We start from the raw sequence: 57671 nt of genomic DNA on the forward strand, positions 1-57671 counted from the left end.
AGCCGGACAGCCTCCACCTTGAACTCGGCGGTGAAGCTGCGGCGCTTCCTTCTCTGCTTCGTATCCGTGGACATCCCTGGACCCCTTCATCACATCTCGGGTGTCCACGGAACTGGGGCAGACTCACCAAGCTAGTTTGCAGAAAACGAGCGACCCAGTGGTTCGCGACTTGGCAAGCGACCGCCTTGCCGAATGGTTCCTTAAATAGCTCCTAGAGATGCGTCCCAAACCGACCGCCGTCTTGAACCATGAGTAAGAACTCTCTGCGGGTACGACCAGGGTTCAAGCACTGAGTATTTGGTCCAGAGAGAATGCCATAGCACTTGAGACTTCTAGCCCCTCCGGCTCACGCCTCCAACCACTCACAACCTATTATTTCCTCAGCAGCGGCCTAGAGTTCTATTCTGGGTTGGGACGGACCCACCCAACAGGAAACAACGAAGCTTGAACGGCACCCTGCTCCCCTTAAATTTCATCCCAGGGGTCCGCAAGAAAGCCCTCCAACTTCCATACACTCGAACTAGCCAGTAGGCTCCGAATACGCGCGGCGGCAGCGCATCAACAGCACCGCCAACCTCGTGGATGGGGGAGTCATGTCGACCAAAGAGTATGAGTGGGAGCCAGGACAAACGCCACCAACTCTCCATGTACACAGCGTACGCAAACACGAAGTCCTAGAAGCCTATCTCTCGCGCTACCTCAAAATCCTAAACTCAAGACCACACATTGACACAGCAAGAATTACTCTTGTCGACGGCTTTGCCGGAGGTGGACTCTACCAACACGAAAAGACCGGCGAAATCACACTTGGCTCACCTTTCATTTTTCTCCAAGCCACTCAGAAAGCCCAAATAGAGATCAACCTCGAACGTCGGAAGCCATTCAAACTAGACGCACACTACATTTTCGTAGACTCCAATCCACAGAATCTCGAATTCCTACGCGATGCACTAAACGCTCGCGAATACGGAGCACTTCTAAAAGAAGACCGCATAAACCTCATTCGCGGCCAATTCACGGAACACGCACCAAAGATCATCAACTTCATTCAAAACAAAGGCCGAGGAGGCAGAGCCATCTTCCTTCTCGACCAATATGGCTACAAGGACGTCCCCTTCACACTTTTACAGAGAATCCTCCGGGAACTCCCTTCCGCCGAGATCGTATTAACATTCGCAATAGACGCTCTAGGCGATTTTCTGGGCGACAACGAAAGCTCACGCAAAATCATTGAACGCTTGGGAATCAAGCGTCCACTCGACCTGAACCAAATTGCTCAAACTCGCGGCACTAGCGATCGCAGGGCAATTATCCAGCGTCTCTTTTCGTCCATACTCAAGGAAGAAAGCGGCGCAGCCTATTACACACCATTCTTTATTTCTTCGAGAGAGAGCAATCGCGACTATTGGCTCATCCACCTCTCGATGCACTTGCGCGCTCGCGATGAGATGGCTTCACTGCACTGGCAGCTTAAGAATCACTTCAAGCATAATGGCGGTGCCGGCTTAGACATGTTCGGCTATCAACCAGACTTTGACCCACTCATCACTGGCCAAGCACATTTTCCTGACTTCAACTTCGACAATGACGACCGCGAACAGAGCATCAAACAACTTCGCGAACAACTCATGCGGATCGTATGGCAAAACCAAGCTGGGATATCGTTCCACGATCTACTGGCGAACACCTGCAATTCGACTCCCGCCAGCAGCGAAATCTACCGTGCCGCTCTTGGTAGTTTAATTGAAGCTGAAGAACTTTCTGTTTCGCACCCAGATGGCATTCGCCGACAGAAGGGCTCAAGCATCGAAAAGGTGGATCTTATCCGCCCTAGGCCCAAGCAACTCATGATGTTCTAGAACAGAAGTGCGCAAGACGACTAGGTTGCGCAGAAGGCGCCCCTGCACTAGCGTTCAGGAATCGAGTGGAACCGACATGTCCGAGCACAGCGAGATCGAGTGGACGGACGCTACGTGGAATCCCGTGCGAGGGTGCACGAAGATTTCCCCCGGCTGTAAGCACTGCTACGCCGAGACTTTTGCGGAACGCTTCCGCGGGGTCTCCGGCCATCCCTACGAGCAGGGGTTCGATCTACGCCTAGTGCCCGAAAAGCTCGCCGAGCCTCTGCGGTGGAAAACTCCGCGGATGATCTTCGTAAACTCGATGAGCGACCTGTTCCACGAACGTGTGGACGACGACTACATCATCGACGTCGCCCAAATCATGGGACTCGCCACTTGGCACACCTTTCAAGTGCTTACCAAGCGATCACGCCGAATGCGGGACCTTCTCTCTGGCCCACTTCAGTTTGCCGCCAAATTGCCCAACATTTGGTGGGGAGTCAGTGTTGAGGACCGTCGCTTCGGACTCCCGCGTATCGCGCATCTGAGTGAAGCTCCGGCCGTCACCCGCTTTCTCTCTATCGAGCCTTTGCTAGAGGATCTGGGCTCCCTAGACCTCGGGAATGTTCATTGGGTAATTGCTGGTGGGGAGAGTGGGCCAGGAGCTCGGCCTGTACAGAAAAGCTGGGTGACTTCGATCCGAGATCAATGTGACCAAGCAGGAGTGCCCTTCTTTTTCAAGCAGTGGGGCGGAATCCAGAAGAGCCGCGCGGGCAGGGAGTTGGATGATCGCACCTACAATGAACTCCCAGCTCCCAGGAAGAAAGCAGTAGTGCCGCATGAGGCACGTCGCTTAACGCTCCTTGCTCAGGCAGAAGATTTGTCCCTTCGGTGGCAAGCAACTTCACCAGCAAGGACGCAAGTCCCCGTCCGCCACTCGCGAGTCCTTCTCCGGCAAGGCCGGGTGTTCTCCTCTAAAGCCCCGTAGGTGCAGCGTCATAGAGAGCGGGCTTCAACGCCCCCTCGCCCTCCGGACAGGCGGGGCCGTCGGGCGTTTGACGCGAGAGGACGACACGGTGAAGAGCGCTTGCCGCAATGCTGGTGACGGCTCCGTCGGTTGCGTACATTGCGCCCCGTTCGACCCGGGTTCGCGCGGTCCCCCTCCCTCTCGGCAACCGAAGAGGCGGGCGCCCGTGGGCGGCTCGGGGTGCGGGCACGCACGGAGGGTCCGGCCATGGAGAAGGTGCTCAACTACATCGGTGGGGAGCTGTTGCCCGCCCGCGGTGGCCAGTGGCTGGACAAGCCGGAGCCCGCGACGGGGAAGACGTACGCCCAGGTGCCGGACTCGGACGCCACCGACATCCAGCACTCGGTGGAGGCCGCCAGGCGCGCCTTCCCATCCTGGTCCGCCACGCCCGCCGCCGAGCGCTCCCGCCTGATTCGCCGTCTGGCCGACGCCATCCGGGAGCGGCTGGCCGACTTCGCCCGCGCGGAGTCCATCGACTCCGGCAAGCCGCTGTCCGTGGCGGCGAACGTGGACATCCCGCGCAGCATCCTCAACTTCGAGTTCTTCGCGGACGCGGTGACTCAGTTCGCAAGCGAGGCGCACGCCACCGACGGCGTGGCGCTCAACTACACGCTGCGCTCGCCCCTGGGCGTGGTGGGCTGCATCTCCCCGTGGAACCTGCCGCTCTATCTGCTGACGTGGAAGCTGGCGCCCGCGCTGGCCATCGGCAACTGCGTGGTGGCCAAGCCCTCCGAAGTCACGCCGATGACGGCGTATCTGCTGTCCCAGGTCTGCCGCGAGGTCGGCCTGCCGCCCGGAGTGCTCAACGTCGTCCACGGCCTGGGGCCCAAGGTGGGCGCGGCCATGAGCCAGCATCCGGACATCGCCGCCATCTCCTTCACGGGCAGCACCCGCGTGGGCTCGGAGATTGCGCGCGTGGCGGCGCCGAACTTCAAGAAGCTGTCGCTGGAGATGGGCGGGAAGAACCCGAACGTCATCTTCGAGGACTGCGACTTCGAGGAGGCGCTGGCGACGACGGTGCGCTCGTCCTTCTCCAACCAGGGGCAGATTTGTCTCTGCGGCCCGCGCATCTTCGTGCAGCGCCCCATCTACGAGCGCTTCAAGGACGCGCTGGTGGCGCGCACGCGGGCGCTCAAGGTGGGTGACCCGCTGGAGGCCAGCACCGAGCAGGGCGCGCTGGTGTCGCAGCAGCACTTCGACAAGGTGATGGGCTACATCGACCTGGCGAAGCAGGAGGGCGGGCGCGTCCTCACGGGAGGACAGCGCGCGAGCCTGTCCGGCCGCTGCGCCGAGGGCTGGTTCGTGGAGCCTACGCTCATCGAGGGCCTGGACTCAGCGTGCCGCACGAACCAGGAGGAGATTTTCGGCCCGGTGGCCACGCTCATCCCCTTCGACAAGGAGGACGAGGTGCTCGCGTGGGCCAACTCCACGAAGTATGGCCTCGCGGCCAGCGTGTGGACGAAGGACGTGACGCGGGCGCACCGCTTCGCGTCTCGGCTGCACAGCGGCATCGTCTGGGTGAACTGCTGGATGCTGCGCGACCTGCGCACGCCGTTCGGCGGGGTGAAGGACTCGGGCGTGGGACGCGAGGGCGGGTGGGAAGCGCTGCGCTTCTTCACCGAGCCGAAGAACGTGTGCATCAAGCTGTGACGCGCCGGACGGAGACACGACGTGAGCACCAGTGAGCGAGTCGATTCCCAGAAGGCCCCGGAGCCGGTGGGCCTGTATCCCCACGCACGGCGCGTGGGCAACTTGTTGTTCCTGTCGGGCGTGGGCCCGCGCGAGCGCGGGACGAAGAAGATTCCCGGCGTGGAGCTGGACGCCGAGGGCAACATCACCTCGTACGACATCGAGGCGCAGTGTCACTCGGTGTTCCGCAACGTCCGCTACATCCTGGAGGACGCGGGCTCGTCCTGGGACAAGCTGGTGGACGTCACGGTGTACCTGACGGACATGAAGAAGGATTTCCCCACCTACAACCGGCTGTGGGCGGAGTACTTCAAGGACAACCCGCCGTGCAGGACGACGCTCGAAATCAATCGGCTGCCCACGCCCATCGCCATCGAGCTCAAGTGCATCGCCACCATCGGAGACGACTGAATGGGCCGCCTGACCCCCATCAACTTCAAGAAGTGGATTGATGAGCACCGCCACCTGCTCAAGCCGCCCGTCGGCAACCAGCAGGTGTGGGCGGACCGCGAGTTCATGGTCACCGTGGTCGGCGGCCCCAACTCCCGCACGGACTTCCACATCAACGAGGGCGAGGAGTTCTTCTACCAGTTGGAGGGCACCATCAACCTGCGCGTGCTCGACGACGGCAAGCCGGTGGACATCCCCATCTCCGAGGGGGACATCTTCCTGTTGCCGCCCAAGGTGCCGCACTCGCCGCAGCGTCCCGCCGGCACGGTGGGCCTGGTGCTGGAGCGCCGCCGCCTGCCCGGAGAGCTGGATGGCTTCATGTGGCTGTGCCCCACGTGCGGCGAGAAGCTCTACGAGGAGTTCGTGCACGTCACGAATCTGGTGACGCAGCTGCCGCCCATCTTCGAGCACTTCTACGGCAACCCCGACAACTGTACCTGCAAGAAGTGCGGGACGAAGGTCACCAAGGAAGGGCCGAAGCGTTGAAGGTCGACATCCACACGCACCTGTTGCCGGAGAAGATGCCGCGCTTCGCGGAGCGCTATGGCTACGGCGGCTTCATCACGCTGGACCACCACCAGCCGTGCCGCGCGCGGATGCTGCGCGACGACGGGAAGTTCTTCCGCGAGGTGGAGAGCAACTGCTGGGACCCGGTGAAGCGCATCGAGGAGTGCGACTCGGCGGGCGTCCACGTGCAGGTGATTTCCACCGTGCCGGTGATGTTCAGCTACTGGACGCAGCCGGAGCACGGGCTGGACCTGTCGCGCTTCCTGAATGACCACGTCGCCTCCGTCGTGCGTGAGCACCCCAAGCGCTTCGTGGGTCTGGGCACGGTGCCGCTGCAGTCGCCGGAGCTGGCGATTCGCGAGTTGGAGCGGTGCGTGAAGGAGCTGGGGCTTTCGGGCGTGCAGATTGGCAGCCACGTCAACGACTGGAACCTCTCCGACGAGAAGCTGTTCCCCTTCTTCGAGGCCGCGAGCGAGCTGGGCGCGTCCATCTTCGTCCACCCGTGGGACATGATGGGCGAGGCGAAGATGCAGAAGTACTGGCTGCCGTGGCTGGTGGGCATGCCCGCGGAGGTGTCGCTGGCCATGTGCTCGCTCATCTTCGGCGGCGTGCTGGAGCGTTTGCCCAGGCTGCGCTTCGCCTTCGCGCACGGCGGCGGCTCGTTCCCCGGGACGCTGGGGCGAATCGAGCACGGCTTCGAGGCACGTCCGGACCTGGTGGCCGTGGACAACAAGGTGCCGCCGCGCGAGTACCTGGGCCGCTTCTGGGTGGACTCGCTGGTGCATGACGCGGAGACGCTGCGCTTCATCGTCAAGCTGTTTGGCGCGGACAAGGTGGCGCTGGGCAGTGACTATCCGTTCCCCCTGGGCGAGCTGCGCCCGGGAACTCTCATCGAATCGATGAGCGAGCTGACGCCCGACGCGCGCGAACAGCTGCTCTGGAAGAACGCCCTGGCATGGCTGGGGCGCTCCCGCGAGGACTTCGCACCATGACGACGACGCTTCCCTACGAGGACTCCGAGGACTTCGCGCGCCGCGCCGACGCGGAGGATGCGCTGCGCTCCTTCCGCGACGCGTTCCTCTTCCCTCCCGGCCCGGACGGCAAGCCGGTGGTGTACCTGGCGGGCAACTCGCTGGGGCTCCAGCCGCGCAACGCCGCGCGCTACGTGCAGGAGGAGCTGGAGGACTGGGCGAAGCTGGGCGTGGAGGGGCACCACCAGGGGCGACACCCGTGGCTGCACTACCACGAGCTCGTCACCGAGCAGGCCGCGCGGCTGGTGGGCGCGAAGCCGCAGGAAGTGGTGGTGATGAACACCCTCACGGTGAACCTGCACTTGATGATGGTGTCGTTCTACCGACCCACGCGCGAGCGGTTCAAAATCCTCGTCGAGGGTGGCGCGTTTCCGTCGGACCAGTACGCGGTGGCATCGCAGGCGCGCTTCCACGGGTATGACCCGCGCGAGGCGGTGCTGGAGCTGAAGCCGCGACTTGGCGAGGAGACGCTGCGCACCGAGGACATCCTGGCCACGCTGGACCAGCACGGGCACGAGGTGGCGCTCGTGTTGCTCGGCAGCGTGAACTACCTCACGGGCCAGGCGTTCGACCTGGCGGCGATTACGCGCACGGCGCACGCGAAGGGCTGCCTCGTCGGGTTCGACCTGGCGCACGGCGCGGGCAACTTGAAGTTGTCGCTGCATGACGACGGGCCGGACTTCGCGGTGTGGTGCTCGTACAAGTACCTCAATGGCGGCCCGGGGAGCCTGGGTGGGGTGTTCATCCACGAGCGGCACTCGCGCTCGCGAGACATCCCCCGCTTCGAGGGCTGGTGGGGGCACGACAAGACGACGCGCTTCCAGATGGGGCCCGACTTCGACCCGATTCCGGGCGCGGAGGGGTGGCAGTTGTCCAACCCGCCCATCCTCCAGCTCGCGGCGCTGCGCGCGTCGTTCGAGCTGTTCGACAAGGCGGGCATGGAGGCGCTGCGCGCGAAGAGCGAGCGGCTCACGGGGTATCTGGAGTTCCTGTTGGACAAGCTGCCGCCGTCCTTCGTGCGCATCACCACGCCGAGGGACCCCAAGCAGCGCGGCGCGCAGCTCTCCTTGCGGTTCAAGGGCGAACCGCAGGGGATGCTCAAGCGCCTGTCGGATGCGGGCATCATCTGCGACTTCCGCAAGCCGGACATCATCCGCGCGGCGCCCGCGCCGCTGTACAACTCCTTCACCGACGTCTACCGCTTCGTGAAGACGCTGGAGGTCCATGCCCGTGGGTGAGCGGAACGAAGCCGTCACCGTGGTGGGCGCGGGCCTCGTGGGTTCGCTGCTCTCCGTGTTCCTGGCGCGCCGGGGCCACTCCGTGGAGGTGCTGGAGCGCCGTCCGGACATGCGTCGGGAGGTCATCGACGCGGGCCGCTCCATCAACCTCGCCATCTCCACGCGCGGCCTGTACTCGCTGCGACAGGTGGGGTTGGAGGAGGAGGCGTTGAAGCACGCCATCCCCATGCGCGGGCGGATGATTCACCCGCCGAAGGGGGCGCTGGCGTATCAGCCATACGGCAAGGACGACTCGCAGCACATCAACTCGCTGTCGCGGGCATGGCTGAACAAGTTCCTGATGTCGGCGGCGGAGGCCACCGGCCGCGTCAACATCCGCTTCAAACAGCGGGTGACGCAGGCGGACCTGGCGAAGGGCTCGCTCACGGTGGTGGACGAGGCCACGGGGCAGGAACGCCAGGAAGAAGGCCGGGTGTTGTTCGGCACGGACGGCTCCGGTTCAGCGGTGCGGCAGGCCATGGAGCAGGTGCCGGGCTTCGCGGCGACGCAGGAGCAGCTCGGGCACGGCTACAAGGAGCTGACGATTCCGGCGGGCGCGGGTGGCGCGTTCCAGATGGAGAAGCACGCGCTGCACATCTGGCCGCGCGGCACGTACATGTTGATTGGGCTGCCTAATGAAGACGGCAGCTTCACGTGCACGTTGTTCCTGCCGTGGAAGGGCCCGGTGAGCTTCGAGTCACTGGACACGCCCGCGCGGCTGGAGGCGTTCTTCGAGGAGCAGTTCCCGGACGCGAAGGCGCTCATCCCGGATTTGACGGAGGCGTTCTTCGCGCGGCCCACGGGCAGCATGGTGACGGTGAAGTGCGCGCCCTGGCGCGTGGGTGACCAGGCGCTGGTGCTGGGTGACGCGGCGCACGCCATCGTCCCGTTCTTCGGTCAGGGGATGAACTGCGGCTTCGAGGACTGCACGGTGCTGGATGGGCTGCTGGAGCAGCACGGCACGTGGGCGGAGGTGTTCGGGACGTTGGAGCGGCTGCGCAAGACGAACGCGGATGCCATCGCCGACATGGCGGTGGAGAACTTCGTGGAGATGCGCGACAGCACGGGCAGCCCGCGCTTCCTGTTGGAGAAGGCGGTGGAGAAGGCGCTGCTCAATGCCTTTCCGGGCGAGTTCGTCAGTCGTTACTCGATGGTGAGCTTCAGCCGGGTGCCGTACCGGCTGGCCTATGAAGTGGGGGCGATTGCCGGTGGCATCGTCTCCGAGCTGTCCGAGGGGCTGACGCGCGCCGAGGACGTGGACCTGGGGCGGGCGAAGCAGCTCATCCAGGAGCGGCTGGTGCCATTCATGAAGGAGCACGCGGATGGATTTCGGACTCAAGGGTAGGCGCGCGCTCGTCATGGGCGCATCGGCGGGGCTGGGCTACGCGACGGCGCAGGCGCTGGTGAAGGAGGGCGCCACGGTGGCCATCTGCTCACGCGGTGGAGACAAGCTGGAGCGCGCGGCGAAGGAGCTGGGCGCGGCGCTCGCGGTGCCGTGTGATTTGAATCAGCCGGGCGCGGCGAAGCAACTGGTGGACGAGGTGGTCGCGAAGCTGGGCGGCCTGGACGTGCTCGTGGTGAACACGGGCGGGCCTCCGGCGGGAGGCTTCGAGTCACTGACGGCGGAGCAGTGGCAGCTCGGCTTCCAGAGCCTGTGGATGGCGGCAGTGGACGGCATCCAGGCGTCGCTGCCAGGGATGAAGGAGCGCAAGTGGGGCCGCATCGTCCTGGTGACGTCGCTGGCCGCGCGCGAGGCGATGCCCAACCTCACCATCTCCAACGGCTTGCGCGCCGGGTTGCTTGGTTTGGTGAAGACGGTGAGCAATGAAGTCGCGCAGTACGGCGTCACGTTGAACGCGGTGCTGCCGGGCTTCCACGCGACGGAGCGGATGACGCAGCTGGGTCTCACGGACGAGAAGGTGGCGCCGCAGATTCCCGCGAGGCGACTGGGACGGCCGGAGGAACTGGCTTCGTTGGTGGCGTTCCTGTCTTCCGAGCAGGCCTCGTACATCACCGGCCAGTCCATCGTCGTCGATGGTGGCGCGCAGCGCGGGTTCTGACCGTCACCGAGGCGCGGAGTTCCCTGATGGGCTCCGCGCTTCACCCTCGTTCGGCGCTGGCTCTGAAATCTCCGACACTTGGATGCCGGTGTCGCCCAGCGATTGGAGCACGGCGACGAAGCGCTCGCTCGCGATGATGTGACCTGGACCGGGGCGGAAGCGGAACACGTCCGCATCGGGGAGAGTCGCCGCGTCGAGCCACCAGCGAGCGGGCACCAGCGTCATCTCCTGGGAGCCACACACCGGGCAAGGTTCGCCGACTGGCATGGAACGGCATTCGACCGCGTAATCCCCCGCCACGAGCAACTCCAGTTCCAGCAACGGGGGTACGTCCGGGGCCATCTTCAATGCGGTCGACACGGGCTTGATTCCTCGAAGCCGCGCTTCCGACAGCGCCTCAACCGCCGCTGGCTGGACGAAGAGGTTCCACGGCGCATCCATCGCAATCGCAGGAGGCCGTCCCCTCACCTGCCCGGCTAGAGGGCCCATTCCCGCCCCCGGCCTCACGAGAGCTCCGTCGGGCATGAATGGAAGCACGAGGTCACGGAGCCGGATGTATTCCGACCAGGGCTCCTGCCGAGCCTTCACGAACTCGCGCTGCTCGGGCAGCGTGGACAGGTCCACGCTCGGATAGTTGAGGGAGATGGTCGCCCACTCCGCGAAGCATTTGCCGCAAGCCGCCCCTGGGAGCCCCCACTTTCGCCTGGCGCTGATGGTCCACTGCCGGTGATTCACCTCCCGGTCGATGGCGTTCCTCAGCGTGTAGTAGCGCATCAGCGACTCACTCCCTGCAGCACCTGCTCCAACTTGCCGAGCTGCTGCCAGTAGGACATGGGCATTCCGACCAGACGATATTTCTGGATCATGTAGCCCGCATGCTCGAAGTGCCTCCGCTTCGCGTCCCTCGGCGACAGGCTCGCTCCCTCGAGCCGGAGGATGTGGTCTTCCCAATCGGCGTTCCACGGAGCACCTGATTCACCGCGATGAATCTCCTTGTGCCGCTTCACATCGATGGCGATGGCGTACTCGTGGATGTTGATGCCCTGCTGAGCGAAGTAGGACTCGAATGCCCGGGGAAAGATGTGATGCTTCTCCTTCGGGACTTTCTCCCACTCCTCATACGCCTTCCTGATCTGCTTCTGGCTCGGAAGTTCCTCCGGGCGTTCCCAGCGGATGACGAATACCGCCTCCCGTCCAGGGAGTACCTGCGGAGCGCCCCAAAGACGCTGGGGCGAGGAGCTGGCACCTGTCATCGATGGAGCGGTAGCGCCTCGCAGAGCGACTGGCGCTGATGCCACGTCCTCGCACCGATACCCGCCGCAGACATTTCCCGCGCACGCGATGGTGACACAGCCCGTGTCGTTATCGGCCGCCCCCGCGCAATCCTCGGCGGAGTCAGCCTCTCGCGGCAGCGTGATGGTTTCCGTGCTCGCGATTTCCGACGTCGTCGAACAGCCAAGGAGCACGGCCCACAACAGAGCAACCCACCACGCGCGAATCGTTACCATCGAGCCCCCAGATATGAGCCCCCGCATGATACGCCTCGCGTGAGCACCGGAGCCGCTGGTGATCGGCTCATTCCCTGAACCTTATGGCTGGTCCAGGGAATGAGCCGAGCGAGCCGCGTGAAGCCGGCTACGCCTCCCGAGCCAGCAGCGCATCCAGCGCGCGGTAGCTCTCGTTGAGGCCCCCTTCCATACCCGAGGACGCCATGCCGTCGCGCTCCTCCGTCGTGTAGAAGAGCGACGTCGCCACCAGCTTCGTGCGCCCGTCACCCAGGTCCTCGAGCGTCGTCGTGTTCAGGATGACGTAACCCGGCATCCCATCCCACTCGAAGGTCTGCACCATCCGCTCGGGCGGCGAGACTTCGCGGAACCGTCCCTCGAAGCCGTGGGCACCGTCCTCGGCGTGCTCGACGAAACGCCAGTGTCCGCCGCGTTCGACTTCCAGCCGCTCGACGACGAGCTTGTTGCCACGGCCCCACCACTGCGCCACCTGCTTCGGGTCCGTCATCGCTCGCCAGACCCGCTCGCGCGAGGCATTGAAGATGCGCTCGGAGCGAATCTCCCGGTCGGACGGCTGCGTGACAACGGCATCCCTGGTCGTCTGCTGCAAAGACATGCTCATGACTCCTCCTCATCCTTCGTTCGCGCGAGGAACTCGCCCAGGCTGTCCAGCCGGGCGTCCAACATCCGCCGATAGCCGGCGATCCACGCCGCCTCTTCCTCCAGGCGCCGCGGTCCCAATTTGCAGGTCCTCACCCGCCCCACCTTCTCGGTGGAGACCAGCCCCGCCTCTTCCAGCACGTGCACGTGCTTCTTCATGCCCGTGAGGGTCATGTCGAAGGACCCAGCCAGCTCGCTGATGGACGCCTCGCCACGTCCCAGCCGCTCCAGCACGCCCCGACGCGTGGCATCCGCCAACGCTCCGAAGGCCAAATCGAGCCGCGAATCAAACTGAACCATATGGTTCAGTGATAATCAAGCTCGCTGTCGAGTGCAAGTGCTCCACGACGAAACGTGCGCGCGGCTGCGCCAGGACAGCGGCTCGTGTGTCCGCGCGCCGGGAAACCTGCCGGACGCGATGCGCGACATGAGGGAGCACTCCCAAGCGGGTACGTCTCGGGACACCCGGGCATCCGATGCCCCGACTCCTTGGTGGGTGCCTTCACGCAAAGTACGGTCCTCGACAGTTCCCGCCCTGGAGTCCCCCGTCATGGTCTCGCGTCGCTTGGTTGTTCCCGTGGTGTCGCTCGGCCTGGCCGCGCTCGTGGTGGTGCTCGCGATGAACCAGGACCGAGGAACATCGGGCCCGGAGCCCCGACCCGACGTGACCTCCACGCCACCACCGGCGGCCTGCCCTCCTGGCTTCCGCCCCTTCACCCTGACGAACCAGGCGAGCCAGACGGTGTGGCTCGGGCAGACAGCGGGCGCCGCACCGCCGCCCTTCTCCTGCACCGACGACACGGACTGTGGTCCGAATCAGCAGTGCAACAACCCGGGCTGTACCAGCACCGCCGACTGCAACGCCGGCAACATGTGTGACACCACCACGGGTCAGTGCATGGTGGCGCCCGGCACCCAGTGCAACGGCAGCGCGCCCATCGTCACCGTCACCCTTCCCTCCATGCAGTGCACGGGAGCCATGCAGGTGGCGGCATGCGCTGACTGCGGCCCGGAGGGCTGCGACTCCGCCACGGGCCTGTGCAACTGCGCGACGGGCGGCCAGGGCGTGTGCCCCACGGGGACGACGTGCGCCAACACCGTGCAGGAGTGCAGCCTCGCCAACGGGGGCACCTGCTACTTCCAACAGGTCGTCCCCGGTGAGAATCAGGCCTGCGGCACGGGCAACACCACCTGCCCGACGGGACAGACGTGCGACGTGGCACTGGGCCTGTGCCAGTACCCGCGCACGGATGGTGGAGTGCCCCTGGATGCGCTGGAGCTGACGCCCCAGGAGACGGCCACGCTGTGCATGCCGTCCTCGCTTCCTCCCGCCTACGCCAATCTCCAGCCCCAGATGACGGCGTGCACCCAGGACTCGCAATGCCAGAGCAACCGCTGCCTGCAGGCCAACGGACCCGACATCACCACCAAGGACTGCTCCCAGGATGCGGGCTCGACCAACTGCCTGTGCCGTTCCGTCGTCGGATGGAGCGGCGGCATCTTCGGACGCACGGGGTGCCAGCCCGACGGAACGAAGTGCCAGAGCGCGGACTGCGGCAACGGACCCGGACTGCCATGCCCGCTCGGCAAGGGCGGCACCAACCCGTTCGCCGCCGCGGAGTTCACCCTCCAGCCCAACGCCTCCGACTTCTACGACGTCACCGTCATCAACGGAGCGAACGTCAGCATCCAGATGGGGCCCACGAATGACGGCGGCTTCGCGCCCACGTCCCTGCCTTCGCCCTACAACTGTGGAACCGCGGGCTCACGCAGCGCCCAGAGCACTCCCGACGCGGGGACGCTGGAGGCATGCTCGTGGCAATTCACCCCCGACACGACGGCGGGGCTCCCCGCCGACTACTCCACCCTGCTGCGCGCCATCGTCCTGCCGGCGTGCGGCACGAACACCGACTGCGGAGCGGGCGCCACCTGCACCAGCGGCGTGTGCCAGCCCACGCTGACGAAGTGCGCCCTCACCGAGCCGTACTGCGCGGGCAACGCGGTGTGCAGCAACCCCAACAACCCCGACGCCGGCTATTGCAGCACCTGCGCGTCGAACAGCGACTGCGCGGGCCTGGATGATGGGGGCACGCCGACCTGCGGCACGGCCTTCCTCCCGGGCGTCGACACCATGACGCCGCTCATCCAGACGTGTGGCCAGTCCATCGGCTGGTGGTCCTATGAGGACTTCTGCGCGGCGATGTCTTCGTTCAGCTACGGCCCGCTGAACTGCTCGCAGGTGATGACCGCGGGCACGGTGACGGACACGCTGAACAACCTCTTCCAGTGCGCGGGGAACTTCGGCCAGTCCTGCTACAACTCCAGCGCGGGCAACACCCCCGCCTGCTGCGGCTGCGCGACGTTCCCCGGCAATCCCGCGGGCAGCTTCTGGCCCACCACGCTGGAGGCGGGCAACAACCCGAACCAGCAGAACCAGGGGCAGTGCATCAACAACAACACCGCGTGGGCGCAGAACGTCCAGCCGTGGCTCGCGTTCCTCAAGAAGGCCTGCCCCACCGCGTACACGTATGCGTATGACGACGCGACGAGCACCTTCACGTGCATGACGGCGGGCGCCGGAGGCCCGGACGGCGGGACTCCCAACTCGGTGGGCTACGGCATCGTCTTCGGTGACGTGAACTAGCACACGAGGCCGGGCACGCTCCCCATGACGTCAGGGCGTGCTCGGCCTCAAGTGGGGCTCGTGACGACCGCGCTCACAGCAGCGAGCGCACGGCCTCCACGACCTGGGGCCACTCGCGCGAGCGCGGGTCCACGACTTCGAAGTGGCCCGCGCCGGGCAGCACGACACAGCGCACTTCATCTCCGTGCGCGCGTCCCCGGGCACTGAAGTCCGCGCTCATCGCCACGGGGACGGTGTCGTCCTCGGAGCCGTGCAGGAGGACCTGGGGGACACCCAGGGGCTGGAGCGCGGCGGGAGAGGAGCGCTGGTAGCGAAGGGGCACCTCCAGCGGAGAGCCGCCGAGGAGCGCCTCCGCGGCGTTGTCGCTCAAGCCCAGCTCGTAGGCGCGCGTCACGTCGGCCACGCCCGCGAGCGAGACGATGCCGCGCGGGCGCAGCGGGTCCTGGCCGCGCAGGGAGACACCCGGCGGCAGACGGTGACGGGCCCCGAGCCACAGCGCGAGGTGGCCGCCCGCGGAGTGTCCCAGGAAGACGACTCGGGAGAGGTCCAACGGGTGGGAGTCCGCGAGGGTGCGCAGGAAGTCCGCGCCGAGCGCGACGTCTTCCAGCGTGCCGGGGTAGCCACCGCCCTCGTGGCCGATGCGTCGGAACTCCAGGTTCCAGGTGGCGAAGCCGCTCGCGGTGAGCGCGGCGCACAGGTGGCCCAGGTGGGCCAGGTCATACTTCGCGCGCCAGAAGCCCCCGTGGATGGCGACGACGACGGGGTGGCGACCCTTGCCCGGTGGAAGCCGCAGCTCCCCGAAGTGGTGCGGACCCGGGCCATACGCGATGCGTGCATCCGGCGCGGCGGGCGCCTCCTCGAGAATCCACTGCGAGCTCATGCCACCCCTCCTGATGGGCCACCGACGATTCCAAAGCCCGATGCGGCTTCAATCCAATGGATGCGCGGTCCTCGTCGGAGAACCCCGCGCACCGTCACGTAGCGTTGATCCAGATGCGCGGCGGCGGCCTGTCGGTACTCCACCGCGCCCAGCATGACGCGCGCCTTGAGCAACTCGTCTTCCACTTGCACCTGGAGGACCACGGGCCCTTCGACCGCGCCCTGCTCCCCCGGTGCGCCCATCAGCTCGCTGACCTGTCCCACGAACTGCGCGGGCTGCATCTCGCGTGGGCTATCGCCTTCGAGCCCGGAGCGCGGCAAATCCCTTCGTGGCTGCAGCAGGTCGTGCAGGACGGATTCGACGGACCGCCCTTCCCACTCCGAGACGCGCCGCGCGATGACGACCATCGCGTCACCATAGTCGGCGAGGTCACGGTCCAGCGGGACCTGGACCTCCACAAGGGGCTCGCGGGAGCTCCGGTAGATGGCGGCATAGGCGCGACGCGAAGGCACGCGACTCCAGCCACGCGCCTCCAGATAGGCTCTCACGTCGAGGGCGTCGACCCGGGTTCCCAGCCGAAACAGCGGCTCGCCACTCATGGGCGGAGATCCTCGCCTACCGAGCAGTCAGCCCGGGCCGCGACGGCATGCACGTACGCGAAGCTGAGCTGCTCCTTGATGTCATTTGGACCCAACATCCTGCCCCTCCACCTCCACCTGTCCCCGAAGGCCGCCGACTGTACCTCGCTCCACCCCCGTCCATGGCCCTCCCGGGCAGGCAAGCTCCCGGGGCCTCCCAGTGTCCTCCGGGCGTCACTCCCACCCTCCCGAAGCCCCTCCAAAGTGTTGCCAAGCAGGCTTTAAACGTTTTTAGACCAAGGATTTAGCCTTCATTCGCGTGAATTTAGGCTTGATTTCCGGCCTCCAAATGTAAATACCTGCGCCCACGGATTCGCTGCCGCCGTTTTTGACGGCGGTCACCGGCCTGGAGGCACGGAAACATGGAGACGAAGGGGCTGCGGACGTTCCTGGAGATTCCCTACGACGAGCTGGAGGAGCGCAACCTCAAGGTGAAGGAGCAGCGCATCCAGCACGTGGCCACTGACAAGGTCCGTGAGGAGCGCATCAAGTACCTCACCGACGAGCGCAACCTGAAGGCCGTCACCGTGTGCTTCACCGACCTCGAGGGTCGGCTGCACATGCTGGACTACGACAAGAAGTTCCTGCTCAAGAGCGCCGACAACCTCACCTTCGACGGCTCCTCCATCCGCGGCTTCTCCCAGCAGTCGGAGAGCGACCTGCGGCTGAACATCGACTGGGGCTCCTTCTACTGGCTGCCCTCCGACATCTTCGGCCCCGGCAAGGTGCTGGTGTTCAGCGAAGTGCTGGAGCGCGACGGCAGCCCGTACCACGCGGACATGCGCGGCCAGCTCAAGCGCATCACCGAGGCGCTGTACCAGAAGGACGGCACCGTCTTCCACGCCGCGCCCGAAGTCGAAGGCTTCCTCTTCAAGGGCCGCGACGCCGAGCGCCACTACCACGAGACGAGCAAGTTCGACTTCATCTCCACCGGCGGCTACTACCACTCGCTGCCCGGTGACCCGCTGCGCGCCTTCATCGACAAGGCCGCCGAGGCCCAGCGCGCCATGGGCTTCCAGAACGAGAAGGACCACCCGGAAGTGGCCCCCAGCCAGTTCGAGATGAACTTCTCGTACAGCGAGGCGCTCATCTCCGCGGACCAGATTCAGCTCTACAAGCTCCTGTGCCGCCAGGTCGCCGCGCAGATGGACACCACCGCCAGCTTCCTCCCGAAGCCGGTGACGGGCGTCAACGGCAACGGCATGCACATGAACATGTCGCTGTCGAAGAACAACAAGAACCTGTTCTACGACAAGGCCGGCGAGGACAACCTGAGCCAGATGGGCTGGGACTTCATCGACCGGCTGCTCACCAACGCCAACGACATCTGCCTGGTCCTCAACTCCAGCGTGAACGCGTACCGCCGGTTGGATCCGCACTACGAGGCCCCGAATCAGATCAAGGCCAGCGCCAACAACCGCGGCGCCATGGTGCGCATCCCCTATGGCAACGAGCGCTCGGCGCGCGTCGAGTGCCGCTCCGTCGCCCCGGACGCCAACCCGTACCTGGTGCTCTACTCGCTGCTGCGCACCGGCCTGGAAGGCCCGCAGCCGCAGGAGGACGCGGAGACCAAGCGCAGCCGCACCCGCTTCCTGCCGGACAACATCTTCGACGCCATCCGCCTCTTCAAGGGCAGCTCGTTCATCGCCAACATCCTGGGTGAGAACGTGCAGTCCAAGTTCGCGGAGCTGAAGACGGCCTCGGCCGAGCGCTGCCCCAAGCAGTTGGGCGCCCGGGTGAAGACGTCCGAAATCCAGTTCCACCACGAAATCACCAACCAGTACCTCTGGAGCCAGTTCTAGGCCCTCGGCCGGGACAGCCCCAGCAGCACCAGGCCCGCCACCACCGCGACTCCGGTGGTGGCGGCCTCCCGGAGGCTCGCGCCGAACGCCACCAGCGTCAGGCCGAGCCCCAGCGTGGGCACCGCCAACACCGCGTGCACCGGCCGCAAGCCCCGCTGACGCTTGAACGAGAGCCACGCCAGCGCCGCCGCCGTGACGCCGTACTGCATCAGCACGGCGATGCTGGAGAGCGCGAAGAGCTCCGACAGGTTCCCCAGGTTGACGAAGAGCAGCACCGCGCCCCACGTGACGGCCAGCGCCCGCAGGGGCACGCCCCGGGGTGACATGCCCTCCAGCCCCAACAGCGACCGGCCTCCCGACGCGAGCGCGGACAGGTAGCGCGGCGTCGTCACCATCATCCCCACGCAGATGCCCAGCGCGGACACGCTGGTGCCCGCCGTCACCACTCGCGCAAGCCCCGTCCCGCCCCACACGCCCGCCGCCGAGGCGAGCGGCGCGGCGGATGACGCCAGCTCCGGCAGCGCCGCGACACACGCCCAGACGAGCGCCACGTACAACACCACCGCGCCCAACAGCGAGCCCACCGTGGCCATCGGCACGCTGCGCTCCGACGAGCGCACCTGCCCGGCAATCACCGGCACGATTTCGAAGCCCTGGTACGCGAACATCACCGTGAGCCCCGCGCGCAGCCACGCGCCGTCCGAGAGCCCCGTCGTCGGCGCCACCACCGGCCCAGTCCCCGTGGCCACGGCGAACGCGATGAGCAGCGCGGCCAGCGGCAACAGCTTGAGCACCGTGAGCGCCGTCCACGTCCGCGCGGAGACGCGGATGCCCGAGGCGACGATGGCCGCCAGCGCCGTCACCAGCGCGGAGGCCAGCACGCGCTGCCCCACCGGCCCCTCCAGCCCCAGCGACGGCGCGACGGCTTGCGACAGCCCCGCCACCACCGCGGACGTGCTCAGGAACGCGCTGACGTAGGCCACCCAGCCGACGAGGAAGGCGACGCGCTCGCCAAACGCCGCCCGCGCGAAGACGACGGGCCCGCCATCCGCGTCGAAGCGGCGACCGAGCACCGCGAAGGCCAGCGCCACCGGAATCAGCGACAGTCCGGTGAGCGCGAAGGCGAGCACCGCGCCCATCCCCGGTGCGTGCGCGGCCACCTCCGCGGGCGCGAAGAAGATGCCCACCCCGACGATGCCGTTGACGCCCAGGGCGAGGAGCTGAAACGGACCGACCGTTCGTTCCTGGGACGACGCAGTGGAAGCGGCGAGGGGTGGGGGCACGGTCGGCAGTTCACTACAGGGCTGGCACCGGCACCAACTCCACCCCCCGTCCTGGCGACGCGGCGGGTCGGGCGGGAGGTCGCGATATACTCGGCGGTGGCCGGGCGTTTGGCTGGGAGTGTCGCACCGGGCTCCTTCACGCGCCCGGACAGGGAGCCAGGATGCGCCGGTACGGACTGCTGATGGGGTTGCTGCTCACGGGGTGCTCCACGCTCACCCGGCCGCTCGGGGCGAACATCAACCCCGAGACTGGCGAGTTCGAGACCCCCGTCGAGGAGACGGTGTACCTGGTGCCCGTCGAGGACGCGATGATGACGGCGCGGCGCATCCTGGAGTCGGAGCGCTACGACGTGCTGGAGAAGGACGGCGGGCTGGAGCTGTTCTCCTCCGCGCACGAGCCGGGGAGGAACCAGCAGAACCTGCGCACCGTCGAGCGCTACTACGTCAAGGGCGAGCGACTGGGGCCTCGCAAGACGCTCGTCCGCGTCTTCCGCCTCCGCTACAACGAGATGGAGAACGTCGTCGAGCAGGGACCGCGCGTGGCGGGCTCGCTGAACAAGGACCTGCTCTCCGACCAGAACTCCAACCCCCTGGATGCGCGGCTGGAGGCCTTCCGGACGGAGACCAACGCCCAGGGCCACCGCCAGCAGGTGGCGCTCGCGGACCCGTTCCCGAGCGCCCCGGGCATGGAGCGCTTCCGGATGGTGCACGGCGTGCGCGATTTGGGCATCGAGCGCCAGTTGCTGGAGCGACTGGAGATGGTGCCCGCGCTGGAGCTGGTGGGCGGCAACGCGCCCGTGCCCATGCGCTCGATGATGATGGAGGGCTGGGGTGAGCAGGGCGAGGCGGGCACCGTCAACGCGGCGGAGTGCGGCGCGCCCGTCGATGGCGCGAGCCCCCTGCTGACCGCGGGACAGGTGCTGTTCGTCGCCGACCCGCTGGGCACCCAGGAGGTGCCGTCCATGGCGCTGCGGATGCTGTGCGAGGCCACCGCCCAGGGGCTGCCGGCGACGCTGGCCCTGTCGGTGCCCGCCTCCGAGCAGCCGCTCCTGGAGCGCTACCTCGCCAGCGAGGGCAAGTCCGAGGACGCGCAGGAGCTCTTGTCGGAGAGCGCCTTCTGGCGCCGCGTATACCAGGACGGGCGCAGCAGCCGCGCCATGCTGTGGCTCGTCGAGCAGGTGCGCCGCCTGCGCGCCTCCGGCAAGGACGTGGCCCTGGCCGCGATTGACGGAGAGAAGGTCCAGGGCAACGAGCGCGAGGCGCTGATGGCCAAGAACCTGCTCGCCTTCCAGTCCAAGCGCCCCCAGTCGTGGACGCTGGTGCTCACCGGCAGCGTGCATGCGCGCACCGCGAAGGTCGGCTGGGACGGTGACTTCGAGCCGATGGGCGCGCGCGTGTTCCGCGCCCTGCCCAGTTCCGTGCGTGCCCTGGATGTCGGCTTCAAGCGCGGCACCCAGTTCTCCTGCCGCTACAGCGTCTGGGAGGACGTGGAGTGCAACGTCTTCGCCATCAGCCCGACGAACGAGGCGCTGCAGCTCTCCAAGGTGAACCCGGGCGTCCAGCTCTTCGGCGAGACGCGGCCGGACGGCTTCCACGGGCGGCTGTACCTGGGCGCGCTGAACGCCTCGCCTCCGGCGCTCCAGTCGCAGAGCCAGGTCGCGCTGCGCTCCACGGCGAAGTAGCCCGTAAGTCAACCTGAGTCGAGAGGTCCGAAGCCCCGGCGCCCGTCACTTGGGCCGGGGCTTCGTCATGTCCACCCCGGCAAGGTTCGCCGGGGACGGCAAGCGTTGCCGTTCCGGAAACCGCGCCGCGCGGCAACTCCTGCCGGAGTGGCGAGCGCCTTCGCCCGGGAGGCGGACCGCGAGGCGCTGGCATCCTCGTTGCTCTTCCCTGTCCCAAGCACGCCGCCCGGGTTTGCGCATGACGCGACATCTCGAGGGCGGCGCGCACGACAAGGAAAACCCCATGATGAAGAACACGTTCAAGAAGTCGGTGGCGGCGCTCGCGCTGCTCGGTGCGCTGCCTTCCGTCGCAGGTCCGGCGACGTACGCGGGCGCGCTGTGCACGTCCGTGTCGGGCTTCAGCGCCCCCAGCATCTTCCGCAGCGGCCGGCTCATCAACCAGACCGGCGCCGCGCTCGAGGTCGTCTGCCCCGTGCAGCGCAACGTCAACACCGTGGGCTTCAACGAGACCGTCTCCCTGCTCATCACCGCGAGAGATCCGCACCTCACCGAGAACGTCTGCTGCACCGCGACGGTGACGGAGCCCGACGGTACGGCCATCGCCGCTGACTCCGGCTGTACCTCCGGCGCCGATACCGCCAACCCCAAGAGCATCAGCCTGAGCATCCCGGCGACGTTCGCGTCCGTGAACGGCTTCATCGCGCTGCGCTGCGAGCTGCCGGCGCCGTACTCCGGCTACAACTCCGCGCTCTCCAGCTTCTACATCTCGGAGTAGCCGCCATGTCCAAGGTCCGCTGGGGAGTCCTGGGGTTGGCCGGAGCCGCCGTGGCCGCCGCCGGAGCGTGGAGTCTGAGGGGGGACGCGCCGACGCCGGGCGTGCCGACGACGACCGTCTCGGAGGTCCGCGCCGGGCCTCCAGCGGACCTGGAGCAGGAAGTGCGCGCGCTGCGCGCGGAGCTGGAGGCCCTGCGTCGCAATCAGGGCCGCCTGGAGCAGCAGCCCCACACCTCGCCGATGCAACCGGTGGAGGGGGCCACGGCGAAGGACGCCGAGGACCCCGGCCCCGCGCGGGATGAGGAAGTCGTTCGGGCGGCGCGAGAGCAGCAGCGCCAGGAGCGTGTCGTCGAACTGGAGGCGGAGCTGGAGCTCGCCGCGAACACGGAGCCTCGGGACGCGCAGTGGGCGGCCCCCACCGAGTCGCTCGTCACCCAATCCTTCCAGGGCCCGGACTTCGTGGGCTCGCGGCTGGCGCGAATCGAGTGCCGCACGCACCTGTGCACGCTGGAGGTGGAGCACGATGACGGCGACGCCCAGGCGGAGCTGCTCACCTCGCTCCTGCGCGTGAAGGGCCTGCGCGGACAGGCCGTGGTGCGTCCCCGGAACGAAGGGGGACGTCGGACCTCGCGCGTCTACCTCTCGCGGGCCGGAGAACGCCTGCCCATGACGCTGCGCAAGTGAGCATCCTCCGCTCGGGGCCCAGGCGGCTTTTTTCCAGGGTACCCCTGGGTTGCCCGATTCGGCGCGAGCGTGCCAGCATGGACGTCCGCCCGATGTCCGCTCCGCCTCCCAGTGCTCGCGACACCCGCCCCATCGGCACTCCCTCGGAGCCCTCCGGGGCAGGCGCGGCCTATCTGCTGGTGCTGGAGGGTGAGTCCTCCTGGCGCTTCCCGCTGCCGGCCGAGGGCGTGGTGCTGGTGGGCCGCGACGACAAGGCGGACCTGAAGCTGAAGGACGAGAGCGTGTCGCGCCGTCACGCCCGCATCCTGGTGACGGACGAGGGCGCGCGCGTGGTGGACCTGGGCAGCCAGAACGGGACGTCGCTCAACGGGCGCCCGCTCGACGACGCCCGGCCGCTGTTGTCTGGGGACGTGGTCTCCTTCGGCGCGGTGGTGGCGGTGGTGCGCGCCAGGCGCCGTCCCATGCCGGCGCGCCGGGCGCTCGACGCGGACCGGCTGATGGGGCAATTGCGCGAGGAGGTGGAGCGCGCGCTGCGCTATGGCCGGCCGCTCACCGTGCTGACGCTCGCGCTGGTCGAGCAGGCCCCGTTCGAGCGCGAGGCGGTGGAGGCGGTGCTCGGCTCGGACGCGGGGCCCGCGGAGGCGGCGGGCTGGCTGGACGGAGAGCACCTGCTGTGGCTGTTGCCAGAGGTCTCCGGCGAGCCGGGCGAGGAGGGGCTGGGGGAGCGCGTCGAGGCGCTCTTGAGCGCGAGTCCTCGCGCTCGGCTGGGCGCCGCCACGTGTCCGTCGGATGGGTGTGACGCGGAGACGCTGGTGGCCGCGGCGCGGACGGCCGCGCGGACGGCGGCGCCAGGGGGCTTCGCCTCGGCGGCGGAGGGCATCACCCGGGTGACGTTGGGCGAGCGCACGGTGCTGGTGGCGGACCCGGCGATGGCGCAGCTCTACGCGCTCCTGCGCAGGCTGGCGGCCAGCGAGCTGCCGGTGCTGGTGTGCGGGGAGACGGGCGCGGGCAAGGAGAACGCCGCCTTCGCGGTGCACCATTGGTCTCGGCGGACGTCCGGGCCCTTCGTTCCCGTCAACTGCGCCGCGCTCCCGGAAGGCCTGGTGGAGAGCGAGCTGTTCGGCCACGAGCGCGGGGCCTTCACCGGGGCCACCACGGCGCGCGCGGGGTTGCTGGAGAGCGCGCAGGGCGGGACGGTGTTCCTGGATGAAGTGGGCGAGCTGCCCGCGTCCGCGCAGGCCAAGCTGCTGCGCGCGCTGGAGGTGCGCCGCATCACCCGCGTGGGCGACACGAAGGAGCGGACCATCGACATCCGCGTGGTCGCCGCCACGCATCGGGATTTGGAGGCGGAGGTGTCCGCGGGGCGCTTCCGGCAGGATTTGTACTTCCGGCTGGGCGCGGCCACGGTGCTGCTGCCGCCGCTGCGTGAGCGGCCTCGCGAGGTGCCCATGCTCGCGCGCGACTTCCTGGAGCGGGCCTGTGTGGCGCTGGGGCGCGGCGGGCTGGAGCTGGCGTCGGGCACGCTGCACGCGCTGTCGCGGCACTCGTGGCCGGGCAACGTGCGCGAGCTGCGCAACCTGATGGACTACGTGGCGGCGGCGGTGACGGGGGATGTGGTGGAGCCGCATCACCTGCCAGCGCGCATGGCGGGTGGACGGACGGTGGCGCAGGTGGAGCCGGTGGCCTCGGAGCCGGAGCACGCGGCGCAGCGGCCCCGGCAGTCGCTGGCGCAGGAGATTCGGGAGCTGGAGCGGCGCAGGATGCAGGAGGCGCTGGAGGCGGCGGAGGGCGTACAGACGCGAGCGGCGGCGCTCATCGGCATGCCCATCCGGACGTTCTCGTTCAAGCTGAAGCAACTGGGCTTGCAACCTCGCACCGCGCGCCGAGGCACCTCGCCGGAATGAGTGAGCCATCCGGGCTGCTGGAGCCCCCCCGCGAGTTCGAGGAGTACCAGGTGCTCCGCCCCCTGGGGCGCGGCGCCATGGGACAGGTCTTCCTCGCGCGGGACACACTGCTGGACAGGTTGGTCGCGGTGAAGTTCATCGCGACGCCCGCGGGGAGGTTGCCGGACGCGGTGGCGCGCGCGCGGTTCTTCCAGGAGGCCCGGGCGATCGCGCGGCTCCAGCACCCCAACGTGGTGGCCATCCACCGCGTGGGCGAGGTGCGCGGCCAGCCGTATCTGGTGTCCGAGCTCATCCGGGGCGAGCCGCTGGACACGCTGCGCAAGCCGATGGACGGGCGGCAGGTGCTGGCGTTGGGGATGGGGTTGGCGCGAGGGCTCGCGGCGGCGCACCGGTGCGGCGTCCTGCACCGCGATATCAAACCCGCCAATGCCATCCTGTCCGAGGAAGGCGAGGTGAAGCTGCTCGACTTCGGGCTCGCGGAGTCGTGGACCGAGGAGGACGGTCCGCGCGCGCGGGTGTGGACGGACGCGACGGGCTCGGCGGTGGGTGCTCGGGACGCGCGGGACTCGGGGCAGGAAGCACCGCGCGCGACGCTCGACACGGGGCGAGGCGATGACACGCCAGGTGCTCGCGGAGCCGCCGCGCCGAAGGCACAGGTACGGACGCGTCCCATGTCGCCAGTGGGCGAGGACGCGGCGCGAGAGCCCCTGACGGAGACACAGCCCCTGCCCTTCCCGGGTGACTCGGCGCCCTCGACACCCGAGGCGGGAAGCGACTCACCGAAGCCACGGACGGGCCCCGGCGAGGTCGAGGGTCCGCGCGAGGAGTCGTCTCCGGGTGGGGCCTGGGATGGAGTGCCCACCGCGCACCGTGGGGCGGCGACCCTCTCGATGACCGTGCCGGGCACGCCGCTCTACCTCGCACCCGAGCTCTGGCGCGGTGAGTCCGCCAGTCGGGCCAGCGACATCTACGCGCTGGGCGTGCTCCTCCACGAGCTGTGCACCGGCAACGCGCCTCACGAGAATGTGCCCCTGTCCGAGCTCAAGCGCGCCGTGCTGGAGCAGCGCCCACGCCCGCTCGTGGAGCAGGACCTGGACCTTCCTCCCGGCCTGGCCGCCGTGGTGGACCGCTGCCTCGCCCTGTCTCCCGAGCAGCGCTTCGAGTCTGGAGACGCGCTGCGCGAGGCCCTGGAGGCGCTGGCCCACTCGACGCAGGCGAGCCCCCTGCCCTCCGGCAACCCCTATCGGGGGCTGCGCGCCTTCGAGGCCGAGCACCGTGGCGTCTTCTTCGGCCGCGAGGCCGAGCTGCGCGAGGTGATGGACCGGCTGCGCGGCGAGCGCTTCGTGCTGCTCGCGGGAGACTCGGGCGTCGGCAAGTCGTCGCTGTGTCGCGCCGGAGTGCTGCCCGTCATCGCGGGACGTGGAGACGATGGCCCCGCGTGGAACATCGTCTCGTGGACTCCTGGACGACAGCCCTTGGAGGCGCTGGCGGAGGCGCTCGCGCCCGTGCTCGACGGGGGCGCCGACGTGTTCCTCGCGCAGGTCGCCACCGAGGAACCCGGCGCGCTCGCGCGAGCCTTGCGCCGACGTCCCTCGGGGGCTCCCCCGGTGCTCCTGTTCATCGACCAGCTCGAGGAGCTCGTCACCTTCTCCGAGCCCGCCCAGGCCGCGCGGTTCGCCGAGGAGCTGGCCCTGGCGCTTCACCGCGTTCCGCGCATCCGCGTGCTGGCCACCGCGCGCAGTGACTGCCTCACGCGACTGGTGGCCCTGCCGGGGCTGGGAGACGAGCTCCCTCGCGCGCTGTACATCGTTCGCGCCCTGTCCGACCGAGGACTGCGCGAGGCCGTGGAGGGGCCCGCCCGCGCGCTGGGCATCCGCTTCGAGTCCCCTGCCCTGGTCGACACGCTCGTCACGTCCGCCGCGCGCGCCGACGGTGGACTCCCGCTGTTGCAGTTCGCGCTGGAAGCGCTGTGGGATGCCCGCGATGTCGCCCGGGGAATCATCCCCGCAGAGGCGCTGGTTTCGCTCGGTGGCGTGGAGGGCGCGCTGGCCCGTCACGCGGACGCGGTGGTGGACAGGCTCCGCCCGGAACAACGTCCGCGCGCGCGGGAGCTGCTGCTGGAGCTGGTCACCCCCGAGGGCACGCGACTGCGCCGCACCCGTGAGGAGCTCTTGCGCGGCGCTCAGGATGACAACGGTCGCGCGGTGTTGGATGGACTGGTGCGCGGTCGACTCCTCACGGCGGGCGAGGCCGAGAGCGGCGAGGGTGTCTACACGCTCGCGCACGAGAGCCTGCTGACGGGTTGGGACACGCTGCGCGGTTGGCTCGGCCAGGATGAACAGCGCCGCGCCATCCGTCACCGACTCGCTCGCGCCGCCGCCGAGTGGGAGCGCCTGGGCCGCCCTTCCGAGCTGCTCTACGCGGAGCGCCAGCTCACGGAGGCGAGCGCCGCCGGAGTGCTCGCCGAGGGGAAGGGGCAAGAGGACTTCCTTGCCCGCTCGCACCAGACGCTGCGTCGTCGCCGGGCCGCGCGCTGGACGGTGGCCATCGCCGCGCCGCTCGCGCTCCTGTCCGTGGTGGCTGTGACTCGTGTCCAGTCGCGCGCGCAGCTCGAAGCCCGAATCACGCACCATCTGGACGAGGCGCGAAGGCACCGCGACGATGCCCTCGAGAAGGACTCGACGGCCCAGCGGCTGCGACAGGAGTCGCTCACCCTCTTCGACACGCCGGGCTCCGAGCGCCGCGAAGCCGCCGAGGCACTGTGGACGCGCGTCCAGGAGGAAGAGCAGGAGGTGGAGACCCTATCGCTGCGAGCCCAGGCCGCGCTGGAGACGGCATGGGGGCTGGATCCGGGAAGCCCTCGGGTGAACGAGCCGCTCGCGGACCTGCTCGCCGAGCGCGCGGTGCGGGCCGACCGGCAACGACAGCCCGAACTGCGCGCCCAACTGCTCGCACGCCTCGCCGCCTACGACACGTCCGGACTGCGCCAGCGGAAGCTGGTGACACCCGCGCGCATCTCCATCATCACCTCACCACCTGGGGCACGGGTGCGGCTGCTGAAGGCCCCCGTCGGTGACACGAGCGCCGCAGGACATGACCAGGCACGCGACACGGCGCGGCCCCCTACCTCGCCGCCACCGGACACCTCCGGACAGGACCTCGGACAGACGCCCCTGCGCGAGTTGGAGCTGACCGAAGGCTCTCACCTGCTCCTGATGGAGGCTCCTGGTCGCTTCCCCGTGCGAGCCCCCATCATGGTGCGCACGGGTGAAACGCTCACCCTGGACCTCGCCCTGCCCGAAGCCTCCGCCGTCCCCGAGGGCTTCGTGTACGTGCCTCCTGGCCGCTTCCTCCAGGGCGCCTCGGAGAGCGAGTTCCTGCGCCGCGCCTTCTTCTTCTCCCCGCCCCTGCACGAGATGGAGACCGGCGCCTACCTCATCGCCCGGCACGAGGTGACGTTCGGCCAGTACATCGCCTTCCTGGAGACCCTTCCACCCGAGGAGCGCGCCGCGCGCATGCCGGGCTCACGCCGCCGGCTCACCGTGGTGGACCTGTCGCGCGAGCCCGACGGACGCTGGCGCTTCAACCTGCGCCCCGCCTCCGCCAGCTACAGCGTGCTCAATGGAGAACGGCTGCGCTACGACACGCGAGACCGTCGCCGCGAGCAGGACTGGCTGCGCTTCCCGGTGTCCGCCATCTCCTTCGAGGACTCGGAGGCCTACGTGGCCTGGCTGGACCGCACCGGCCAGGTCCCCGGGGCCCGCATCTGCACCGAGCACGAGTGGGAGCGCGCCGCCCGAGGCGCCGATGGCCGCCGCTACCCCATGGGTGACTGGCTGTCCCCGGACGACGCCAACCACGACGTGACGTACGGCCGCGAGCCCGGAGGCTTCGGGCCCGACGAGGTCGGCAGCCACCCGCGCTCACGCAGCCCCTTCGGCGTGGACGACCTCGCGGGCAACGTCTGGGAGTGGACCCGCTCCAGCGTGGACCCCTCCAAGCCCTCCGCGCAGGGCGGAAGCTGGTACCAGAGCGACCTCACCGCGCACACCGCCAACCGGGACCGCGTGGAGCCCACGCAGCGCGAGGCCCTCATCGGCCTGCGCGTCTGTGCCACGCCGCGCCCGTAGCGCGGCAACCCAAGCCGGACCCCGGCAACCCTTGCCGGCCGGAACCGCCGGCTTCCGCTGCTTCGCGGGGCCCCGTCCACCCTCTACCCGAGGTGTGCGCGGACGTGCCCATGGCATACGAGATGCTCTACAGGCGCCCATCTGGATTGAACGAAACCGAGGCCCCTCACATGAGCGCCATCTCGAAATTGTTGTCATTGAATCTCTGTCTTTGTCTCCTCGCCGCATGCGGGCCCCTGGCCCCCGAGGACGCGACGTCTCCCCTGGAGTCCCAGGCGTTCTCCGCTGGAAACGACGACTCCCACTCCCAGGGCACCCAGCTCCACGGTTCGCACATCCCGTCCGTCTCGTACACGGGGGCCTCCGTGATGCACGACGGCGTCCGCCGCGCCGCGACGCTGCGAATCTTCCAGGGTGAGCTGTTCGCCCGAATCCCCCTGTCGGTGACGGGCATCACGCCCAGCCTCGCCCCATGCGTCACGCGTGGAACGGGACCCGAGCGAAGCTGTGGCTTCACCGTGGCGGGCCAGGGCATCTGTTCGCCGAACGCGCTGGTCACCGTCTCCAGTGGTGAGTGCGCGGGCACACAGGGGAGCTGCACGGGCCGCCCCATCCTGCGCGTCTGCTCGGGAGAGAAGCCCTGTGAGTTCGAGCGAACCGGCTACCTGGGCACGGACGTGGGCTCGGCGGGGCCCGACCTCCAGTGCAGCCTCACCTCGAGCTGTCCCTCCGTGAGGTTCACCTGCCCCTCGAGCGGCATCTTCACCGTGCTGACCGGGCCCTATTCGACGACCCAGACAGCGAGCGTGGCGGCGCGCGCCACCTCCGGCCGCTTCCCGGTGACGTACAAGGACCTGCGCGGCGAGCAGCTCATCGGCGCGCGGATGCTGAGCTCGTCACCGTCCGGCTACGGCACCGTCATCGAGGTCAAGGACGCGACCAACGCGGCCAACGTCGTCATCCCCGAGTCCCCTGGCATCTGGGACGCCAGCGGCGACACCTTCCTCTATCGCCTGCAGATTCGGCCCAACACCGGGCCGACCGTGGACCTGTGCACGACGGGCGCCGACCCCGCCGTGGGCTGGGCCTGGACAGTGCCCCTGGAGGGCTCCTTCTCGAAGGCGGGCGACCGCGAGGAGAGCACCCAGATCTTCACGCTCGCGTGCGACCCGGGCGTGCTCGCCAAGTGCTACCGCTGGGGTTACAAGCCGTGGCTGGATGGCGCCAGCCCGGGCGCGGTGACGAAGGCCCACTGGGCCTGCACCCGCATGGCCCGCGCCGACTACTGCGGCGGTGGCGCGTCCTTCACCCAGGACGGCACCCTCATCCAGCCGTGGGACTCGCTGGCGCCGAACATCATCCCCCCTCCCACCCAGGGCTCGGGCCCGGCGGGCATGCAGTTCGAGGCGGGCTGGGACACCAGCGGCCCGGCGTGTCTGAGCCACTGGCGCTGGAAGCACCTGCAGGCCGGCTGCGTGACGTTGCAGAAGCCCATCGAGGACGCCAACGGCCACGTCATCAACGACTGCAGGGACCCGCACAACGTCTCGACCGCCTTCAAGTGCTCGCCCATCTGCGACAACGCCCAGGAGGCCAAGCAGCTCTTCAAGAGCGTCGTCTTCAACAACTCCATCGCCAACGAGCAACTCACCAGGCCCCAGCCCTGAGCTAGCCTCCCGGGCCGCGAGGAGGACGCGGCATGATGACGGGAGCCATCTGGCTGGCGACGCTGTTGTCGCTGGGGAGCGCGGGCATGAAGTGGGAGCCCCAGGACAGCCACACCACCGTGCGCCTGCGAGGCGTCAGCGCCGTCGACGCACGCGTGGGCTGGGCCAGCGGGGACAAGGGGACCTTCGTCCGGACGACGGACGGAGGCGTGACGTGGAAGGCGGGCACGGTGCCCGGCGCTGAAGGCCTGGACTTCCGCGACGTGGATGCCTTCAGCGACACCACCGCGTATCTGCTCTCCATCGGCGAGGGCGACAAGTCCCGCATCTACAAGACGGTGGACGGCGGCGAGCACTGGACGCTCCAGTTCACCAGCTCGACGCCCGGCGCGTTCTTCGACGGGATGGCCTTCTGGGACGAGCAGCAGGGCCTCGCCTTCAGCGACCCGGTGGAGGGCCGCTTCCTCGTCATCGCCACTTCCGACGGCGGCGCCACCTGGGCTCCGCTTCCCGCTGAAGCGTTTCCGCCCGCGCTCCCCGGCGAGGCGGGCTTCGCGGCCAGCGGCACCAGCATCGCCGTGCGAGCCCCGAGGCAGGCGTGGTTCGGCCTGGGCGGCGCGGCGGCGCGCGTGCTCCGCACGACGGACGGAGGCAAGTCGTGGAGCGTCGCGACGACGCCCCTGGCCACCGGCGACGGCGGCGGCGTCTTCTCGCTGCTCTTCTGGAGCGACACCGACGGCATCGCCGTGGGCGGCAACCACCAGCGTCACGATGACGCCACCGGCAACCTGGCCCTCACGCGGGACGGGGGCAAGACGTGGAGCGTGCCCCCAGGCGCGAGGCCCGCGGGCTACCGCTCCTGCGTCGCGCGGTTGCCAGGAGCGCCGGGGCCCACGCTCGTCACCGTGGGGCCGTCCGGCTCGGAGCTGTCCGTGGACGGCGCGAAGCACTGGACGTCGCTGGGCACCCCGGGCTTCCACGCCGTGTCCGCATCGCCCACGGGCAAGCGCGTGTGGGCTGTCGGAGACGCGGGCCGCATCGCGACGCTCCAGCGGGCGCCCGCGCCTAGTCCTCCAGCACCTTCGCCCAGTCGTCCTCGGCGCTGAACAGCCGCGCGCCCAGTCGGACGACGACGTCCGAGTGGGCCACCGCCGCCGCGCCGCCCACCCATACGGGTACGCCCCGGGGCAGCGCCCGCATCAGCTCGGAGAGCGTGTCGCGGAACGGCCCCTCGCCCCGGTTGTGGACGGCGGACAGGCCCACCAGCTCCGGCTTCAGCTCCGCCACCGCCCGGCCCAAATCCAACGCGGGCACCCGCTGTCCCAGGAGCGTCACCCGGAAGCCCGTGTGACGCAGGCGCAGCGCCACGCCCAGCAGCCCCAGCTCGTGCTCCTCGTCCGGGAAGCACGCCAGCACCGCGTGGCGCCGCCCGCTGTCCGGCGCCGCGTGCAGCAGGTTCACCAGCCGGGCGCGCACCACCTGCGTCACCAGGTGCTCCTGCACCACGCTCAACTCTCCCGAGTGCCAGCGCTCGCCCACCTCGCGCTGGAGCGGCGCCAGCACGCCGTCGAACGCCTTGAGCGGGGGCAGCGCGGACAGCACCTCGTCCACCACGGCGGACACGCCGCCCTGGTCATACGCCTCGGCCGCGAGCAGCGCGGCGTCCCGCCAGAACTCCAGGCCCGCGCCGGAGCCCCGGACGTCGTCGGGGGCGGCGGGCACGGCGTCCAGCTCCGCGAGCAGTTGAGGCAGCAGCTTCGCCGCCTCGCTGATGGCCACGCCCTCGTCCGTCAGCTTCTTGAGCCGCTTGAGCAGCGCGATGTCCCGCTCGGTGTAGACGCGGTAGCCGGCGGGCGTGCGCAAGGGCTGGAGCACGCCATACCGACGCTCCCAGGCCCGGATGAGCTCCACCCGAACCCCTGACAGCTCCGCGGCGACGTGGATTCGGTAGGTGCGCTCGGCCATGGGCGATACGGGTCAGGGGCGGTTCTGCGCGGTACGCACCTGGTTCCAGAGGGCTATCAGCTCCTGAGAGGACTCCGCGTACTGCGCGCCCAGCGTGAAGGTGGCCTTCAGGTGCTCGCGAGCGCCGGGCCCTCCTACCACGACCGGCGTGGGGGCGCAGGCTCGCAGCGCATCTGATAACAGCGTCATGAATTCGTCCGGTTCGCGCCTCTGCACGAAGGACAGCGCCACCATGTCCGGGTGGAGCTGCTCGCGGGCGGAGCGCAGCGCCTCGGCCGGGGTGTCCGCCCCCAGCATCGTCACCCGCCACCCCTGGCGCTTGAGCTGCACGCCCAGGCCCAGGAGGCCCCCCTCGTGGAAGTCCTGGGGCGGGCAGGCCAGGAGCGCGCGCGGCCCGTTCGCCGGGCTCTCCACGCTCGTCAGCACCTGCCGCAGCCGCTGCCGGATGAACCCGGACGCCAGGTGCTCACGGGCGATGTCCAGCCGCGCGCTCATCTCTCGCAGCAGCGGCATCAGGAAGTCGTCGCAGTAGGTGTCCACGTCCATGGCCTCCTGCGCCTCGTCGAGCACGCGCGACACCTCGTCCCCGTCCAGCAGCATGACGGCGGCCCAGAAGCGCTCCTGGAACCGCTCCGCGCGGGGCATCGACTTCACGGGCGTGGCGAGCACCTGGGCGATGGCCTCGCTCACCGCCAGGCCGTCCAGTTGGATGAGCCGCGCGACGCGGCGGATGGACTCCACCTCCTCGCGCGAATAGACGCGGTAGTTGTTGCCCTCCGAGCGCATCGGGCGCGGGAAGCCGTAGCGTCGCTCCCACGCGCGCAGGGTCGCCTCGCGGATGCCCGTCAGGCGGGCGATGGTGCGGATGCGCAGCATCATGGCCCCACCCCTCGGGCGGCATCCCAGCGCTCCGCCACGCCCCGCGCGCCGGACACCTTGCGCGTGAAGCCCTCCAGGCTCGTCACCGCCATCAACCGGCGCACCACGGACTCCAGCCCCTGCTGGAAGACAGCCAGTGAGCCGGGCGGGTGCGGCGTGCCCACCTCCAGGAGGACATCCGGGCGCTCGTGCTCGAAGAAGGCGTAGCGCACGCCAATGGGCACGCACTCCACCTTGGCCACGCGCGCCAGCAGCTCCACGCCGCGCTCCAGCCGCAGCGGCAGTTCGCCGAAGGGCCGGTGCTCACCCTCGGGAAAGACATACAGCGCCGCGCGGGGGCGCTTCAGGAGGTCCTTCGCGTAGCGCAGCGACTCCACCGACGACACGGCGTCCTTGCGGCGGATGCTGAAGGCTCCGATGCGCGCCAGGAAGGGGTAGCGGCGCAGGTTCTCCTCGTCCATCAGGCAGTAGGCGTCCCACCCCGCCACGCGCGAGAGCTGGTGCAGCATGAAGCCGTCCCACCAGTTCGCGTGGTTCAGGTACACCAACCTCCCCGGGCCAGCGGCGGGCAGCTCCCCGCGCACCCACAGGCCTCGGAACGCCGAGCGGAACTTCCACCCGATATACGCGTCCAGCGCCCACCCGAAGGGGCCTCCCTTGGCCGCGGGAATCACGACGCCTTGGCCTCCTTCTTCGTCAAGAGCTCCACCAGGCCCGTGAAGAGGGCGAGCCCCAGCGACACGAGCACGCTGGTCAGCAGGAAGAACAGCACCTCCTCCAGGGGAACGAGCCCCACGTAGACGCCCAGGTGCAGGCCCTCGCCGAAGTTCCAGATGCCCGTGGAGATGGCCAGGTGGTCGGCCACCGCCAGGTAGATGCCGATGATGAACGCGGGCGGAAGCACCGCGCGCAGCACCGCGCCGGAGCGCTCCTTGTAATGGCGCACCAGCACCACCGTCTGCAAGAGGATGAGCGGCAGCGTCCAGCCGACCAGGTGGATGAGATAGGCCCAGCGCGTCTCCATCATGACGACACCTCGCTCGGGGCCAGGGCGCGCTCGGAGGGAGGCGTGGGCAACGACGTCGCGGGCCGCGCGGGCTCCGTGCGCGCCAGTGCGCGGGTGAGTCGGGCCCTCGCCCACAGCCCCACGAGGAGCGTCTGGAGGCCGAAGAACAGGTACTCCTCCAGCGGCAGGTAGCCCAGCTTGATGCCCCAGATGCGGCTCTCGTCGAAGCCCCACAGGCCCCACTTCACCGCGAGGTTGTCCCAGGGCGACGTCGCCGCGTAGACGACGATGAGCAAGAGCCCCATGGGCGCCAGACTGCGCGCCGTGAAGGTGCGGCGGTAGCGCCACAGCAGGAAGACGATGGGCAGCACCACGAACAGCCCGAGGAAACGCGCGTAGGTCATCCAGGTCCTCCCGTCAGCTCCGGCGACACCCGGACCATGCGGCCTCCCGGCAAGAGCGCGTACGTGCGCCCCCGCCACGTCACCAGGCCCTGGCGGCCCAGGGAGACGATGAAGGCAGTCAGCAACAGCAACTCTCCCAGCAACCAATCCGTCAAGGCGCGCCCGAGGCCCGCGTCGCGCAAGCCCTCCACCCGAGGCGCGCCGAGCACCGCGAGTCGGAGCGCCAGCAGAGCGCGCACGCACACGAGCAATCCCACGGCGAGCCAGAGCACGGGCGAGCCCAGCAGGGCGGCCAGCACCACCAGCGGCACGGTGGGCGTGAAGAGCAGCGGCACGGTGGGGTACAGCGCGGGACGGTGACTGGCCAGCACGCGCATCCAGCGCGTGAAGCGGGCCAGGGGAACCTCCCAAGCGCCGATGTCTCCCAACGGCACCACGGCCGGCGCGTCGCTCAGTTCGACGTCGAGGCCGAGTGCGTGCAGGCGCTTCGACAGCTCCAGGTCCTCGCCGATGTGGTCGGCCAGGGACTTGAGCGACTCCATCGCCACTGGGGACAGACCCAGGGCCTTGCCACACACGGACTTCGCGCCCGCGCTCATCACGTGCAGCGCGAGGAAGCTGTGATGGGTGTAGCGAAGCAGCCCGGCCATGGCCCGCCCGGCGCCATCGCGCACGTCCACTGGCGTGGGGGCGGCGGTGCTCAGCGCGGCCCCACGAACCAGGGGCGCCGCGAGGCCCTCGACAAGCGCACTTGTCACCGCGACATCCGCATCCACGGCGAGGACGACGCGGCCCTCGATGGGAAGCACCTCCAGCGCGTAGAGGAGATGGCCCACCTTGCGGTTGGGCGTGAGCGGGTCGCTCGGCAGCCAGCGCACGCCGGGTGGAAGCCGGGGGCGGTAGGACGAAACGACGACCTGTTCCAGTGTGCCCGCGTACTCGATGGGCAGGGCCAGGTTCTCCAGCTCACGAGGCGTGGGCGCATCCACCGGGCGCAGCAGCAACACCGAAGGCCGGGTGCCTTGCGCCTCGACAGACGGCTCCTGCACGGGCCGAGTCCCCGTGCCCCGACGCAGGCGCAGCAGGCGCGCGAGCGCGACGCCGCTGAAGCCCGTGGCGAGCACGGCCCAACCCAGTCCCAGGAGAACCGGAACGCTCATGCCGCCGTCCCCAGCCGCGTGCGGAAGTGCGCCATCCAGCGGATGAAGGGCGAGTGGAAGCGACGGAAGTCCGCCACCTCGCCCATGCAATCCAGCGCGCCCTTGCGAGCCTCCATCCGCGCATAGAAGGGCGAGGACTCCAGCAACCGCGCCTGCCCCACCTCCACGTTGCCGGCCTGGAGTCGCGAGGGCACGCGCAGGCCCCAGCCGGTAATCACCGTGGGCTGCGTCCTCGGTCCCGGGCCCCGCTCGCAACGCACGCCCTGCGCACACGCCGTCATCCGCAGCGGCGCCACGCCATCCGGCAGGTGGTAGTCCACCACCGTCGTCGCGTCCTCCCGATGCGTGCGCGCCCAGTGCCAGCCCGCGAGCCGCTCGCCCAGCAGCTCCTCGCCGTGGTTCGTGTCGTGGTAGCCCAGCCCCTCCGCCTTCACCCCAAGGGAGGACACCTCCAGCCGAGCCCGCGCGCGAGGCGCCAGCGCCTGCCAGTAGTGCGGCAGCTCGGGCATCAACCGCACCACCTCGCCCACCGGCGTCAGCGGCTCCAGGGTGAGGCGCGCGCTCACGGGCCGACCCCAGGGCGCCGTCCAGTCCTCCACGTCCATGCGCACCGTGCCACCCTCTCCGTACGTCAGCGTCGAGCGGCCAATCCGCAGCCGTCCCGCCGACTCCACCTCGGCATGAGGGTACTCGCTCAGGACCCAGAGGCGGCGCACGCCCTCGTGGTACAGCGCGAAGTTCACCGCGCTGTGCTCCATGGGCCGCCCGCCCCGCCGCGCCGCCACCGAATAGCGCGGGGAGAAGAGCGAACCCAGCATGAAGATGCACACCGCGCTGTAGGGCCCCGCCGTCACGTCGGCATAGAACCAGCGATAGGCCCCCGCTTCACGGGGCAGCGGAGGAATGTCGCGCAGGCTGTTCATGCGCCCCTCCGCAGATGCTCGGATGCCATCTCCGCGGCGAAGCGCCCCGACAGCATGACGAGCGGCACCCCGCCCCCCGGATGCGTGCCACCTCCCGCGAAGAACAGGCCCGGGGTGTTTCCCCGGATGCGCGGACGACGGAAGGGCCCCAGCTTCCCATGCGGCAGGAAGCCGTAGATGGAGCCTCCCGGCGCCCCCTGCGCGGCCAGGTCCACCGGCGAGCGCTGGCCGATGACTCGCACCCGGCCCTTCAGCTCCGGGAAGTGCGCGAAGAGCTTCTCGAACATCTGCGCCTTCACCCGCTCCGCTTGAAGCTCCCAGGCGCGCGCCGCCGCGTCCGCCTCCGCTTCATCCACCGGCAACGCGGGCGCGTTCACCATGACGAACAGGCCCGTGCGCCCAGACGGCGACATCGTCGGGTCCGTCGCGGTGGGGTTGCAGAAGTACACCGTCGGGTCCGTCGCGAGCTGCCCGCTGAACAGCTCGTCGAACTCGCGCCGGTAGTCGCCACCAAACAGCACCGCGTGGTGCGGCAGCGAGGGACGCCCCTCCACTTCCAGCAACAACACGAACCCGGAGAGCGCCAGCGGCTCGTCTCCACGACGCAGTGACTCCAGCGGGTCCGCGTTCACCACCACGCTGTCGAACGGCGCGGAGTCCTCGCCGGGCCCCACGCGGTAGCCTTCGCTCGTATGCGCGAACCGAGCGCGCGTCTTCAGGTGCACCGTGACACCGAGCCTGCGCACCGCCCGCCCCAGCGCGTCCACCAGCGCGCCCACGCCGCCCTGGGCATGGTGGACGCCGTACGCGCGCTCGATGTGCGGAATCAACGCGTAGGCCGCGCTCGCCTCGTACGGAGACGCGCCCGCGTACGTGGCGAAGCGACCCACGTACTGCTGCAGGTGCGAGGTGCGCAGGTGCTTCACCGCCAGCCCGTGCAGGGACGACAACTGCATCCCCGCCATCACCGCGCCAATCCCCCGGCGGGCCACGCGTCCCATGAACCCGGCCATGCCCTCGAAGGGCGCCTCCAGGTACGGCTCGCCCGCGGCGCCCCAGATGGCGGCGGCCTCCGCGTAGAAACCACGGATGCCCTTGCGCTCCACCGGCTTCACCTCACTCGCGCTGTCCGCGGTGCGGTCCAGGTCCTTGTACGCGGTGAAGGCGCACCCGTCCGAGAAGCGATAGGTGCACTGCGGCTCCAACTCGGTGAGCCTCGGCAACAGGTCGAGCGCACCCAGTTGCTCGAAGGTGCCACGCACCAGGTCCGGCAACGTCAGCAACGTGGGCCCGGTGTCCAGGGTGATTCCGTCCACGGTGACGGCCTGGGCCTTGCCACCCAGCGAGGGCCCGCCCTCGAAGAGCGTCACCGCGTGGCCTTCCTTCGCCAGCAGGCCCGCCGCGGTGAGTCCTCCAATGCCTCCCCCCACGACAGCGACACGAGAGGTGCTCATGACCAGGGCCTCCGTCGCGCCACCTCGGCGTCCAGGAGCCCGCGCGTCCGTGTCTCGCCAGCCACCGACAGGCGCTTCGCTTCACCCATGGCGTTGTCCCCCTACTTCGCTCGGCAGCAGTGGCACGCGCGGCTCGGCCGGCGGCGCGGGAAGCACGGAGTGGGGCCGGAGGAAGGCCGAGGTGGCCAGCGACAGCTTGCGCCGCGTCGTCACATACGCCCGAGAGCTGAACACGTCGTAGTCGCGCGCTTCGATTTCACGAAGGATGTCGCCATAGATGGCGCCCATCAGCCGAACCATCCGCTGACTGCCAAAGCCCGTGAGCGCGGGCACACCCAGGGCCGCTCTCGCGTAGTACGTCCGCGCGCGCTCGACCTGGAAGCGCATGAAGTCGCGCCACCGCGCATCCACCTTGCCCTGCCGCAAGTCGTCCTCGGACAGGCCGAAGGCCGCCAGCTCCCGAGCGGGCAGGTACACCCGCCCCCGCTCCAGGTCCTCGCGCACATCGCGCAGGATGTTGGTGAGCTGCATGCCCCGGCCCAGGTCCGCCGCTGGCTGCAGCGCGCCCTCGTCCGAGCACCCCAACACCGGCGTCAGCATCAACCCCACCACGCCCGCCACGCGGTAGCAGTAGAGGTCCAACTCCTCCCACGTGGCGTAGTGGTGCTTCGTCAGGTCCATCTCCATGCCGGAGATGAGGTCCTGGAAGGGCTGCTCGGGAATCCGGTAGTGGCGCACCGTGTGCGCGAGCGCGGCGAACTCCCCCGCGTCCCACGGTGAGCTCGCCGCCACGCCCACCAGTCGTCCGCCCGGCGGCCCCAGCTCCTTCGACGCCAGCTCCGGCATGGGCACGTACAGCTCCGCCACCATGCGCCGCGCCCGCCCCAGCCGCACGGACAAGTCCTCCGTCGCCGCGCCCGCCTCGTCCACCAGGTCATCGAGCCGCCGGCAGAACGCATACAGCGCGAAGGCCGCCTTGCGACGCTGACCGAACAGCAGATACGAGGCGAAGAAGAAGCTCTTCGCGTGGTGACGCGTCACCCGCCGCGCCAGCCAATATCCCCGGCGCACCAGCGCCCTGTCGTCGGACGCGCTCACGCCGCCGCCTCCACCGCTGTCGACTTCGTCCGGCTTCCGCGCGGCGAGAGCGTCACGCCCTGCTGCCTTGCCCAGTCTCCCAGGCGCTCGGTGACGAGCCGCGCGGAGATGAGCACCGTGGGCAGCCCCGTGCCCGGCTGCGTGGAGGCCCCGACGAAGAAGAGGTTCTTCACCCGCGCGTCCTGGTTGGACGGACGGAAGGGCCCAATCTGCATGAAGTTCTGCGCCAGGCCGAAGGCGCTGCCCTTCGCCAGGTTGTACGTGCCCGCCCAGTCATCCGGAGTGAAGACGCGCTCCACCTCGATGTCCGACTCCAGATTGGGGAAGCCCAGCTCCGCCAGCCGCGCGAAGACCTTGGCGCGCACCTTCGGCCCCTCCGTCTTCCAGTCCAGCGACGGGTGCTGGTGCGGCACGGGCACCAGCACGTAGAGCGAGTCCTTGCCCTCGGGCGCCATCGACGCGTCGGTGCGCGTGGGCGCGTTGACGTAGAAGCTCGGGTCGTCCGGCACGCGGAAGCGCTTGAAGATGTCCTCGAACGACCCCCGGTAGTCGCGCCCGAAGATGACATTGTGATGCAACAGCTCCGGCACCTTCCGGCGCATGCCCAGGTAGAGCATGTAGCCGCTGGAGGTGTAGCGCAGCGACTCGCGGCGCTTGAGCGTGGTGGCCTGGGGGTCCAACAGCTTCTCGTACGCGTAGGGCAGGTCCGCGTTGCACAGCACCGCGTCCGCCTCCAGCACCTCGCCACCCTCCAGCCGGACTCCGGTGGTGCGGTTTCCGTCCGTGAGGATGCGCTCCACCGGCGAGCCGTAGTGGAAGCGCACGCCCTCCTCGATGGCCAGCCGCTCCAGCGCCTGCGGAATGGCATACAGCCCACCCTTGGGGAACCAGATGCCCACGCCCAGCTCGGTGAAGGGCAACAGGCCGTAGACGGCGGGCGACTCGAAGGGAGAGACGCCCAGGTACATCGTCTGGAACGTCATCGCCGCGCGCAGCCGGTCATCGCGGAAGTAGCGGCTGACGTCCGGGTACATGCGCCGGTGGGCGCGCACCTGGAAGATGCGGGCGAGCACGCGCGGGGACAGATAGTCGGTGATGCCCGCGTAGTTGCGGCCCACCAGATGGTCCAGGCTGGTGCGGTACTGGACACGACCCTGGGCCAGGAAGGCGAGGTAGCGCGCGTAGCTGCCCGGCTCCACCCGCTCCAGCTCTCGTCCCATGGCGCACAGCTCGGAGGTGAACGTCACGTCGGAGCCGTCACGGAAGTGAACCCGATAGTTCGGGTCGCACTTGAGCAACGTCAGGTAGTCCTCGATTCGGCGGCCGAGCGCGCGGAAGGTCTCCTCGAACACCTCCGGCATCAGCACGATGGTGGGACCGATGTCCCAGGTGAAGCCGTCCACCCGCAGCCGGTTGCAGCGCCCGCCCGGCCCCACCGTCTTCTCGACGACCTGGACGTCGAAGCCCTGGTGCGCCAGTCGCGCCGCCGCGGCCAGACCTCCCACGCCAGCGCCCACCACCACCACGCGTCTGCCTTGTGTCCGCGGGCTCATGTGTTCCTCAGGCCGCGCGATGCGCGAGCCGGGCGATGAGGGCGTCCATCAAGTCCCTCACGCCGTTGGGGTTGGGCAACGACTGGAGGGTGCGACGAGCGGCGCGAGAGGCGCGCTCCACCATCCGCTCGCACGCGGCTCGGCCGCCATGCGCCTCCACCAGCGCCCGGGCACGCACCAGGGCCGCCGCATCCTTCTGACATTCCGGCAGCGCCCAGAGCGCCTCCAGCTCCTCGCGTCCCTCGGGCGAGGCGCGCGCATACGCCGCGAGCAGGGGGAAGGTGCGCTTGCCTTGCGTGAAGTCGCTGGCCGACGACTTGCCCGCGACGGTGGAGTCGCCGAAGAGGCCGATGAGGTCATCGCGGAGCTGGTAGGCGAGCCCCACCTGACGGCCCACGCGCTCCAGCCCCTCCAGCAGCGCGGGGCTCGCGCCGCCCAGCATGGCGCCACAGACGAGCGGCGCGCAGAAGCCGTAGCGCGCCGTCTTGAGGTAGGCCACGCGCATCACCTGGAACAGCGACACCTCCGACAGCGGCGCGCGCTCCAGAGACAAATCCAGATACTGCCCCGCCGCCGTGTGCCGGCACACCGCCAGGTAGTAGCGGACGACTTTCGCCACGCCCGGCAGGTCCGACTCCAGCATCGCCTCCAGGGCGCGCGCGAAGAGGTGGTCTCCCACCACCACCGCCAGGTCCTCGCCCATCCGCCCGGGCGCCAGCAGGTGGTGCAGCGCCGCGCTCCCACGTCGCAGCACCGCGCGGTCCGCCACGTCGTCATGAATCAGGAGGAAGGTGTGGAGCAGCTCCAACCCCGCGGCGAAGCGCCACAGCTCCGAGGGCACCACCGGTGTGCCCTTCGCGAGACAGTGCCCCGCCATCACCAGCGCCGGACGCACCCGCTTCGCGGGCCGCAGCGCGTACAGCCGCGCCTCCTCCAACGCCCGCGTCCACCGCGCGTCCAGGCCCGCCTCGTCCGGAAGCTCGAACAGCTCCGCCAGCGACGCCTCCACCTTCGCGTGCACCAGCATCCGCCACGCCTGCTCCAAAGGGAGTTCGCCCGGCTGCGCGGCAGAACGCGGGAGTGCCATGGGTTGATCCTCGGGGTTCATGAGGGTCCTGCCCTCCAGACGTAGCGTTTGCGTCGAGGGCTTGTCAAGGCTATGTACAGGGTTTGTAAGAACCTTGTCCACCGGGGGTCACCTCATGAAGTTGTGGATCACAAGCACGCTGACGGCGGCCCTGCTGACCCAGGGTGCGCTGGCTTCCAGCCCAGCAGACGGCCCGCACGATGCGACGTTACGGAGTTCCAGCGGAGATGAGATTCGCCTCTCGAAATGGCGTGGAAAACCGGTAATTCTCTTTTATGAGGACAAGGACTCCACGACGCTCAACGCGGAGCTGAAGGAGGAGCTGTTCGCGCGTGGCAAGGAGCGGAACCTCTTGGGCTCCGCCTGGGTGGTGGCGGTGGCCAACCTGCGGAAGTTCGACTTCTTTCCCGCTCGGCAGATTGCCCTCTCCTATGTGCGGGATGAGGAGAAGAAGGTGGGCGTGCCCATCCTGGTGGATTTGGACGGGACGATGGGCTCGGCGCCGTGGGGCCTGCCGATGAAGACCTCCAACGTGCTGCTGCTGGATGCCCAGGGCGCGGTGGTCTACCGGTATTCCGGGAAGATGAAACCGGAGGAGCAGGTGGCGTTCTTCTCGGCCCTGAGCACGCTGGTGGGGGTGGACCTCAACACGCCGGCGGCGCCCAAGGCCCCGGAGGCCGCGCCGTGAAGGTGGCCATCACCGGCGCCACGGGGTTTCTGGGCCCAGGAATTGTCCAGGGTTTGTTGAGCCAGGGACACACCGTGCATGTGCTGACGCGGGACGTGCCTCGGGCGCTGGAGAAGCTGCCGCCGGGGGTGACGGGTGCGCCCTTCCATGGACGGGCGGCGGTCGCCCCGGAGGTGCTGGGGGGCGCGGACGCCGTCATTCATCTCGCGGGTGAACCGGTGGCGCAGCGGTGGACGAAGGACGCGAAGCAGCGCATCCACGACAGTCGGGTGCTGGGCACGCGGATGTTGGTGGAGGCGATGAAGGCGGCGGGGACGGTGAAGCGCTTCGTGTCCACGTCGGCCATCGGCTACTACGGCGGCGCGCGCGAGGCGGAGGCGCTCACGGAAGAGAGCCCGCCGGGGGACGACTTCCTGGCGCGGGTGTGCGTGGACTGGGAGGCGGAGGCGGGGAACGCGCGCGGCGCGGGCATCAGCACCGCGGTGGTGCGCATGGGCGTGGTGCTGCATCCGGACGGCGGCGCGCTCCACAAGATGTTGCCGCCCTTCCGCATGGGCGCGGGAGGCGCGGTGGGCAGCGGCCGGCAGTACGTGAGCTGGATTCACCGCGAGGATGCCCAGGCGATGGTGCGCTTCGTGCTCCAGGACGCGACGGTGGAGGGCCCGGTGAACGCGACGGCCCCGGAGCCGGTGACGAACGCGACACTTGCCCATGCGCTCGGCCATGCGTTGGGCCGGCCGTCGGTCATGCACATCCCCGCGTTCATGGTGAAGGCGGCCATGGGGGAGATGGCGAAGGTCGTCCTGGAGGGTCAGCGCGTGCTGCCCGCGCGTGCCCGGCAGACAGGCTTCGCCTTCCGCTTTCCCGAACTGGAGGGAGCGCTGAGGAATCTACTGACATAGGTTGACGCGCATGGAAGCCAGGGAGCTGGAAGCGCGAGCGCGAGCCGAGGGCACGCCCGTCATCATCGGAGACACGGCCACCTTCGTGTGGCGGGGGCGGGGGCCTGTCTTCGTGCAGGGTGACTTCCAGGACTGGAGGGGCGAGCCGCTTCCCCTGGAGCGCGTGGCGCCGGGCTTGTGGACTCGCTCGCTGGCGCTGCCCCGCGACGCGTACGTCGAATACGCCCTCTTCGATTCCCACGGGCAGCGGCTGAAGGACGACTTCAACGTCCGCGTCTCCGACAACGGCTTCGGCGACGTCAACCACGCCTTCTACATGCCCGACGGTGGGCCCTCGCTGCCCCTGCGCCGTCCCCGAGGCGTGCCGCGCGGCCACGTCACCCGCCACCGCGTGGACATGTCCGACGTGGGCCTGGACGGCCAGCGCACCGTGCACCTGTACGCCCCGCCGACGCGTGGGCCGGTGCCGCTGCTCGTCGTGCTCGATGGCGATGACTACCTGCGCCGCGTGCGCCTGCCGGAGCTGGTGGACACGCTGGTCGCCGATGGCCGCATGCGGCCCGTGGCCCTCGCGCTCGTCTCCAACGGCGGCGTGACGCGCGGCGTGGAGTACGCGTGCAGCGAGTACACCGTGGCCCTCCTCCTCTGGAAGGTGCTGCCCCTGGCCCGGGAGCACCTGTCGTTGGTGGACGAACGACACAACCCGGGCGTGCACGGGGTGTTGGGCTCGTCGTTGGGCGGGTTGATGTCGCTCTTCATCGGGCTGCGCGCGCCGGAGATTTTTGGACGGGTGCTGTCGCAGTCGGGGGCGTTCGTCGTGGAAAACCACGAGTTCGTCGTGTTCGACCTGGCGCGGCACCTGCCTCGTCGCCCGCTGGACGTGTGGATGAGCTGTGGCCGCTTCGAGGTGTTGCTGGAGGGCAACCAGCGGCTCGTCCCCTTGCTGAAGGGCACCGGGCACCGCGTCGAGTACCGGGAGTACAGCGGAGGGCACAATTACCCGGCCTGGCGGGATGACGTGGTGCGTGGGCTGGAGGCGCTGTTCGCTCCACAGCCCGTGGCCAAGCGCCGGTAGTTGCTGCATTTCTCAAGTGTCTTCTGGTGGTCATCAGCGCGGCATGGGTCCGTGTGCCACCTCACCTTCGTGCTGGACGCAACTGGCGCCCGGGGCGTCCGATAACTTCCTTGAGACTTCCCGGAGCCATGCCCGCACCGGCTCGCAGTCTTCCTGGAGCGCACTCATGTCGCGCATTGATGGTGGCAACCGTTCGTCCCCGCCGAAGAGCTCCGTCTCGGAGCGCTCCAGCACGGAGCGGCCGGACTCCGCCTCCAAGAACGTGCAGCAGAGCCCCGGAAAGAAGGAAGTCCAGGCACACCGCGCGGTGAGTCCGTTCCAGGGCCGCAGCGACTTCGAGCCGGAGCGTCGGCCGACGCCGCGCGCCACGCCCGCAATCAACCCCGCGCTGGCGCCCGCTGCCAATGAGGCCTCGGCCATCGCTGGCGCGGACGCGGAGCTGGAGTTGCTTTCGGAGTTCCCCGACGCCGACGCCCAGGGTGGGATGGCCTCCGCGATGCTGCATGCGCACGCGGACGAGCCCGCCTCGCAGGCGCGCATCGTGGAGCGGCTGAAGCAGGATGGCCGGCTGGAGTCGCTGTTCGGCGAGGTGTTCCGAGAGGGCAACCCCTACGTGGAGCAGCCGCACCGCACCGCCGTCGTCCGCGCGCTCGACACCGCGCTGGCGCGAGGCACCGTGACGAGCGACGACCTGCGCACCTTCACCCGGGGCGCCTACGCCCAGGAGTGGCAGCAGATCGGCTCGGAGCTGGCCACGCCGGACGCGAAGTAGCGGTTCCCTCCGCTGAGTGAGTCAGGAGCCGAGCCGCCCGATGAGGGCGCCGCGAACGGCCTGGGCGACGGCGCGTGAGTCAGTGGTGAGTTCCTCGGGCAGCCAGTAGTAGAGCAGCCGGCCACCGGTCTCCACCTGTGCACGGAGGAAGCGCATGCCCTGGGCTTCCGCGCGCTCGGGGCTTCGGGGGAGGCACTGCTTGCACAGACAGGGCAGCGCGGAGTGCTCCTGGTGCGCGGTGAAGTTGATGGGTCCGCCGCCCGCGCTTCCGAGCAGGAGCTCCGAGTCCGCCAAGGTGAGGACGCGAGGCGTCTGGAGGGACATGCCCAGCGCGCCCTTCGCGGCCTGGATGCCCTTGCCGGACTCGAAGCGCAGCTTGGAGATGGCGGAGGTGACGTCGGTGATGGGGACGCGGTTCTTGCGGCCAATCCACCCCTCGTCATCGGAGGACAGGCCTTCGAGCACGGCGACGAGCCAGAGAGCTTCGTCGGGGGGACGCACGGTGACGAGGAAGAGGCGTCCGCCGTCCTCGAGTGGAGTGAGGTGCTTGCTCTGGCTGCGGTAGCGGTCCGTCGGCAACACCTGGCCGGGAGAGAGGCCAGCGGCCTCCTTCTCGAAAATCGCCTTGCTGATGATGGCCAGCATGTCGGGCATGTCCGCAGTGTAGCAGGGCGCCTAGAGTCTCCGGCGATGCTCGAACTGGACCTGGCCACCGTGCGGCTGCTCGACGAGGACGTCACGGTGCGGCGCGAGGCGGCGGGCGCGGTCGACGCCTCGGAGCTGGTGGGACGCTACGCGCTGAGGCAGGCGCTGCTCACGGATGAGGACGCGGAGGTGCGCGCAATCTCCGCGCGGCGACTCGGTGATGCGAGGGATGCGCGCTTTGCGTCCGCGCTGATTGAAGCGCTCGATGATGCCATGCCGATGGTGCGGGATAGAGCGTGGCGCGCGCTGGCTCGGTTGGGTGTGGAGGCGCTGTTGCCTCATGCGGAGCGGGCGGTGCGGCGGGAGTCCGTGTGGTGGGTGCGCAGGGCGATGGTGCGTGCGGCGGCCTCCGTCGCGGGCTCGGGTGCGGTGGGGGTATTGCTCGCGGCGCTGGAGGACCCGTTCTGGCGCGTGCGCCATGCGGCGGTGCAGGCCCTCGCGTGGCTGGGGGCGGGGAACGAGGGACTGAGGGAGCAGGTGCGGAGGGCGGCGGAGGCGAGGGAGCAGGGACCGCTGCGTTCGGCGGTGGCGTGGCTGGAAGGTGAGTGGCGTGCCGTGGCTTCGGGTGACGTGGGGCCGCGTCCGTTTGATGCGGAGGGCAGTGCGATGGCTGCCCCCCGGGCAGAGGGCTCACGCGTCGACGATGTGGAAGCGGGACTCGCGAGTGAGGACCCCGCGGTCACCACCGCGCGACTGGAGGCACGACCCGCCGAGTCCCTCTCCGCGCGGGAGCTGGTGGAGTGGCTGGGAGATCCACACGAGCCCCTTCGTGCCCTCGCGCGTCGGCGGCTCCGTGAACGCAAGGACGCGGAAGCACCGCGCCTCGCCATGCACTGGCTGGACGAGCCGCGCGTGCCGCATGCCCAGGACGAAGCACGCGCGTTGCTGGAGCGCCTCAACGTGGATGAGGTCGACCTCGCGACCCGCATCCTCGCGGCGCCACCCCGGCCGGGCTCACTGGCCTGGGCCACACGTGTCGCGGTGAAGCAGGGACACGAGGCACTCCTGGCCAGTGCGCGCGCGTTGGCGCAACACCTCGAGGCCGACATCCGCCGAGCGGTGATCTCCGCGCTCGTGTTCGACCCGGACAGTCGCGGCCTCGTGCTGAAGGCACTCGATGACGAAGACGCTTCCGTGCGCGCCGAGGTCATCGGAGCCTGGGAGCGCAGGCCTCGCTCGGCATCGGCCGTCGAGGACTTCGCCACGGCGCTGGTGGCCTTCGCTCCACGAGCCACCTCGCCGCGAGAGCGCCGGGCCGTCGCCACCGCCGCAGCGTACATGGAAGCCTCCGAGCCCCTCCTCCGTGCATCTCAAGATGAGGACCCCTCCGTGCGCGCGGTGGCGCTGCAAGCCCTCGCGTCACTGGACTGGCTCACGCAGACCGAACGAGAGCACGCTGAGTCCCACGAGGACCCGTGGCTGAGAGCCGCCGTGCTGGACGTCGACAGCGCTGCCCGGGTCTGCCTCGATGACTCCGACCCGAGCGTGCGTCGCATGGCGTTGCAGCTCGCCCTCTCACACGGCCGCGCGCTCGCATCCGGCGACCCGACCTACCAGTCCACGCTCGCGCTCGGCTGCGCCCTCTCCCCCGACCCGTGGATACGAGCCCGCGCCGCCGAGCAACTCCGACCCCAGAACGGTGACGCGGAGCTGCGCGCCCTGCTGCGCCTGTCACGTGACACCGAGCTGATGGTCCGCAATGCGGCGGCCTCCCCACTGGAGGCCTGCGACACGCTCGATGAACGACTGGAGGCGCTGCTGGGCCCGCCGGCCAACTCTCGACTGGACGTTCCGCCACTTCCCGACATTCACAACAAGTTGCCCACACCAGAGGCCTCGCCGCTGGAGTCCGGCGACACACGGCAGGAGCCACCACCACGCCAGCCCACCCCCGGGCACGACACCGACTTGCGCATCGCCGCATGGACGTGGCGCCTGCGCCGAGCCGATGACACCGCCTTCGCCCTGCTCCGCGACTCCCTGCGCGCCCACACCGAGCCCGCCCGCGTCGTCACGCACCTGCAAGCGCTGACACTCACCTTCCCCGATGCGCTCTTCACCGCCGAGCCCGAGCTCGCGCGCCTCCGCCCCACCTCCGCTCCACGACAGCGCACCACCCCATCACCTCGCCCACCGCCTCCACCGCGAGCCTCGTCACGTCCCCTGGGGCGCACTGGACTGAATGTCTCGCCCCTCGTCCTCTCCGGCGCGCACCTCACCTCGCGCGAGCCCTTCTTCGAGGCGCACGAAGCCGGCATCGACACCTTCTTCTGGGAGCCCCGTTACGCCGCGTTGACGCAGTTCCTTCGCAGCGGGCGCGGCCCTCGCGAGCGCTCCGTCATCGTGGCGGGCACGTACCACTCGGGCCCTGCCGCCATTCGTCGCGACGTGGAGTCCGCGCTGCGCCGACTGCGCACCTCGTGGCTCGACGTCTTCCTGCTCTTCTGGGTCCGCGCCCCCGAGCGCCTCTCCGACGAGGACTACGCCGCCCTGGAGCGCCTGCGCACCGAAGGCAAGCTGCGCGCCTTTGGCTTCTCCACGCACCTGCGAGACCTCGCTCGCGACGCGCTCACCCGGCACCCATGGCCCGTCGTGATGACACGGCACAGCGCCGCGCACCCGGGTGCCGAGTCCGCCTTCTTCCCCGAGGCCCAGCGCCAGGGCACTGGCGTGCTCACCTTCACCACCACCTGCTACGGCCGCCTGCTGCGCCCCATCCCCGGCGTGGCCCAGGACACGCCCCTCCCCTCCGCGGTGGACTGCTACCGCTACTCCCTCTCGCAGCCCGGCGTCAGCGCGAGCCTCACCGCGCCCCGCAACCGCCGCGAGCTGCTGCACAACCTCGAAGTGCTGTCCCGCCCGTGGATGGAGCCAGAGGCCCTGTCCGTCATGCGCGCCCACGGCGAGCACGTGCGCGCCCAGGGACGACAGCTCGACACCCTGGTGCGTCGGGCGCCGGGAGGAAGTCGGGAAGCGCTGCTCGCCCTCCTGGAAGAAGACGGGCCCCTGGAGCTCGGCGACCTTCCTTCATCGTGAAGGATGTGGTGAGCTTCGGCCCGCTCCTGGGGCCGCGTGCAGCCAGCCTTTCGTCCGCGATGTCACGTCGCGGCTGCCGATGACACCCATTGAAGGACGACGCGGTACGAGGTCCGCCTGGCGGGCTTCCCCGACCTCGTCCGCCTCTGCCGTGCAGGTGGCGGCGTCCCCAGGAGCACGCGGTTCCGCCTGGAGCGCCTGAATGGACCTGGTCTCACTCCTCCTCGAGCTCAAGCCCTTGATGGAGGACCCCGAGGCGCACTTCAGCCGCATCACCGAACTGCTGGAGCGCCACCAGGGCCTCGCCGAATACGAAGTCGCCCGCTTCTACGTCAGCCGACACTGGAGCGAGGTCGTCACGAAGCGCCTGGGCAGCGTGGACCCGCGCGAGCGCATCCAGGCCGTGCGCCTCATCCCCCTGCTCTTCCCCCGAGTCACCGCCGCCGGCCACCTGCGCCGCCGCGTGAAGGACGCCGACTCCCGCGTGGCCTCCGCCGCGCGCGCCGCCGTGCGCAAGCTGGGGCTCGCCGACGTGTCGCTGCCCGACAGCCGCGAGGAGCCGCCCCGCCGCCCGAGCCCCCACGCCCTCGGAGGCTGGAACCCCACCGGCTGGCACTTCGGCCTCTACCCCAGGCGTCGCGAAGACCTGGTGAAGCGCAAGCCCTCCGTCACCGCGAAGCTGCCCAAGCTCCAATCCCGCGATGACGTGGCGAAGCTGGTGGGCGTGGACGTCGCGGAGCTGGACGCGCTGATGCGCCCCGGCTCCGGCGCGGGCTCAGGCTACGTGGAGTTCGAGACGCCCAAGCGCTCCGGCGGCATGCGCCGCATCTGCGCACCACGCGCGAAGCTCAAGGCCGCGCAGCGCAACCTGCTCGAAGGACTGCTCACACACCTGCCCACGCACCCCGCCGTGCACGGCTTCGTGCCCGGCCGCTCCACGGTGACGAACGCGGAGGTCCACGTCGGCGCCCACGTCGTGGTGCGCGTGGACCTGGAGGACTTCTTCCCCACGGTGCACTACCGCCGCGTGAAGGGCTTCTTCGAGGCCCATGGCTACAACGATGAGGTGTCCTCCACCCTCGCGGGCCTCACCACCTGGCGGCCCAAGCTCCCGGACGGCACCGTGGTGTGGCCCGGCGTGCTGCCCCAGGGCGCGCCCACCTCGCCCGCCATCGCCAACCTCGTCTGCCGCCGCATGGACGCGCGCCTGCACGCGCTGGCGAAGAAGGCGGGCGCTTCGTACACGCGCTACGCGGATGACCTCTCCTTCTCCTTCGTCAAACCTCCGGAGCGACTGGGCCGCTTCCTCTGGTGGGTGAACGCCATCCTCCAGCAGGAGGGCTTCTCGGAGAACGCCGCCAAGCGCCGCGTCATGCGCCAGGGCGGACGCCAGCGGGTGACGGGCCTCACCGTCAATCAACGCGTGTCCATCCCTCGCGAGGAGCGCCGTCGCTTCAAGGCCATCCTCGCCAACTGTCGCAAGCACGGCGTGGAGTCGCAGGCCCGGGGCCGTCCCAACTTCCCCGCCTGGCTCGAGGGCTACGCCGCCTACGTGCGCATGGTGCATCCGGAGCTGGGCACGCGCTGGCAGCGCGAGGTGAAGGAGCTGCTGAACCCATGAGCCACTTCGAGGCACTGCTGGCGAAAGTCGTCGAGGACCCCGCCAACGACGCGCCGAGACTCGCGTGCGCGGAGGCGCTGCAGTCCGTGGACGCCGCGCGCGCCGAGTTCATCCGCGTGCAGCTCGCCCTGCCCGGCCGCATGGACCCGGCCCGACGCCGCTCACTCCACCTGCGCGCGCGGGAGCTGATGGACGCGCACGGCCGCGACTGGCTCAAGCCGCTGCGCGACGCGAAAGTGCACGAGCCGCGCTACCACCGGGGCTTCATCGAGGAGCTGAACCTCGCCGAAGACAAGCTCGCGAAGCACGGCCCGGAGCTGTTCGCGTTGGAGCCCGTGTCCCGGCTGTGCGTGGACACGCGCGATGGCAAGGGCCTGGAGCGCGCCGCCGAGCAGCCCTGGTTCTCCCAGGTCCATTGGCTGCGATTGGAAGGCTCGGGGGTCGACGCGGCGACGAAGGCGCTGGCCTCCTCCCCTCGGGCCGGACACCTGACCGGCCTGGTGCTGTCGGGCGCGACGGACGCGGCGGTCCGCGCCCTCGTCGAGAGCAATGTCCTGCCCAAGCTGCGCTCCGTCAGCTTCTCCAGCGGCGCGCTGACGAACGCCAGCGCGGGGCTCCTCTCGAAGGCGACCCTTCCATGGGGGCGGCTGTATCTGTCCGGCTCCGGCCTGTCCGACGAAGGCGTGGAGACTCTGGCGGGCGCGAAGGGACTGGGCGCGCTCCAATGGCTGACGCTCAACCGCAACGAACTGAGCGACGAAGCCGCGGAGGCCCTCGCGAAGAGCAAGGGCCTCACGGGCCTGGAACGACTGGAGCTGTCGAAGAACGACTTGAGCGAGGAAGGCGCGCTCGCGTTCCGCACCGCCAAGGCCCTGCCGAAGCTGCGGCGCCTGGAGCTGCTGGAGATGGGCCTGGACCGGGATGAGCTGGGCCCACTCGTCAAGCGACTGGGTGCGGGCCTGCGGCTCTGAGCGGCTTCACACCTGGAGCCTTCCGGGGCGACGACGCAATCGCCGTCATCGCCCCGGCACCAGCGACGGCTCAGGGCATCGCGACAACACCCGGCACGGCGCGCTGCCCAGGAACCCCCAGGCCCAGCGTCCCGTGGAAGTTGGTACCCCAGCTCACCGCCGCCCCGTCACGATTGAGGGCGATGGAGAAGTCCCCTCCGGCGGAGACCGTCTTCGCGCCTCGGAGCCCCTTCACCAACGTGGGCTCCAACCGGTGAGAGCTGTCTCCGGTGCCCAGCTGCCCGTGCGAGTTTCGCCCCCAGGCCCAGACGTCGGAGCCCACGGCGAAGGTGTGATTGGCGCCAACGCCCAGGGACTCCACCTCCGCCAGGCCCGGCACGGGAGACGGGTAGATGCGCGTGGACAGCCCGCCGTCCCCCAACTGCCCATGGCTGTTGGAGCCCCAGGTCCAGACGGTGCCGTCAGCTCGCAGCGCCACCGAGTGATAACCGCCCGCATCCATGGACTTCACCCCTTCGAGTCCCATCACCTGGAACAGTGACTTGCGGTCGGTGGCGGTCCCTTCTCCGAGCTGGCCATACGCATTGTTGCCACAGGCCCACAACGTCCCGTCCGCGCGCAGCACCAGCGAGTGGTATTCGCCGCCCGCCACCGCCACCGCGCCCTTCAGCTCCTTCATGGGCGTGGGAATCCAACGCGCCTCCAGCGTGCCGTCACCGAGCTGCCCGAAGACGTTGTAGCCCCAGCTCCAGACGGTGCCGTCCTCCGTCACCGCCAGCGAGTGGTAGCTGCCCGCGGCGATGGACACCACGTGGCCCAGGCCCACCACCTGGACGGGCCTCAAGCTCTGCGTCGTGGTGCCATCACCGAGCTGCCCGAAGACGTTGTTGCCCCACGCCCACACCGTTCCGTCCTCGGCCAGCGCCAGCGTGTGCCACGCGCCAGGAGCCACCGCCCGAATCTTCGGCAACTCCTCCACCGTCGTCGGCAGGGACTCGTCCTCGGTGGTGCCGTTGCCGAGCTGCCCGTACCCGTTGCCACCCCACGTCTGCACGGTGCCATCCGAGAGGAGCGCCACCGCGTGCTGGTACCACGCCCGCAGCGAGACGACAGGCGCCAGGTCCTTCGACGTCGGCAGCTTGATGTCCACCGGCGCCGTCCTCGGCCCCGACTCCACTTCGCCGAGCTGGCCATACTCGTGGCTGCCCCAGGCTCGCACTCCGCTGTCCTCCAGCAGCGCCAGCGAGTGCTGCTCGCCCGCGGCCACCTCGGCGACCGCGGTGAGCCCCACCACCTGCACCGGCTTGAAGCGCAGGAAGCGGGTGCTGTCGCCCACCTGCCCGTAGCCGTTGTCTCCCCAGCCCCACGTCGTGCCGTCGTGAAGCACGGCCACCGCGTGGTGAGAGCCCGCGGCCACCGCCTTGACGCTCTTGAGCAGGAGCACCGGCTTCGGCGTTCCCCTCGGGCTGTTGGTGCCATCACCGAGCTGCCCGGCGCTGTTCGCACCCCAGCTCCACACCGTGCCGTCATGCAGCACCGCCAGCGAGAAGGCGCGGCCGACACTCACGCTCGCGACGGCCTCCAGCCCCGACACGCGCAGCGGCGTCGCGCTCGCGCTCGTGGTGCCATCACCGAGCTGGCCGGAGCCGTTCGCGCCCCAGGACCACACCGCGCCGTCCTGTCCCACCGCGAGCGCATGGGCCTCGCCCATCACCACGGAGGCGATGCCCGACAAGGCCTTCACCTCCATCGGCGTGGCCCGGTCTCCCTTGGAGCCATCCCCCAGTTGTCCGCTGTCATTCGAGCCCCACGTCCACACCGTGCCGTCGGCGCGCAGGGCCATGGAGGAATCCCCCCCCGCCGCCACGGCCACCACGCCCCACAGCCCCTCCAGCATCATGGGCGTCAGGCGTGGCTTGACGGTGCCATCACCGAGCTGCCCGCGCGCATTCGCGCCCCACGTCCACACCGTGCCGTCGCAGGAGAGGACCAGCGAGTGCTGCCCTCCCGTCGCGATGGAGCGGGCACACGGCAGGCCCTGCGCTGGCACGGGCGACGCGCGGTAGGTGGTGGTGCCATCGCCGAGCTGCCCCGAGGCGTTCTGCCCCCACGCGAGCACGGTGCCATCACCACGCACGAGCATCGAGTGCGACGTCCCCGCAACCAGCCTGCGTCCCTGCCCCAGACCGCGCACCTGCACCGGCACCGCGCTCCAACCCACGGCCCCCAGGCCCAGCTGTCCGAAGCGGTTGTAGCCCCACGCCAGCACCGTGCGGTCCTGACGCACCGCCAGCACATGAAGGTAGCTGCCACCGAGCAGCGTGACGCCGGAGGCCCCCGGCACCACGCCGGGCACCACGCGCGAGGTGACGCCTCCATCCCCAAGCTGGCCATACGTATTGGAGCCCCACGCGCGCAGCGTTCCATCCAGGCCCAGCGCCATGGAGTGGTACAGCCCGCCCGCCACGGAGCGCACGCCCGTGAGTCCGGGCACCTGCACGGGACGGAACCGGTCCGCCCACGAGCCATCGCCGAGCTGCCCCTCCGCGTTGTCGCCCCACGCCCACACGGTGCCGTTCTCGAGCACGGCCAGCGCATGCGCCGCGCCCGCGCTCACGCTCCGCACGCCCACAAGCCCCAGCACCTGCACCGGCGTCTCGCGCTGGACGCCGCCGCCATCGCCCAGCTGTCCCTCGAAGCCATCGCCCCACGCCCTCACCGTGCCGTCGGTGAGCAACGCGAGCGAGAAGTAGGTCCCCGCCGCCACGGCCACCGCCCTCGGGAGCGCCTTCACCTGCACCGGCGTGAGGCGGTCCTTCGTGGAGCCATCACCCAGTTGGCCCACGCCGTTGTAGCCCCACGTCCACACCGTGCCATCGCTCCGCAGCGCCACCACGTGGCTGCCACCCGCGGCCAGCGACGTCACGCCACTCAGGCCCACCACCTGCACCGGCGTGATGCGGTCTCGCGTGGAGCCGTCGCCGAGCTGCCCGTTGGCATTGCGGCCCCAACCCCACACGGTGCCATCCGAGCGCAGCGCGAGCGAGTGATGTCCGGACGCGCTGACGGCGCGCACGTCACCCAGGCCGAGCACCCGCACCGGCGCGTGACGCTCGGCGGCGGTTCCGTCACCCAGTTGCCCGTAGTAGTTGCGCCCCCAGCTCCACACCGAGCCATCCGACAGCGAGGCCAGCGAGTGGAAGCTGCCCGAGGCCACCGCCGTGACGCCGGACAGGCGCGTCACCACCTCTGGAGAGAGCAGGCGCTCGGAGCTGCCATGGCCGAGCTGGCCGGAGGTGCCATTGCCCCAGGACCACAGCGTCCCATCCGCGCGCAGCGCCACCGCGTGCTGCGTCCCCGCGGCCACCGCCGCCACCGAGCCCAGCCCGCGCACCAGCACGGGGAAGGGGCTGTCGGTGGTGGTGCCGTCGCCGAGCTGTCCGTTGGTGTTGCGGCCCCAGGTGAACACCGTGCCGTCGTCAATCAACACCAGCGAGCCGGCGTCCTGCGCGGCCAGGGCCTTCACGCGCGAGAGGCCCGCGACCTGCACCGGTGAGGGCCGGTCGGACCAGGTCCCATCGCCGAGCTGGCTGGAGGCATTGCTGCCCCAGGCCCACACGGTGCCGTCGGAGCGCAGCGCGAGCGAGTGGTAGAGGCCCGCGGCCACGGCGGTGACGTTCTTGATTTCAATCACCTGCGTCGGCGCCAGCCGCTGGGTGAAGGTGCCGTCGCCCAACTGGCCGTAGCTGTTGGCGCCCCAGGCCCACACGGTGCCATCCGCGCGCACGGCCAGGGAGAAGTCGAAGCCCGCGCCCAGGGCCACCACGTTCGTGAGGCCCGTGACCTGGACAGGCGTGGGCCCTGGCTGGGTGTTGCCCCGGCCGAGCTGGCCATAGAAGTTGCTGCCCCAGGCCCACACGGTGCCGTCGGAGCGCAGCGCGAGCGAGTGGAACTCGCCGGCCGCCACGCTCACCACCTCGGTGAGCCCGGCCACCTGGCGCGGCGTGGCCCGGTCCGTGGTGGTGCCGTCACCGAGCTGGCCGGAGGAGTTGCTGCCCCACGTCCACACCGTCCGGTCCGAGCGCACCGCGAGCGAGTGGGAGTCCCCCGCCGCCACGCCGGTGATGTCCTTCAGGCCCGGAACTTGTTGAGCGAGGACGCGCTGGAAGGACATCGCTCCGGAGCCGAGCTGACCCGAGGCATTGCCACCCCAGGCCCACACGGTGCCCAGGGGTGTGACGTAGAGCGAGTGCTGTGCACCCGCGGCGACCTTGGGGGCGGACGCCACCGCGAGGGCCTGGGAGCGCGTGGCTCCCGACTCCGACGGGATTCGCGCCGCGACGGGCGCAGAGAGGTCATCGCACCCCGCGGCGAGCAGAACGCTCAGCACCAATACCAGCGGGAAACACGGGCCCGCCTTCAGGTTGTCCATCCGCATCACTTCGCCTCCAGCGCGAGAAGCGGCCGTCCATACCTCGTGTCCTTGGCGGATGAGAAGCGTCGTGCGCGGGCACGCTTGCCAGGAGGAGGACGGCGCGTCGGGAAGACCCCGCCCAGGGCAACGGAGTCACACCCGTCCCAGGAGCTTCCTCCACGGGCAGGCAGGCGGAACACAGTCGCTGGGTGATTCACGTTTCTTCACGAGGAATGCGTTGCGGTGCGTCGAAGCCAGGAGAGGATTGGGAGCCCATGGACTCACCAGCGCGCTTCATCATCTTCGCGGTCCTCACGAGCCTCATCACCGTGGGGGTCCACATCTACCTGTATCGGCGCCTGTTCGCGGACACGTCGGAGGACCGCTGGTGGCGGCGGGTGGGCATGGGGGTGATGACGGTGCTGGGCACGCTGCTGGTGCTGTCCTGGTCCGTGACGCGCTTCCTGCCGTTGGACGCGACCTTCGCCGTGGCCACGGCGGTGTGGATGTGGATGGGCGCGGCGATATACCTGTTGTTCGCGCTGTGGGGCATTGGCGGCGCGAGGGCGCTGTCGCGGCGGTGGGGACGACGGGCCGCCGTGGCGCGGGCCGATGACGTGGGCCTCGTCACGTCGCTGGCGGGCGCGGGCGCCTCCGTGGCGATGACGGAGGTCGCCGATGGCCCTGGCGACGTGAGCCTGTCCGGTGGAAGTGCGCGCGAGGCGCCGGAAGTGAACGTGGAGCGGCGGCGATTCCTGGCGCGAGCCACGGCGGGAGGCGCGCTGCTCGCGTCGGGGAGCCTGACGAGCTACGGGATGTGGAGCGCGTTCCATCCGCCGGTGGTGAATGAAGTGGCGGTGCGGTTGCCGGGGCTGCCCAAGGCGATGGATGGCTTCAGCATCGTGCACTTGAGCGACATCCACGTGGGGCCGGTCATCCAGCGCAAGTTCATGGATGAGCTGGTGGCGCGGTGCAATGCATTGCGCCCGGACCTGGTGGCCATCACGGGAGACCTGGTGGATGGCAAGGTCGCGTCATTGGGGCCCTCGGTGGCGGCGCTGCGGGAGCTGCGCTCCGGGCACGGGACGTACTTCGTGACGGGGAACCACGAGTACTACTGGGACCATGCGGCGTGGGCGGGAGCGTTGGAGGGGATGGGGGTGCAGGTGCTGCGCAACCGGCATGTGCGGATTGGAGACGCGGGGGCCTCGTTCGACCTGGTGGGCGTGGATGACTGGTCGGCGGGGCACACGGGGGCGAAGCAGGGCTACGATTTGACGGCGGCGGTGGCGGGGCGGGAGCCGGAGCGCGCGGCGGTGTTGCTGGCGCACCAGCCATCGAACTGGCGCGTGGCGGCGCGGGCGGGGATGGGCTTGCAGCTCTCCGGTCACACGCATGGGGGACAGTTCTTCCCGTTCACGCTCGCGGTGTCCGCCATCTGGGAGCACGACGCGGGACACTTCGAGGAGGGCGGCAAGCACCTCTACGTCAGCCGGGGCACGGGCTTCTGGGGGCCACCCCTGCGCGTGGGAGCGCCTCCGGAAATCGTCAAGGTGACGCTGCTGGCGGCGTGAAGGCAGCCGAGCCGGAAGCCCGCGCGTCGAGAGTTCCTCCGTCCAGCGAACGAACCCGAGCCTGGCGGCGGGCCTGGGGTATGGTTTTCCGCGCCATGAGCAAGGAACCGGCGAAGAGAGAGCTCAAGCAGGAACGCTCGGCACGCACGCGCGTGGACATCCTCGAAGCCGCCATCACCCTGTTCGCGAAGCGGGGCTTCCTGGCGACGACGATGGCGGACCTGGCGCGCGCCATCCGGATGACCCCCG

At 69.4% G+C, this 57671-nt stretch carries 47 protein-coding genes (1 of these 47 running past the window's edge); 27 read left to right on the forward strand and 20 right to left on the reverse strand.

Going from position 1 to position 57671, the window contains the following annotated elements; all coding sequences use genetic code 11:
* Positions 1–593: 593 nt before the first annotated feature.
* The 9 genes from G4D83_RS03480 to G4D83_RS03520 all read left to right on the forward strand — a co-directional run bounded on the left by G4D83_RS03480 (position 594) and on the right by G4D83_RS03520 (position 9882).
* Positions 594–1859, forward strand: a complete 1266-nt coding sequence (locus G4D83_RS03480; protein WP_163862814.1) for a three-Cys-motif partner protein TcmP — start codon at positions 594–596, stop codon at positions 1857–1859.
* 76 nt (positions 1860–1935) lie between these two features.
* Positions 1936–2829: a DUF5131 family protein gene (locus tag G4D83_RS03485; protein ID WP_163862815.1), complete on the forward strand. Its 894-nt coding sequence runs from the start codon at positions 1936–1938 to the stop codon at positions 2827–2829.
* Between the two features lie 246 nt (positions 2830–3075).
* Positions 3076–4518, forward strand: coding sequence for an aldehyde dehydrogenase (locus tag G4D83_RS03490; protein ID WP_163862817.1), 1443 nt, complete (start codon positions 3076–3078; stop codon positions 4516–4518).
* A 21-nt stretch (positions 4519–4539) separates the two neighbouring features.
* Positions 4540–4968, forward strand: coding sequence for a RidA family protein (locus G4D83_RS03495; protein ID WP_163862819.1), 429 nt, complete (start codon positions 4540–4542; stop codon positions 4966–4968).
* Positions 4969–5493, forward strand: a complete 525-nt coding sequence (gene nbaC / locus G4D83_RS03500; protein ID WP_141645128.1) for a 3-hydroxyanthranilate 3,4-dioxygenase — start codon at positions 4969–4971, stop codon at positions 5491–5493.
* On the forward strand, positions 5490–6506 hold the full coding sequence (locus G4D83_RS03505) for an amidohydrolase family protein (RefSeq protein ID WP_163862821.1): 1017 nt from the start codon (positions 5490–5492) through the stop codon (positions 6504–6506). Before nbaC ends, G4D83_RS03505 begins: the two co-directional genes overlap by 4 nt.
* Positions 6503–7783, forward strand: a complete 1281-nt coding sequence (gene kynU, locus G4D83_RS03510; RefSeq protein ID WP_163862823.1) for a kynureninase — start codon at positions 6503–6505, stop codon at positions 7781–7783. The genes G4D83_RS03505 and kynU overlap by 4 nt, the downstream gene beginning before the upstream one ends.
* Complete coding sequence (locus G4D83_RS03515; protein WP_420826616.1) at positions 7770–9167, forward strand: FAD-dependent oxidoreductase; 1398 nt, start codon at positions 7770–7772, stop codon at positions 9165–9167. Before kynU ends, G4D83_RS03515 begins: the two co-directional genes overlap by 14 nt.
* Positions 9145–9882, forward strand: a complete 738-nt coding sequence (locus G4D83_RS03520) for an SDR family oxidoreductase (protein ID WP_163862827.1) — start codon at positions 9145–9147, stop codon at positions 9880–9882. Before G4D83_RS03515 ends, G4D83_RS03520 begins: the two co-directional genes overlap by 23 nt.
* Before the next feature lie 3 nt (positions 9883–9885).
* Here G4D83_RS03520 and sitI6 read toward each other — a convergent pair whose 3' ends face one another.
* The 4 genes from sitI6 to G4D83_RS03540 form a co-directional block, all read right to left on the reverse strand.
* Complete coding sequence (sitI6, locus tag G4D83_RS03525) at positions 9886–10656, reverse strand: SitI6 family double-CXXCG motif immunity protein (RefSeq protein WP_163862829.1); 771 nt, start codon at positions 10654–10656, stop codon at positions 9886–9888.
* Positions 10656–11390: a SitA6 family polymorphic toxin lipoprotein gene (gene sitA6, locus G4D83_RS03530; RefSeq protein WP_163862831.1), complete on the reverse strand. Its 735-nt coding sequence runs from the start codon at positions 11388–11390 to the stop codon at positions 10656–10658. Before sitA6 ends, sitI6 begins: the two co-directional genes overlap by 1 nt.
* A gap of 127 nt (positions 11391–11517) precedes the next feature.
* Positions 11518–12009 (reverse strand): SRPBCC family protein, encoded by a 492-nt coding sequence (locus G4D83_RS03535; protein WP_240356133.1) that lies wholly within the window; start codon positions 12007–12009, stop codon positions 11518–11520.
* Complete coding sequence (locus G4D83_RS03540) at positions 12006–12347, reverse strand: ArsR/SmtB family transcription factor (protein WP_163862833.1); 342 nt, start codon at positions 12345–12347, stop codon at positions 12006–12008. The genes G4D83_RS03535 and G4D83_RS03540 overlap by 4 nt, the downstream gene beginning before the upstream one ends.
* Before the next feature lie 250 nt (positions 12348–12597).
* Between G4D83_RS03540 and G4D83_RS03545 the strand changes: the two genes are divergently transcribed.
* The gene (locus G4D83_RS03545; RefSeq protein WP_163862835.1) at positions 12598–14691 is read left to right on the forward strand and encodes a thaumatin family protein; all 2094 of its coding nucleotides are present in this window, start codon (positions 12598–12600) and stop codon (positions 14689–14691) included.
* Between the two features lie 73 nt (positions 14692–14764).
* On the opposite strand, the gene G4D83_RS03550 is transcribed toward G4D83_RS03545, so the two are convergent.
* The gene (locus tag G4D83_RS03550) at positions 14765–15571 is read right to left on the reverse strand and encodes an alpha/beta hydrolase family protein (RefSeq protein WP_163862836.1); all 807 of its coding nucleotides are present in this window, start codon (positions 15569–15571) and stop codon (positions 14765–14767) included.
* The gene (locus tag G4D83_RS03555) at positions 15568–16170 is read right to left on the reverse strand and encodes a hypothetical protein (RefSeq protein ID WP_163862838.1); all 603 of its coding nucleotides are present in this window, start codon (positions 16168–16170) and stop codon (positions 15568–15570) included. The genes G4D83_RS03550 and G4D83_RS03555 overlap by 4 nt, the downstream gene beginning before the upstream one ends.
* A 401-nt stretch (positions 16171–16571) precedes the next feature.
* On the opposite strand from G4D83_RS03555, the gene G4D83_RS03560 reads away from it, so the two are divergent.
* Positions 16572–18011 (forward strand): glutamine synthetase family protein, encoded by a 1440-nt coding sequence (locus G4D83_RS03560; protein WP_163862840.1) that lies wholly within the window; start codon positions 16572–16574, stop codon positions 18009–18011.
* Here G4D83_RS03560 and G4D83_RS03565 read toward each other — a convergent pair.
* Positions 18008–19294 carry an APC family permease gene (locus tag G4D83_RS03565; RefSeq protein ID WP_163862842.1) on the reverse strand — a complete coding sequence of 429 codons (1287 nt, stop codon included), beginning with the start codon at positions 19292–19294 and terminating at the stop codon, positions 18008–18010. The genes G4D83_RS03560 and G4D83_RS03565 overlap by 4 nt on opposite strands.
* A 161-nt stretch (positions 19295–19455) precedes the next feature.
* Here G4D83_RS03565 and G4D83_RS03570 point away from each other — a divergent pair, with 161 nt between their 5' ends.
* The 7 genes from G4D83_RS03570 to G4D83_RS03600 all read left to right on the forward strand — a co-directional run bounded on the left by G4D83_RS03570 (position 19456) and on the right by G4D83_RS03600 (position 31241).
* Positions 19456–20976 carry a hypothetical protein gene (locus G4D83_RS03570; protein WP_163862844.1) on the forward strand — a complete coding sequence of 507 codons (1521 nt, stop codon included), beginning with the start codon at positions 19456–19458 and terminating at the stop codon, positions 20974–20976.
* A 283-nt stretch (positions 20977–21259) separates the two neighbouring features.
* A complete protein-coding gene (locus G4D83_RS03575; RefSeq protein WP_163862846.1) occupies positions 21260–21751 on the forward strand; it encodes a hypothetical protein in 492 nt (163 codons plus the stop codon).
* Between the two features lie 5 nt (positions 21752–21756).
* On the forward strand, positions 21757–22434 hold the full coding sequence (locus G4D83_RS03580; RefSeq protein ID WP_163862848.1) for a hypothetical protein: 678 nt from the start codon (positions 21757–21759) through the stop codon (positions 22432–22434).
* Positions 22435–22526: 92 nt separating this feature from the next.
* Positions 22527–24338 carry a sigma 54-interacting transcriptional regulator gene (locus G4D83_RS03585; protein ID WP_205522561.1) on the forward strand — a complete coding sequence of 604 codons (1812 nt, stop codon included), beginning with the start codon at positions 22527–22529 and terminating at the stop codon, positions 24336–24338.
* Positions 24335–28468, forward strand: a complete 4134-nt coding sequence (locus tag G4D83_RS03590; RefSeq protein WP_163862856.1) for an nSTAND1 domain-containing NTPase — start codon at positions 24335–24337, stop codon at positions 28466–28468. The genes G4D83_RS03585 and G4D83_RS03590 overlap by 4 nt, the downstream gene beginning before the upstream one ends.
* Positions 28469–28638: 170 nt before the next feature.
* Positions 28639–30135 (forward strand): ADYC domain-containing protein, encoded by a 1497-nt coding sequence (locus G4D83_RS03595; protein WP_176434109.1) that lies wholly within the window; start codon positions 28639–28641, stop codon positions 30133–30135.
* A 32-nt stretch (positions 30136–30167) separates the two neighbouring features.
* On the forward strand, positions 30168–31241 hold the full coding sequence (locus G4D83_RS03600; RefSeq protein WP_163862858.1) for a WD40/YVTN/BNR-like repeat-containing protein: 1074 nt from the start codon (positions 30168–30170) through the stop codon (positions 31239–31241).
* Here G4D83_RS03600 and G4D83_RS03605 read toward each other — a convergent pair.
* The 11 genes from G4D83_RS03605 to G4D83_RS03655 all read right to left on the reverse strand — a co-directional run bounded on the left by G4D83_RS03605 (position 31201) and on the right by G4D83_RS03655 (position 41664).
* Entirely contained in the window at positions 31201–32100 is a 900-nt protein-coding gene (locus tag G4D83_RS03605) for a MerR family transcriptional regulator (protein ID WP_163862860.1), read from the reverse strand. The genes G4D83_RS03600 and G4D83_RS03605 overlap by 41 nt on opposite strands.
* 12 nt (positions 32101–32112) lie before the next feature.
* Positions 32113–32979 (reverse strand): MerR family transcriptional regulator, encoded by an 867-nt coding sequence (locus G4D83_RS03610; protein ID WP_163862862.1) that lies wholly within the window; start codon positions 32977–32979, stop codon positions 32113–32115.
* Complete coding sequence (locus G4D83_RS03615) at positions 32976–33653, reverse strand: lysophospholipid acyltransferase family protein (protein ID WP_163862864.1); 678 nt, start codon at positions 33651–33653, stop codon at positions 32976–32978. Before G4D83_RS03615 ends, G4D83_RS03610 begins: the two co-directional genes overlap by 4 nt.
* Positions 33650–34006: a lycopene cyclase domain-containing protein gene (locus tag G4D83_RS03620; protein ID WP_163862866.1), complete on the reverse strand. Its 357-nt coding sequence runs from the start codon at positions 34004–34006 to the stop codon at positions 33650–33652. The genes G4D83_RS03615 and G4D83_RS03620 overlap by 4 nt, the downstream gene beginning before the upstream one ends.
* Positions 34003–34389, reverse strand: coding sequence for a lycopene cyclase domain-containing protein (locus tag G4D83_RS03625; RefSeq protein ID WP_163862868.1), 387 nt, complete (start codon positions 34387–34389; stop codon positions 34003–34005). Before G4D83_RS03625 ends, G4D83_RS03620 begins: the two co-directional genes overlap by 4 nt.
* The gene (locus G4D83_RS03630; protein WP_163862870.1) at positions 34386–35549 is read right to left on the reverse strand and encodes a glycosyltransferase; all 1164 of its coding nucleotides are present in this window, start codon (positions 35547–35549) and stop codon (positions 34386–34388) included. The genes G4D83_RS03625 and G4D83_RS03630 overlap by 4 nt, the downstream gene beginning before the upstream one ends.
* Complete coding sequence (locus G4D83_RS03635; protein ID WP_163862872.1) at positions 35546–36472, reverse strand: carotenoid 1,2-hydratase; 927 nt, start codon at positions 36470–36472, stop codon at positions 35546–35548. The genes G4D83_RS03630 and G4D83_RS03635 overlap by 4 nt, the downstream gene beginning before the upstream one ends.
* The gene (locus G4D83_RS03640; RefSeq protein WP_163862874.1) at positions 36469–37926 is read right to left on the reverse strand and encodes a phytoene desaturase family protein; all 1458 of its coding nucleotides are present in this window, start codon (positions 37924–37926) and stop codon (positions 36469–36471) included. The genes G4D83_RS03635 and G4D83_RS03640 overlap by 4 nt, the downstream gene beginning before the upstream one ends.
* An 81-nt stretch (positions 37927–38007) precedes the next feature.
* Entirely contained in the window at positions 38008–39024 is a 1017-nt protein-coding gene (locus G4D83_RS03645; RefSeq protein WP_163862877.1) for a phytoene/squalene synthase family protein, read from the reverse strand.
* The gene (locus G4D83_RS03650) at positions 39021–40577 is read right to left on the reverse strand and encodes a phytoene desaturase family protein (protein ID WP_163862879.1); all 1557 of its coding nucleotides are present in this window, start codon (positions 40575–40577) and stop codon (positions 39021–39023) included. The genes G4D83_RS03645 and G4D83_RS03650 overlap by 4 nt, the downstream gene beginning before the upstream one ends.
* Positions 40578–40584: 7 nt before the next feature.
* Complete coding sequence (locus G4D83_RS03655) at positions 40585–41664, reverse strand: polyprenyl synthetase family protein (protein WP_163862881.1); 1080 nt, start codon at positions 41662–41664, stop codon at positions 40585–40587.
* Between the two features lie 115 nt (positions 41665–41779).
* Between G4D83_RS03655 and G4D83_RS03660 the strand changes: the two genes are divergently transcribed.
* From G4D83_RS03660 to G4D83_RS03675, 4 genes are all read left to right on the forward strand, one after another.
* Entirely contained in the window at positions 41780–42352 is a 573-nt protein-coding gene (locus G4D83_RS03660) for a peroxiredoxin family protein (protein WP_163862883.1), read from the forward strand.
* Positions 42349–43254, forward strand: a complete 906-nt coding sequence (locus G4D83_RS03665; RefSeq protein WP_163862885.1) for a TIGR01777 family oxidoreductase — start codon at positions 42349–42351, stop codon at positions 43252–43254. The genes G4D83_RS03660 and G4D83_RS03665 overlap by 4 nt, the downstream gene beginning before the upstream one ends.
* Before the next feature lie 10 nt (positions 43255–43264).
* Complete coding sequence (locus tag G4D83_RS03670) at positions 43265–44329, forward strand: alpha/beta hydrolase-fold protein (protein ID WP_163862887.1); 1065 nt, start codon at positions 43265–43267, stop codon at positions 44327–44329.
* Between the two features lie 166 nt (positions 44330–44495).
* Positions 44496–45101, forward strand: coding sequence for a hypothetical protein (locus G4D83_RS03675; RefSeq protein ID WP_163862889.1), 606 nt, complete (start codon positions 44496–44498; stop codon positions 45099–45101).
* A 21-nt stretch (positions 45102–45122) separates the two neighbouring features.
* Here G4D83_RS03675 and G4D83_RS03680 read toward each other — a convergent pair whose 3' ends face one another.
* Positions 45123–45755, reverse strand: a complete 633-nt coding sequence (locus tag G4D83_RS03680; protein ID WP_163862891.1) for a hypothetical protein — start codon at positions 45753–45755, stop codon at positions 45123–45125.
* A 36-nt stretch (positions 45756–45791) separates the two neighbouring features.
* Here G4D83_RS03680 and G4D83_RS03685 point away from each other — a divergent pair, with 36 nt between their 5' ends.
* The 3 genes from G4D83_RS03685 to G4D83_RS03695 all read left to right on the forward strand — a co-directional run bounded on the left by G4D83_RS03685 (position 45792) and on the right by G4D83_RS03695 (position 51434).
* On the forward strand, positions 45792–48842 hold the full coding sequence (locus G4D83_RS03685; RefSeq protein ID WP_163862894.1) for an aldo/keto reductase: 3051 nt from the start codon (positions 45792–45794) through the stop codon (positions 48840–48842).
* A 202-nt stretch (positions 48843–49044) separates the two neighbouring features.
* Entirely contained in the window at positions 49045–50463 is a 1419-nt protein-coding gene (locus tag G4D83_RS03690; RefSeq protein ID WP_163862896.1) for a reverse transcriptase family protein, read from the forward strand.
* A complete protein-coding gene (locus G4D83_RS03695; protein WP_163862898.1) occupies positions 50460–51434 on the forward strand; it encodes a TIGR02996 domain-containing protein in 975 nt (324 codons plus the stop codon). The genes G4D83_RS03690 and G4D83_RS03695 overlap by 4 nt, the downstream gene beginning before the upstream one ends.
* Positions 51435–51504: 70 nt before the next feature.
* Here G4D83_RS03695 and G4D83_RS03700 read toward each other — a convergent pair whose 3' ends face one another.
* Positions 51505–55872: an RCC1 domain-containing protein gene (locus G4D83_RS03700; RefSeq protein ID WP_163862900.1), complete on the reverse strand. Its 4368-nt coding sequence runs from the start codon at positions 55870–55872 to the stop codon at positions 51505–51507.
* A 251-nt stretch (positions 55873–56123) separates the two neighbouring features.
* On the opposite strand from G4D83_RS03700, the gene G4D83_RS03705 reads away from it, so the two are divergent.
* Both G4D83_RS03705 and G4D83_RS03710 read left to right on the forward strand, forming a co-directional pair.
* Entirely contained in the window at positions 56124–57422 is a 1299-nt protein-coding gene (locus tag G4D83_RS03705) for a metallophosphoesterase (protein WP_163862903.1), read from the forward strand.
* Between the two features lie 95 nt (positions 57423–57517).
* Positions 57518–57671 carry the 5' portion of a TetR/AcrR family transcriptional regulator gene (locus tag G4D83_RS03710; RefSeq protein ID WP_163862905.1) on the forward strand. It continues 488 nt past the right edge of the window, so only the first 154 of its 642 coding nucleotides appear in the window; its start codon is at positions 57518–57520; the stop codon falls past the right edge of the window.

The organism is Myxococcus eversor, assembly GCF_010894455.1.
GTDB classification, from domain to species: domain Bacteria; phylum Myxococcota; class Myxococcia; order Myxococcales; family Myxococcaceae; genus Myxococcus; species Myxococcus eversor.

What these genes read in the sequence shown, in the direction of transcription:
- G4D83_RS03670 (WP_163862887.1), top strand. Translation starts at nt 43,265, where the DNA reads ATGGAAGCCAGGGAGCTGGAAGCGCGAGCGCGAGCCGAGGGCACGCCC.
- G4D83_RS03655 (WP_163862881.1), bottom strand. Translation starts at nt 41,664, where the DNA reads ATGGCACTCCCGCGTTCTGCCGCGCAGCCGGGCGAACTCCCTTTGGAG.
- G4D83_RS03520 (WP_163862827.1), top strand. Translation starts at nt 9,145, where the DNA reads ATGGATTTCGGACTCAAGGGTAGGCGCGCGCTCGTCATGGGCGCATCG.
- G4D83_RS03545 (WP_163862835.1), top strand. Translation starts at nt 12,598, where the DNA reads ATGGTCTCGCGTCGCTTGGTTGTTCCCGTGGTGTCGCTCGGCCTGGCC.
- G4D83_RS03595 (WP_176434109.1), top strand. Translation starts at nt 28,639, where the DNA reads ATGAGCGCCATCTCGAAATTGTTGTCATTGAATCTCTGTCTTTGTCTC.
- G4D83_RS03630 (WP_163862870.1), bottom strand. Translation starts at nt 35,549, where the DNA reads ATGAGCGTTCCGGTTCTCCTGGGACTGGGTTGGGCCGTGCTCGCCACG.
- G4D83_RS03550 (WP_163862836.1), bottom strand. Translation starts at nt 15,571, where the DNA reads ATGAGCTCGCAGTGGATTCTCGAGGAGGCGCCCGCCGCGCCGGATGCA.
- sitI6 (WP_163862829.1), bottom strand. Translation starts at nt 10,656, where the DNA reads ATGCGCTACTACACGCTGAGGAACGCCATCGACCGGGAGGTGAATCAC.
- G4D83_RS03480 (WP_163862814.1), top strand. Translation starts at nt 594, where the DNA reads ATGTCGACCAAAGAGTATGAGTGGGAGCCAGGACAAACGCCACCAACT.
- G4D83_RS03570 (WP_163862844.1), top strand. Translation starts at nt 19,456, where the DNA reads ATGCGCCGGTACGGACTGCTGATGGGGTTGCTGCTCACGGGGTGCTCC.
- G4D83_RS03600 (WP_163862858.1), top strand. Translation starts at nt 30,168, where the DNA reads ATGATGACGGGAGCCATCTGGCTGGCGACGCTGTTGTCGCTGGGGAGC.
- G4D83_RS03605 (WP_163862860.1), bottom strand. Translation starts at nt 32,100, where the DNA reads ATGGCCGAGCGCACCTACCGAATCCACGTCGCCGCGGAGCTGTCAGGG.
- G4D83_RS03675 (WP_163862889.1), top strand. Translation starts at nt 44,496, where the DNA reads ATGTCGCGCATTGATGGTGGCAACCGTTCGTCCCCGCCGAAGAGCTCC.
- kynU (WP_163862823.1), top strand. Translation starts at nt 6,503, where the DNA reads ATGACGACGACGCTTCCCTACGAGGACTCCGAGGACTTCGCGCGCCGC.
- G4D83_RS03580 (WP_163862848.1), top strand. Translation starts at nt 21,757, where the DNA reads ATGTCCAAGGTCCGCTGGGGAGTCCTGGGGTTGGCCGGAGCCGCCGTG.
- G4D83_RS03540 (WP_163862833.1), bottom strand. Translation starts at nt 12,347, where the DNA reads ATGGTTCAGTTTGATTCGCGGCTCGATTTGGCCTTCGGAGCGTTGGCG.
- G4D83_RS03490 (WP_163862817.1), top strand. Translation starts at nt 3,076, where the DNA reads ATGGAGAAGGTGCTCAACTACATCGGTGGGGAGCTGTTGCCCGCCCGC.
- G4D83_RS03575 (WP_163862846.1), top strand. Translation starts at nt 21,260, where the DNA reads ATGATGAAGAACACGTTCAAGAAGTCGGTGGCGGCGCTCGCGCTGCTC.
- G4D83_RS03660 (WP_163862883.1), top strand. Translation starts at nt 41,780, where the DNA reads ATGAAGTTGTGGATCACAAGCACGCTGACGGCGGCCCTGCTGACCCAG.
- G4D83_RS03680 (WP_163862891.1), bottom strand. Translation starts at nt 45,755, where the DNA reads ATGCCCGACATGCTGGCCATCATCAGCAAGGCGATTTTCGAGAAGGAG.
- G4D83_RS03585 (WP_205522561.1), top strand. Translation starts at nt 22,527, where the DNA reads ATGTCCGCTCCGCCTCCCAGTGCTCGCGACACCCGCCCCATCGGCACT.
- G4D83_RS03640 (WP_163862874.1), bottom strand. Translation starts at nt 37,926, where the DNA reads ATGAGCACCTCTCGTGTCGCTGTCGTGGGGGGAGGCATTGGAGGACTC.
- G4D83_RS03535 (WP_240356133.1), bottom strand. Translation starts at nt 12,009, where the DNA reads ATGAGCATGTCTTTGCAGCAGACGACCAGGGATGCCGTTGTCACGCAG.
- G4D83_RS03590 (WP_163862856.1), top strand. Translation starts at nt 24,335, where the DNA reads ATGAGTGAGCCATCCGGGCTGCTGGAGCCCCCCCGCGAGTTCGAGGAG.
- nbaC (WP_141645128.1), top strand. Translation starts at nt 4,969, where the DNA reads ATGGGCCGCCTGACCCCCATCAACTTCAAGAAGTGGATTGATGAGCAC.
- sitA6 (WP_163862831.1), bottom strand. Translation starts at nt 11,390, where the DNA reads ATGGTAACGATTCGCGCGTGGTGGGTTGCTCTGTTGTGGGCCGTGCTC.
- G4D83_RS03560 (WP_163862840.1), top strand. Translation starts at nt 16,572, where the DNA reads ATGGAGACGAAGGGGCTGCGGACGTTCCTGGAGATTCCCTACGACGAG.
- G4D83_RS03620 (WP_163862866.1), bottom strand. Translation starts at nt 34,006, where the DNA reads ATGATGGAGACGCGCTGGGCCTATCTCATCCACCTGGTCGGCTGGACG.
- G4D83_RS03700 (WP_163862900.1), bottom strand. Translation starts at nt 55,872, where the DNA reads ATGCGGATGGACAACCTGAAGGCGGGCCCGTGTTTCCCGCTGGTATTG.
- G4D83_RS03625 (WP_163862868.1), bottom strand. Translation starts at nt 34,389, where the DNA reads ATGACCTACGCGCGTTTCCTCGGGCTGTTCGTGGTGCTGCCCATCGTC.
- G4D83_RS03690 (WP_163862896.1), top strand. Translation starts at nt 49,045, where the DNA reads ATGGACCTGGTCTCACTCCTCCTCGAGCTCAAGCCCTTGATGGAGGAC.
- G4D83_RS03635 (WP_163862872.1), bottom strand. Translation starts at nt 36,472, where the DNA reads ATGAACAGCCTGCGCGACATTCCTCCGCTGCCCCGTGAAGCGGGGGCC.
- G4D83_RS03555 (WP_163862838.1), bottom strand. Translation starts at nt 16,170, where the DNA reads ATGAGTGGCGAGCCGCTGTTTCGGCTGGGAACCCGGGTCGACGCCCTC.
- G4D83_RS03610 (WP_163862862.1), bottom strand. Translation starts at nt 32,979, where the DNA reads ATGATGCTGCGCATCCGCACCATCGCCCGCCTGACGGGCATCCGCGAG.
- G4D83_RS03650 (WP_163862879.1), bottom strand. Translation starts at nt 40,577, where the DNA reads ATGAGCCCGCGGACACAAGGCAGACGCGTGGTGGTGGTGGGCGCTGGC.
- G4D83_RS03705 (WP_163862903.1), top strand. Translation starts at nt 56,124, where the DNA reads ATGGACTCACCAGCGCGCTTCATCATCTTCGCGGTCCTCACGAGCCTC.
- G4D83_RS03485 (WP_163862815.1), top strand. Translation starts at nt 1,936, where the DNA reads ATGTCCGAGCACAGCGAGATCGAGTGGACGGACGCTACGTGGAATCCC.
- G4D83_RS03515 (WP_420826616.1), top strand. Translation starts at nt 7,770, where the DNA reads ATGCCCGTGGGTGAGCGGAACGAAGCCGTCACCGTGGTGGGCGCGGGC.
- G4D83_RS03695 (WP_163862898.1), top strand. Translation starts at nt 50,460, where the DNA reads ATGAGCCACTTCGAGGCACTGCTGGCGAAAGTCGTCGAGGACCCCGCC.
- G4D83_RS03685 (WP_163862894.1), top strand. Translation starts at nt 45,792, where the DNA reads ATGCTCGAACTGGACCTGGCCACCGTGCGGCTGCTCGACGAGGACGTC.